Genomic DNA, 54703 nt, shown 5'->3' with positions numbered 1-54703 from the left:
GGTGTCGTCTCATTAGTGCTTGGAATATTTATTATTCCATTTTTCTAACACAAAAAAGCTTGACGGGTTCCCGTCAAGCTTTTTGTGTCTCTTCTTTTAATTTTGCTTTTTCAGCTTCAAGCTTTGCATAATGTTCCTCAGCAAGAATGTCGATTTCTTTCTTGAGTTCCTCTACCATTGTTTCCTCAGGAACCTTACGGACAATTTTCCCTTTCCGGAACAGGAGCCCTTCGCCGCGAGCTCCGGCGATGCCGATATCAGCTTCTCTTGCTTCACCAGGTCCATTTACGGCACAGCCGAGAACAGCAACTTTAATCGGTGCCTTTATCTTAGAAATATATTCTTCCACTTCATTGGCGATGCTGATCAAATCAATCTCTATTCGGCCGCAAGTCGGACAGGAGATAAGTGTGGCAGCATTGGAGGCTAAGCCGAACGATTTCAGAAGCTCCCTTGCTACTTTTACCTCTTCCACTGGATCTGCGCTCAATGAAATACGCATAGTGTTTCCGATTCCCTTGCTTAAAATTGCACCGAGTCCAGCTGCGCTCTTTACTGTGCCGGCAAACAGCGTTCCTGACTCGGTGATTCCGAGGTGCAGCGGGTAGTCAAAAGCTTTCGCTGCTTTTTCATAAGCCTCGATCGCAAGGTTGACGTCAGATGCCTTCATGCTGACAATAATATCGTGAAAATCAAGATCTTCAAGGATTTTAATATGATGAAGTGCGCTTTCTACCATTCCATCGGCTGTCGGATAACCGTATTTTTCTAATATCCGTTTTTCAAGCGAACCAGCGTTTACCCCGATTCTGATCGGAATTCCTTTTTCCTTTGCCGCTTTAACGACCGCTTCCACTTTTTCACGGCGGCCGATGTTGCCGGGGTTGATTCGGATTTTATCTGCTCCGCCTTCAATGGCTTTTAACGCAAGCTTATAATCGAAATGTATGTCAACAACGAGCGGGATGGAAATCCGCTTTTTAATATCCGCAATGGCGTTTGCCGCCCGTTCATCCGGACATGCTACCCGGACGATTTGGCATCCGGCTTCAGCCAAACGGTTAATTTCCGCAACCGTTGCTTCTACATCATGTGTTTTTGTTGTCGTCATGCTTTGGATGACAACTTCATTGTTGCCGCCTATTGTTAAAGGTCCCACTTTGACGGGACGCGTTTTTGTACGATGTGTGATTTCACTCACTTGCAATCGCTCCTTAATTGTAGTTGCCGCTGCTAGATATAACAATTCTAGTATGGTTTATGTGAATTTATTTTACAAATTACATTGTAACAGTGTCTTCGCCGAACTGACAAGAAATTAACGTTAATTAAGGGTAGACCGGAAATTTGTACACTGTTCCCGCTTGAATGGTGTTGGCTTTCACATTTGGATTCAGCGCTTCAAAATCCTTTACAATGTCGTCCGGAGAGCCTGCTGATCCGACAATCGACATAACGGTGTCACCGGGCTTTACCTTCACTGTTTGATATGCTGGTTTTTGCGCGGCCGTTTTTGCTGATGCTTCATAAACAGGGAGGTCCTGAATGGGTATCGTGCCAATTTTGAGATCATAAAAAAGAATAAAAAGAATAAAAACAATGCTGCACACAAAGGTGAGACGCTTCATCGCTTTTCCTCCCGCATACGAAATTTTATACCATAGTATGCTTGTCCATTCAGATTCATGACAAAAGAAAAGAGACTGCGAATGCAGTCTCAGATTATACAGCGGCTTTTTTAGAAGGAATCTCTTTTAAAACAAGAAACAGGATGACAAAGTTGACAAACCAGTTCAGCAAAAATTCACTTGGAACGGTCGCTTCTAATGCACGCATGATCGTAAAGAAGACGGTCGAAAGGGTGATAGAATAAGCAGAAAGCTTCCAGAGCTGATGGTAGGAAAGATGTTTTTTCTGTGCATTCTTCAAGATTACCCCGATAAGCGCTAAGAATGAGACTTCAATAAATTTCCCTGCCGCTGTTACGAGAAAAATGAGAACTGAAAGAACAGTTATGATCATCGTTTTATTTTGGTTTAAACCTGCAATCACATCTTTTTTTGTCAAATCTGACGGCATCATGGAGTAAGGCATTTCTTGGGCTTGTCCGTCAATGGCCAAAACAAATTTGTCCTGAAGGATGCCGATCGCGTTTTGTTTTGCTTCGATTTGTTCGGTGCCATAGGCGTCTGTCGGATCAAACACGATAACGAAACCATTTGCCTGAGATTCCATGGCTTTTTTTTCATTCGTTTGAAGTTTGCCGTTTGAAATTTTAAAATCAGGGAAATCTTTGTGTAAAACGGTTTTAAAGCCGTTCATTGATTTGACGGTCCCTGTGCTTAGATAATAAGCGGTTGGAATTGCAAAAAGAACAGAGAGCAAAAATACATAAAGAATCGCTTTTCCGATTCCTAGAAATCTTGTTTTTGCAATATCACGGGGAGAGTATGTACTTTTGATAAAAAGCTGAAATACATTCACTATCTTCACTTCCTAGCTAAACTAATATATGTTGCTTATTGTATCGTTGCCTGCGTGTGAATACAAGGAAGACATGAAGAAGGCGGATGTGTAAAGGGAGGATGGATTTTATGGACATATTGTATTGGCTGTTGATTGCGGCGGTATTTATCATCGCCTTTATCGGGCTGGTGTATCCCGTTATTCCGAGCGTAGTATTTATCGTTGCGGGCTTTGTATTGTATGGATTTTTGTTTTCATTCAGTCCGTATTCTTATATGTTCTGGCTCGTTGAAGCTGTTTTTGCAGCAGTATTATTCGCCGCGGATTACGTGTCTAATCTGCTTGGAGTAAAAAGGTTCGGCGGAAGCAAAGCTGCCATATGGGGAAGCACGATCGGCTTATTAGCCGGGCCATTCGTTATTCCGGTTGCGGGGATCATTTTAGGGCCGTTTATTGGGGCTGTTTGTGCAGAGCTTATCGTCCATCAAAAGGACGTAAAATCTGCGTTTAAAATCGGTTTAGGTTCTCTTATCGGCTTTTTAACAGGTGTTATTGCAAAGGGCATCATACAGCTTTTGATGATCGGATATTTTTTATGGACGGTGCTATAAGAATTACGGGCGGCAGGTTTAATTGAGCTAATTATCGGTTAAAGTGAAATATGTTCGCTGAAATGAGCCAAAACGTGAGCTTTTTCATTGATTACAAAGCGTTCTTTTGTTACATTGAATGAAGAAAGGCTCGCTGTGAAGCGGCATTTCAGTACATATATATATTAAGGAGGAATTATCATGGCTTACGAACTTCCAGAATTACCTTATGCATACGATGCTTTAGAACCGCATATCGACAAGGAAACTATGACTATTCACCATACGAAACACCACAACACATACGTTACAAATTTAAACAAAGCGGTTGAAGGAAACACTGCTCTTGCAAACAAATCAGTTGAAGAGCTTGTTGCAGATCTTAATTCTGTTCCTGAAAACATCCGCACTGCAGTCCGCAACAACGGCGGCGGACATGCGAACCACAAATTATTCTGGACACTTTTATCTCCAAACGGCGGAGGCGAGCCGACTGGCGCGCTTGCTGAAGAGATCAACAGTGTATTTGGAAGCTTTGACAAATTCAAAGAGCAATTCGCAGCAGCAGCGGCTGGACGCTTCGGTTCTGGCTGGGCATGGCTTGTTGTGAACAACGGCAAACTTGAAATCACAAGCACGCCAAACCAAGATTCTCCGCTTTCTGAAGGCAAAACACCTATCCTAGGTCTTGACGTTTGGGAGCATGCTTACTACCTTAACTATCAAAACCGCCGTCCTGATTACATTTCAGCTTTCTGGAATGTTGTCAACTGGGACGAAGTGGCTCGTCTATACAGTGAAGCAAAATAATGACACAAGCAAGGTCCTCATATGGGGCCTTGTTTTTTTATGTCTTCTTTTTACATATCTCGGTTTGAGTGAGACAGACTAAGGGATAGTAAAGGGGAGTCAGTCATGAGCAAACTAAAAAAAGTGATTGGTGATGTAGACGTAAACAAAGGGTTACTCTTTCTGCTGACCATTGGAGGGCTTTACTCGCTGGGAATTGCACTGTCCAATACATTTGTTAATGTGTATCTTTGGAAGCAGTCAGGGAAATTTATTGATTTGGCGATATATAATTTATCCATTGTGACAATGCAGCCGATAACCTTTTATTTGGCTGGGCGGTTAGCCAAAAAAATAGACCGGGTGTTCATATTAAGATTTGGCGTGATTTTTTTAGCAGCTTTTTATTTAAGTGTGCTCTTAGCCGGAGAAACGGCGGCCAGCCGTCTCGTGCTGATCGGCGCTGTGCTCGGAGTGGGCTATGGCTTTTATTGGCTTGCGTTTAACGTGCTGACCTTTGAAATAACAGAGCCTGATACGCGTGATTTTTTCAACGGATTTATGGGCATTCTGTCTTCCTCCGCAGGAATGATCGGCCCGATAGTAGCTGGATTTGTGATCTCAAGGCTTGAAAATAATACGGGTTACACTGTGATTTTCAGTCTCTCCCTCAGTTTATTTGCATTGGCTGTCGTGATGAGCTTTTTTTTAAAACGGAGAGAATCAAAGGGCCGTTTTATGCTGAGCAAAGTATTTGGAGAGCGACATAGCAATATGGATTGGCGGAGAATTACGAATGCGCATTTTTTTCAGGGCTTGAGAGAAGGGATTTTTGTCTTTTTAATCAGTGTATTTGTATTTATTGAGACAAACAGCGAACTGGCGCTCGGCACATTCGGTCTGGTCAATTCAGCTGTTTCCTTCTTTGCCTACTACTTTGCATCAAGGCTGATTAAGAAAAAGGCCAGAAAAAAATCAATTTTACTGGGCGGCCTTATTCTATATGGAGCGCTGTTTTTGCTTCTGTTTCATATGAGCTTTACCACATTATTGACGTATGGTGTTTTTATTGCGATCGGCTATCCTTTGTTGCTTGTTCCATATGTTTCACTGACATATGATGTGATCGGCCGGGCGAGACATGCGAGAAAAGCAAGAATTGAATATATCGTGCTGAGGGAAATGTTTTTAAACGCCGGCAGAATTGTCTCCATTTTATGCTTTCTCCTCATTGTGGCCCTCCTGAAGGAGGATATGGGCATTCCTTTGTCACTTGCTATATTGGGCTTAGGACATCCGCTCATTTATTACTTTGTCAAGGATATCCGTTTTAAGGAGAAAGAAGGGGAAAATGAAACCATGGAAGAAGACGGCCAAAAAAGGGTAACCGAACCGACTCTTTTAAAAGGCGAAAGATAATTTTTTGTCAAAAAGGGGTTATCTGTAGAAAAAAGTCGAAAAAACCTTTAAAATGAAAACTGGCACTCTTACTTGAGTGTCTTTTCTTTCTGTAAATAGAAAAAGGTGATGTTATGAGGAGAAATAAACCAAAAAAGCAAAATCATAAAGAGAAAAAGAAGTCGCTTCCGATCCGGTTAAATATTTTATTTTTAGCTGCCTTTGTTATATTTACCTGGATCATTGTGGAATTAGGCATTAAGCAGATCGTGCAAGGCGATGATTACAAAAATCAAGCCAATCAACAGGAGCAAAGTGAAGTCAGCTCAGCGGTGCCGCGCGGGAAAATTTATGATCGAAACTTTAATGCCATCGTGACAAATAAGGCTTTAAATGCAATCACATACACCAGATCTAAATCGACCACGCAAGAGCAGCGTCTAAAAATTGCAAAAAAGCTGTCTGATATGATTAAGGTTGACACAAAAAAAGTAACAGAACGGGATAAAAAGGATTATTGGATTTTAACTAGGCCGAAAGAAGCCAAAAAGTTGATTACCGCTAAAGAAAGACAGCAGGTTGAAGACAAAACTTTATCCGATGACGATTTATATCAGCTTCAGCTAAAACGGATTACTGATAAGCAGCTGAATGAACTGACGGATAAAGACATGCAAATCCTCGCCATCAAAAGACAGATGGATTCAGGATATGCATTGACCCCCCAATATATCAAAAACGAAGATGTATCAGCGAAAGAAATGGCAGTTGTAAGTGAACATTTAGACGAACTGCCTGGTGTTGATGTCACGTCCGATTGGGAACGTGAATATCCGTATAAAAACCTTCTTCGCTCAGTGCTCGGAAGTGTTTCCAGCTCTGATGAAGGGCTTCCGTCCAACTTGCTCGACCATTATCTATCACTTGGCTACAGCCGAAATGACAGGGTCGGAAAAAGTTATATTGAATACCAATACGAAAGCCTTCTGCAGGGACAAAAAGCAAAGGTGGAAAACATCACGGATTCAAACGGCAATGTCACGGGAACGAAAACCGTTTCTGAGGGCAAAGCCGGTAAAGATCTCGTACTTACGATTGACATTGATTTGCAAAAAGAAGTGGAAAAAATCATTGAGAAGAATCTCAAATCAGCTAAAGCAAGACCAAGCACTGAATTATTAGACCGGGCATTCGTTGTAATGATGGACCCGAGAAACGGTGAAGTGCTGACAATGGCGGGTAAGCAGATTAAACAAGAAAATGGGAAATATAAAATTGATGATTACGCGCTAGGAAATATGACGTCATCTTATGCCATGGGTTCGGCTGTCAAAGGTGCAACCGTGCTGACGGGCCTGCAAACCGGTGCCATCAACCTGAATACAGTGTTTCAGGATGAACCATTGTATATCGGACAGGATAAAAATGGTAAAAAATCATGGACGAACTTAGGACCGGTCAATATTCAAAGAGCCTTAGAGCAGTCTTCCAACGTATTTATGTTTAAAACGGCGATTGCACTCGGAAAAGGTGAATATAAACCGCATCAAGCTTTACCGATTGATACAACGGCCTTTGATACATTCCGGAATTACTTCAGCCAATTTGGATTGGGAGTTAAAACTGGAATCGATCTTCCGAATGAAATGACAGGCTATAAAGGTACAGACAGATTAACGGGATTCTTGCTTGACTATGCAATCGGCCAGTACGATACGTATACACCGCTGGAACTGGCACAATATGTATCAACGATTGCAAACGGCGGCTACCGGTTGAAGCCTCAGCTAGTAAAAGAAGTCAGAGAACCTAATGCTGAAAAAGGAATTGGTGCTGTCGTGCAGTCCGTTCAGCCGGAAGTGCTGAACAAAATCGACATGAAGAGTGAATACATTAAAGAAGTACAGGCCGGATTCAGACGAGTGATGACAAAAGGGACAGCTGCCAGCCAATTTGCGTCAGCATCATATCAGCCTGCCGGGAAAACAGGAACAGCACAATCGTTCTATGACGGGCCTGATAAATCAAAAACAGGAACAGCGACTTATAATACGACACTTGTCGCTTATGCGCCGGCTGATAATCCTGAAATTGCGATCTCTGTTGTAGTACCTTGGGCTTATATTGATTACAGCGCTAAATATACCATTACAAACGAAATCGGCAGAGAGGTAATGGATAAATATTTTGAGCTGAAATCGAAGCAGGACAAAGAAGATACACAGCAAAAGAATAAAGATAAAATCGAAGAAAACGCAGAAAACACAACGTCTTCTGATAACTAAAAAGAAACGCTCACATGATGTGGGCGTTTTTTTTATACAAAAAAACGCACTGATTTACAAAACCTTAACATTCGGTTCAAACCCTTTTTACATAGAACCTTTACTCTATACGTGTAGGACAAATTACACATTATACGCAGGGGGAATTCAGGAAATGAAAAAAAACAAATTGGTGCTTATGCTTCTGATGGCTGCTTTTATGATCATTGCAGCGGCATGCGGAAATGCGGGAGAAAGTGAAAAATCGAATAGCGATTCTGCAAAAGGAGAAGGAAAAGCATCAGGTTCTTTAACCATTTCTGGTTCATCGGCTATGCAGCCACTAGTACTTGCAGCCGCAGAAAAATTTATGGAAGAAAACCCTGATGCCGATATACAGGTACAAGCTGGCGGTTCTGGAACAGGGCTTTCTCAAGTCTCTGAAGGAGCTGTTCAGATCGGGAATTCGGACGTTTTTGCTGAAGAAAAAGAAGGCATCGATGCAAAAGCGCTTGTCGATCATCAAGTCGCAGTCGTTGGTATGGCAGCAGCTGTAAACCCTGATGCTGGTGTGAAGGATATTTCAAAAGATGAATTGAAAAAAATCTTCACTGGTAAAATTAAAAACTGGAAAGAGCTCGGCGGCAAAGACCAAAAGATTACACTTGTAAACCGTCCTGATTCTTCTGGCACACGTGCTACATTTGTGAAATATGCGCTAGACGGAGAAGAACCTGCAGAAGGCATTACTGAAGATTCCTCCAACACGGTGAAAAAAATCATTGCTGATACTCCTGGAGCGATTGGATATCTTGCATTCTCATATTTAACAGATGACAAAGTAACTGCTCTATCAATTGACGGTGTAAAACCTGAAGCGAAAAATGTCACAACTGGCGAGTATCCGATCTGGGCTTATCAGCATTCTTATACAAAAGGTGAAGCGAAAGATTTAGCTAAAGAATTTCTTGATTATCTAAAGAGTGAAGACATTCAAAAAAGCATTGTTACTGACCAAGGCTACATTCCGGTTACTGATATGAAAGTGACACGCGATGCCAACGGGAAGCAAAGCTGATCTTAATAAAAAGAGGAGTGCGGGGACAACCGTTTCTCCTCTTAACACATTCATAGGAGTGTAAAACAATGATAAACAATAGAGAAAATATGTCTGTGAGCGAGCGCTTAATCAGCTCTAGGCAAAATCGGCAATTGGATGAAGTTCGAGGAAGAATGATAGTGACAGCTTGTGCGCTTATTATGATTGCGGCATCTGTTGCGATTACTATTTTCCTCGGCGTTAAGGGGCTGCAATCTTTTCTTGTAAATGGTGTAAGCCCAATTGAATTCTTAACGAGCCTAAATTGGAACCCTACAGATACTGATCCGAAATATGGAGTGCTGCCCTTTATTTTTGGATCATTTGCAGTAACGATTCTTTCTGCCCTCATTGCTGCGCCGCTAGGTATTGCAGGTGCGATTTTTATGACAGAAATTGCGCCGAATTGGGGAAAGAAAGTGCTGCAGCCGGTGATTGAGCTTTTAGTCGGCATTCCATCTGTTGTTTATGGATTCATAGGTCTTACAGTATTGGTGCCGTTTATCGCCCAGTTCAAATCGAGCGGAACAGGGCACAGTTTATTGGCGGGAACGATTGTCCTTTCTATCATGATTCTGCCGACTATCACATCGATCTCTGCAGATGCAATGGCTTCTCTACCGAAGAGTTTAAGAGAAGGTTCTTACGCGCTTGGCGCGACAAGATGGCAGACGATCAGAAAAGTGCTTGTGCCTGCAGCTTTTCCAACATTAATGACAGCTGTTGTGCTTGGTATGGCACGGGCATTTGGTGAAGCTTTGGCTGTTCAGATGGTCATTGGAAATACAAGAGTATTGCCGGAAAGCCTGTTTGACACTGCGGGAACACTTACCACGATCATCACGCTGAATATGGGCCACACCACATACGGCAGTGTTGAAAATAATACACTTTGGTCAATGGGGCTTGTGCTTCTGGTGATGTCATTCTTGTTCATCCTGCTTATTCGCTACTTGTCATCTAGGAGGAAAGTGTAATGAACCGCAAAATAACAGATAAACTGGCGACTGGAATGTTTGGTTTGTGTGCAGCCGTTATCGCTGCAATTCTAGTAGGCTTGTTTTCCTATATTCTTATCAACGGTGTTTCTCAGCTCAGCTTCGATTTTATTACAACAAAATCGAGTGCGATTGCAGCTGGAGGAGGTATACGCGACCAGCTGTTTAACTCCTTTTATATTTTGTTTATTACAATGCTCATTACAATCCCGCTCGGTGTGGGCGGCGGAGTCTTCATGGCTGAGTACGCGCCGAATAACAAAGTGACTGATTTCATCAGAACATGTATAGAGGTGCTTTCATCTCTTCCGTCTATTGTCATTGGAATGTTTGGATTACTGATGTTTGTTAACTTAACAGGCTGGGGATATACGATCATAGGCGGGGCGCTTGCGTTAACTGTTTTTAACCTGCCTGTTATGGTGCGTGTGACAGAAGACGCGATCCGTTCAGTTCCTAAAGATCTGAAGGAAGCCTCACTCGCTTTAGGAGTTTCACGCTGGCATACTGTAAAAACCGTTTTAATTCCAAGTGCGATCCCTTCTATCATCACAGGGGCAATTTTAGCATCAGGAAGGGTGTTCGGGGAAGCGGCGGCCTTATTGTTTACTGCCGGTCTGACAACGCCACGTCTTAATTTTACAGAGTGGAACCCGTTTTCGGAAACATCGCCGCTTAATATTTTCAGGCCCGCTGAAACACTGGCGGTCCACATTTGGAACGTAAATACGCAAGGAATGATTCCGGATGCTGAAGCGATCGCCAACGGAGGTTCTGCAGTTCTGGTGATTTCTGTTCTTGTGTTTAATCTCGCAGCGAGATGGCTTGGCACGATGATCTATAAAAAGCTTACGGCAAATTAGAACGGGAAGAGGCGAAAAACATGTCTGAACAAATGGTAAAAGAAAAACCTGAGCGTGCTGTCATCGTTCCGAAGCAGCGCCACGTGCTCGAAGTGAAAGATCTGTCTATTTTTTATGGAAATAAGCAAGCAGTTCATCACGTGAACATGGATATAGAAAAGAATGCGGTGACCGCTTTGATTGGACCATCCGGATGCGGAAAGTCTACTTTTTTGAGAAACATTAACCGAATGAATGACTTAATTCCTTCTGCAAGAGCTGAAGGTGAAATCCTTTATGAAGGATTAAATATACTGGGTGGCAACATTAACGTTGTCAGCTTAAGAAGAGAAATCGGAATGGTTTTTCAAAAACCGAATCCATTTCCAAAATCGATCTATGCGAATATCACACATGCATTGAAATATGCAGGAGAGCGGAATAAAGCCGTTTTAGATGAGATTGTGGAAGAAAGCTTAACAAAAGCAGCGCTCTGGGATGAGGTGAAGGACCGTTTGCATTCATCTGCACTCTCGTTGTCAGGCGGCCAGCAGCAGCGTTTATGCATCGCGAGAACGCTTGCGATGAAGCCAGCTGTACTTTTGCTCGATGAACCAGCTTCAGCGCTTGATCCGATATCAAATGCAAAAATAGAAGAATTAATTACAGAACTGAAAAGCGAATACTCGATTATCATTGTTACGCACAATATGCAGCAGGCTCTGCGGGTTTCTGACCGGACGGCATTCTTTTTAAACGGCGAGCTTGTAGAGTACGGACAGACAGAACAGATTTTTACAAGTCCGAAGCAGCAAAAGACAGAGGACTATATTAACGGGAAATTCGGATAGGAGGGCGGCAATGAGTATTGCTACCGAAGCTGTAATGAAACACGAAGTCTATCAAGTCAATGGAATGAACTTATGGTATGGACAGCACCATGCTTTAAAAAATATCAATTTGAGCATTCATGAAAACGAGGTCACGGCGATCATCGGGCCATCAGGATGCGGGAAATCAACTTTCATCAAAACATTGAATTTAATGATTCAAATGACGCCGAATGTAAAGCTTGCAGGAGAGCTGAACTATAATGGCAGCAATATTTTAAAGGATAAAGTTGATATCGTGGATTTGCGAAAAAATATCGGCATGGTCTTCCAAAAAGGGAACCCGTTTCCGCAATCTATCTTTGATAATGTGGCTTACGGACCGAGAGTCCACGGCACCAAAAATAAAAAGAAGCTGCAGGACATAGTGGAAAAGTCATTAAAGGACGTGGCGTTATGGGATGAGGTGAAGGATCGTTTGCATTCATCCGCCCTTTCGCTATCAGGCGGCCAGCAGCAGCGTCTTTGTATCGCCAGAGCGCTTGCGACAAATCCTGATATTTTGCTGATGGATGAGCCGACATCTGCACTGGACCCCATCTCAACGAGAAAAATTGAAGAGCTCATTCTCGAGCTGAAAAATAAATATACGATTGTCATCGTTACACATAACATGCAGCAGGCAGCAAGGGTTTCTGATCAAACCGCCTTTTTCTACATGGGCGAGCTTGTTGAATGCGACAATACGAATAAAATGTTCTCTAACCCGCAGGATCAAAGAACCCTCGATTACATTACAGGAAAGTTTGGATGAAAAAAACAGGCTGACAGTCAGCCTGTTTTTTTATCGTGTTAACGTTTTTACGATCTTTTTGAAACTCATGTCTGATTTCACTTTAAACTCGCCGGCGCGGATTTCTTTGTGATAGCCGGCATCAATGACATAGTCATTAAAGTCTTGAGCCGAGGAGATGATGCCTTCTTTTTCAAGGATAGCCGAGACATCTGCAGTGCTCATGCCATCTTTAATTTTGAGCTTGTACGTTTTGACTTTGTCTGTTTTTGTGTCTGAGCTGCTGTCATCGGTCAACGATTTCTCTTTTGAATCAAGAAGTTTTTGATATTCATCACGGTTCACAGAAACCATTTTTTTAGAATCAAGGTAATTGGTCACGTCTTGCTCTGTTACTGTTTTACTTTCTTTTACAGCAGCGGCCTGATCTTCATCAGTCAGATAAAAAACAGCTGCAAGAACGGCTGTCGCTAAAATGATGCCGCCAGCAAATGCCTGAATGCCCCGTTTTGTCATACGAGCACCTTCTCGTTATCTTTAATAATCGTATTTACGTCTTCCACTGATACATGCTCAGCTTTAGCAATTGCTTCAGCAGACATGCCGTTATTATATTTAGAAAGTATCTGTTTGGCGATCTTTTGATTGATATCGCTATGCTTTGATTTGCGGATGACAAGGTTTGTTTCCAGTAATTCTTCCTCAAGCACTGTCATTTTCTTTTTGAGCTTGTAAATTTCCTGCATTGCAGAAAGCTGCAGGGTTTCGAGTTCCTGTTCTACATCTTTCATCGGATCTCTTTGAGAATATGAGAATGCAATTAGCGCTATACTGACGATAAACAACGCAATAATAGCAATTTCCACGTTTCATCACCTTCTATTCTTTTTTTATCCTTCTTTTTTATACCATAAAACCAATGGATTCTAAAGGAATTCGCGAAAAAAACGAGATTTTGTCGAGAAATCTTTCTTTGCTTCCTCTATATGTAATGGTTTAATAGGAACACCGAGTGAATGATAGGAAAGGAGAGTGTTAGGAGTCCATGGATAAATACCCACTACCCTATAATATACGACATGAACTGTCCTTTTTTAGGGATACATTCGACATGGCGATTCAAAACGCTCATACCTTGACCGTACGCTGGGAGATCTCAGAAGAAACAATGCGGCTGGCTGAAGCGGTGCTTTTTGAAAAACCTCAGGATATGATAAAAGAATTGCGCATTGTCATCAAAAGAAAAGGCATCGAAGCTGTCAGGACAAAACGCACAACGTATCATAAAGGGAAATGGACGATTGGCCATGCGGCGGGTAATGCTGTATATCGGGCTGAATACAAAATCATTAACTCAATGAATGTCTCCCTCAGGCTCGCCAATACAGGGGACATTTATCTTGAAGAAAATGGGGTTAGCGAGATAAACAGCTTTCAGCCTGGGGACGCGCGCAGCAGCTGGGAGAAGCAATTTTCTGCCTATACCTGTTACGAGAGAGGAGAAAACGAACGGTGAACGTTCTCATGCTGACTCTTGAACATCCTCAAGAGCCAAAAAGCGGGCTCGGTGTCCATTTAAATCGTCTTATTTCCTATCTAGAACCGCATATCAACATAACGGTTTGCACTCCAAGCAGGAAGATGTTTTCATATGAGCAGTTTGAAGATTTCATAGCTGATGCCAACTTTACAATGGTTCAGCATGTGTTATCCTGCAATGATCGTTTTGATCTGATTCATGCCCATGACGACACGACAGCCCCTGCCGCTCATGAATTGAAAAAGCGACTTGCTCTTCCATTTGTTGCGACAATCCACGGTCTTGAAAGCGAGAGGAAGAAGGCGTGCCAAGAAGCACCGCATCCATACCGGCTGCAGACCGAACGTCTCCTTATAGAATCCGCTGATGAACTGATTGTATTAAGCACTTTTATGAAACGGTCTCTTGATAAGACTGCATGTAAAAACATATCCGTTATCCCGAGCCCTGCATCTATGGAGGAAGAGAAGGGGCAAATTCCAAGGAGCATGAATAGAAGGTTCCTATTTTCTTTTGGAAGATTTGTTCCTGAAAAAGGGTTTTCACAGCTGTTAAAGGTGTTTGCAATCCTGAGGCAGCATCAGCCTGACCTATATTTGGTACTGGCTGGGGAAGGGCCGTTTCTGGCCTCCTATGAGAAATTGGCTGCGTCATTGAACCTCAAGAAACATGTCATGTTCCTGCCGTTTTTGGCTAGAAGAGATATCGGATCGTTTTTGTCTCACTGTGAACTGGCTGTTTTCCCTAGTTTTTATGAGCCGTTTGGACTTGCTGTACAAGAAAGCATGGAACAAGGTGCTCTGACTGCCGTGTCTCCGTCAGGCGGCTTTTGTGACTATGCGGTTCATGACAAAACGGCAATCACCCTCGATTTTACGCGCACACAGGAAGCCGCTGATCTGCTGGACAAGCTATTAAAGGATCAGAAAAAAGCCCGCCGGATAAAAGAAGCAGGCAGAGAACAGGTGATTAAACTTCATCATCCCCGGCTCATTACGGAATTCTATTTACAGCTTTATCAGCGTATCATTAATAATTCAGTAATTCATTGAAAAACAGCCTAGCATTCCGTCCATTATAGTGGTATTATATATAAGTCTGAATAAGTAAATGATTTTAGTTTGGAGGGAAAATAATGCGCGTTAATATTACTTTGGCTTGCACTGAATGTGGTGAGCGTAACTATATTTCTAAAAAGAACAAACGCAACAATCCAGACCGCGTTGAATTTAAAAAATATTGCCCACGTGATAAAAAATCTACGTTACACCGTGAAACAAAATAACAGCCCAGCTGTTTGAGGTGTAAGAAAAAAGCCAGAGCTTTGAAAAAGGTTCTGGCTTTTTTTCTATTCCGAGGGGGATGAGAGATGAAATCACAATTAAGAAAAAAGACGATGGAAGCCCTATCTGCTTTATCAAATGATGATTTTCTTCAAAAAACTTCGCGGGTGTACAAGCAATTGTTTTTACAGCCGGAGTGGGAAAAGGCAAGCACCATTGCCGTTACGATCTCCAAAGGGCTGGAAATACCGACTCGTCCCATTATTGAGCAGGCTTGGGATAAAGGGAAACGAGTTTGTATACCAAAATGTGATCCGGGCACGAAGAACATGCAATTTCGCTTATATCAGACCGATGATCAGCTCGAAACCGTCTACGCCGGACTGCTTGAGCCGGTGATTGAAAAAACAAAAGAAGTCAAACCATCACAAATTGACTTGATGCTTGTTCCTGGTGTTTGTTTTGATACTGACGGGTTTAGGATCGGTTTTGGCGGCGGATATTATGACCGTTATTTATGCAGTTATAAAGGGAAGACAGTTTCTTTACTTTTGGAGTGCCAGCTGTTTGCGCACGTTCCCCGCCTGCCGCATGACATTCCGGTACATAAGCTGATAACAGAGGATCGGATCATTTCTTGTTTTTCATAACTTTCCTGCACCTTATTCAAGAATAAATAAGAAAGAATAACAAACCCTATATGGCAGGAGGGATATGATGAAAAAACTTATGATCTATGCCATTTTTGCTGTTTCTGCCGTTATGTTTTATCAAAACCGCTACCGTCTCATGAATACCGTGCTCAGCCAGCCGGGAATCAGGCGGTCTTTTATCCATCTCTTTTTAAGAATTCCGTTTATCCGCAATAAGTTTATACAGCAAGCCTTCTAAAATCCCGTGAAAAACGGGATTTTTTGCTTTCAGTAGGCGTTCGGAGCGCCCAGCTGTTATAATGAAAAAAAACCATTGGAGCGGTAAACATGTATTTGTTGGAGTATACATATTGGAACATTGCGGCGCACCTAGTGAATAGCGGGTATGGTGTCATACAATCCGGTGAGTCAGATGAAATATGGCTGGAAGCACCCGGAAAGTCTTCTTACGATCTGGTTCGCCTTTATAGACATGATTTTGATTTTCGGCAAGAAATGGTAAGAGATATCGAAGAGCAGGCTGATCGAGTAGAACGAATTCGGGCGTCGCTTGGCAAACGCCAACTGAGGCTGCTGAATGTGCTTTTTTCAGCAGATGCTCCTGTTGATGCCTGGGAAGGGATCGCCGAAAAGACTTTTGAGAAGGGACCTGTATCAGTTGAGCCGGCGATCGTGAGGGGAACGATGCTCCGCGGTGATCTTCAAGCGGTTTTTCCATCATTTCGTGGAGAAGAATGCACTGAAGCCCATAATTCGTTCGAAGACGCACAAATGGCGAGAGAACGCTTCCTTTCGCTCGTGCGGAAACAAGAAGAACGAAGAAAAAATGAAGCGGCGGTTTTTCAATACGGAAAACCAATCTTTACATATTTATTCATTGCGCTTCAGATTTTGATGTTTTTCTTGCTTGAAATAAACGGGGGCAGCACAAATACAGAGACCCTGGTCGCTTTTGGGGCAAAGGAAAACAGTCTGATTGCAGCCGGAGAATGGTGGCGGCTTCTGACTCCGATTGTGCTTCACATCGGCATAGCGCATTTAGCTTTTAATACGCTTGCTTTATGGTCGGTTGGTACAGCCGTTGAGCGGATGTACGGATCAGGCAGGTTTCTGCTGATTTATCTGGCGGCTGGCATTACAGGTTCGATCGCGAGCTTTGTGTTCAGCCCGTATCCTTCTGCTGGCGCTTCAGGAGCCATATTTGGATGCTTAGGCGCATTGTTGTATGTAGCTTTGTCAAATCGGAAAATGTTTTTAAGAACCATTGGAACCAATATTATTGTCATTATTATTATCAATCTGGGCTTTGGTTTTGCGGTTTCGAATATTGATAATTCGGGACATATTGGCGGCTTGATTGGCGGCTTTTTCGCCGCTGCAGCAGTAGGATTGCCAAAAGCCGGAGCCTTGGGGAAAAGGTTATTGTCAGCAGTTGTGCTGATTGCTTTGGCGGCCGGTTTTTTATATGACGGATTGCATTCGCCCTCCCACCAGGAGTCAGCGCTGATTCAGCAGGCAAGCGAGCTGTATCAGGAAGGAAAGTATGAAGAAGTAACGGAATTGCTGAACGGGGAAGCAGAGCAAAAAGATGCCTCGGTCGATCTTTTGAAAATCCTGGCAGTTTCTGATATTCAAATCGGTGAATATGATCAGGCGATTTCCCTTTTGGAAAGAGCAGTGGAAAAAGAACCTAAAGACCATGCTTCATATTACAATTTAGCCTTGCTGTATGCGGAAAAAAATGAGCTTGCTCAAGCAGAGAAGGCCATCAAGTCGGCTGTAAAACTGGAGCCGAAGGAGCAGCGCTACAAAGAGCTTCAGCAGCAAATTGAAAATAATAAAGAATCATAAGGAATGGAATATGCCAAGAGGGAGGAGGCTGGCTTTTTTGTCAGCGTTTTCTTCTTGACTGGCTGCTTCCAGGTGAATACGCTTAAATAGTTAAGATCAAGAATGGTGAGGGAAATGAATACATTTTATGATGTGCAGCAGCTTTTAAAAACGTTTGGCCACATTGTTTACTTTGGAGATAGAGAGCTTGAAATTGAGTTTATGCTGGAAGAATTAAAGGAATTATACATGAATCATATGATTGAAAAGGAGCAGTGGGCCAAAGCGGCAGCTGTCCTTCGAAAAGAATTGGAGCAAACAAAAAAACGAAAAAGATTTATGTAAAGGCTAAGGTGATAATAATGGACGAGATATGGTTTGCGGGCATTGATCTGGGAGGAACGACGATTAAACTCGCTTTTATTAACCAATATGGTGAAATTCAGCATAAGTGGGAAGTCCCGACTGATAAAACCGGCGACACCATAACTGTGACAATCGCAAAAACAATCGACAGCAAGCTGGATGAACTGCAAAAACCGAAGCATATTCTCAAATACATCGGAATGGGCGCACCAGGCCCTGTGGATATGGCGGCAGGAGTCGTTTATGAAACGGTAAATCTGGGGTGGAAAAACTATGCGTTAAAGAACCATCTGGAGACAGAAACCGGCATTCCGGCTGTTATAGAAAACGACGCGAACATTGCTGCGCTCGGGGAAATGTGGAAGGGAGCGGGTGACGGCGCGAAGGACGTCATTCTTGTGACGCTTGGCACAGGAGTTGGCGGCGGCATCATTGTAAATGGTGAAATTGTACATGGCATAAACGGCGCCGGCGGGGAAATCGGCCACATTTGCAGCATTCCTGAAGGCGGAGCGCCGTGCAACTGCGGCAAAACGGGCTGTATTGAAACGATTGCGTCTGCTACAGGAATTGTAAGAATTGCAAAAGAGAAAATAGCAAATGCTAAGCAGACGACACGTTTAAAAGCAATTGAAGATTTGACAGCGCGGGATGTATTTGAAGCGGCAGGGGAAAGTGACGAAATTGCCCTTGAAGTCGTTGATTATGTAGCCAAGCACCTTGGTTTGGTGCTAGGAAATTTGGCAAGCTCGCTAAATCCGTCAAAAATCGTTCTAGGCGGCGGCGTATCGAGAGCCGGAGAACTGCTGAGATCTAAAGTCGAAAAAACATTCCGCAATTGCGCGTTTCCGCGTGCAGCCGCAGCGGCTGATATCTCAATCGCAGCACTTGGAAATGATGCCGGTGTTATCGGTGGCGCTTGGATCGCTAAAAATGAATGGCTGAAACACCAAAATTGTTAAATTTGTGTAAATGAAATTGATTTTTCGTTATGTTCAGGTTAAGATTTAATTTGATATGTTAATGAGAATGTTGGGAATAGACTGATTTTTTAGCGTGCTGCATAGGAGGTTGTAATGCGAAAAACGTTTTTTTCGAAGATTTCGTTTATGCTGATTGCCATTTTATTGATGTGGCTGAAAACGTATGCTGTATACAAAACCAGTTTTCATATTAAAATCGACAATCTGACGCAGGAATTTATTCTGTTTATTAACCCATTGAGCTTTTTGCTGCTTATTTTTGGCTTTAGCCTGTTTTTGAAAGGCAAAAACAGAAATCGCTACATTATCGCGATGAGCTGTCTTATCACGTTTGTATTGCTGGCTAATATGGTTTTTTACCGCTTTTACAATGATTTCTTAACAATCCCTGTTCTTTTTCAAACGAGCAATATGGGTGATCTCGGAAGCAGCATTGGAACACTTCTTGAGCCGACAGACCTCCTATTGGCAGTAGATATTGCGGTTTTAATATGGCTTCACATCCGGCAAAAAGCTTTTCAATCAGACAGTCCCTCTACGAAAAATGAACGGGCGGCTTATTTTCTGTTCGTTGCTTCTGTTTATTTCTTCAATCTGGGCTTGTCTGAGGCGGAAAGACCTCAGCTGTTGACACGCTCATTTGACAGGGAAATGCTGGTGAAAAACATCAGCCTGTTTAATTTTCATATTTACGACGGAGTTCTTCAGTCAAAGCAGTCCGCACAAAGGGCATTGGCTGACAGCAACAGCCTGACGGAAATTGAGAACTACGTAACCGCAAATGCGAAAGATGGCAACAAAAGCTTATTCGGCGCAGCAAAAGGAAGGAACGTCATCCTCGTATCCCTAGAGTCGACGCAAAGCTTTGTAATCAATGAAAAGGTAAATGGAGAAGAAATCACGCCTTTTCTAAATGACTTTATCAAAAAGAGCTACAATTTCAATAATGTTTACCACCAAACCGGCCAGGGGAAAACATCGGATTCTGAATTTATCGTGGACAATTCACTGTATCCGCTTGGACGAGGCGCCGTGTTTTTTACAAATGCGGGCAACGAATACGTTGCCGCACCTGAAATTCTGAAAAACAACGGTTATTATTCAGCTGTGCTTCACGCTAACAATAAAAGCTTTTGGAATCGGGATTTAATGTACGACTCATTTGGGTATGATTCGTTTTTTGATATAAACTCGTATGATGTAACTGACAAAAATTCAGTTGGCTGGGGGCTGAAGGATAAAGAATTTTTTGAGCAGTCTTCAGGGCTGTTGAAAAATCTGCCTCAGCCGTTTTATTCCAGGCTGATCACACTCACGAACCACTTCCCGTTTGATCTTGATGAAGAGGATCAATTGATTGATGAATATGATTCAAGCAGCCAAACGCTAAACAAATATTTCCCGACAGTGCGCTATCAGGATGAGGCGCTGAAACGGTTTATCGAAAAGCTGAAAGAAGACGGATTATATGATAACTCTATTATCGTATTATACGGTGATCATTATGGCATATCGGAAAACCATAATGATGCGATGGGACAATTTTTAGGGAAAGAGATTACACCATTTGAAGAAGTGCAGCTCCAAAAAGTGCCGCTTGTCATCCATATTCCCGGTATTACCGATAAAAAGCCGCAAACGATTGAAAAAGTAGGCGGACAGATTGATATCAGGCCGACGCTGATGAATCTTTTAGGGATTGATACGAAAGATCACATTCAATTTGGCAACGATCTGCTTTCAGATGAAAAACTGGACTTTACGGTGCTCCGGGACGGGAGCTTTATCACGGATGAGGTTGTATATACTGACGGTGTTTGTTATGACAAAGAGACCGGCAAGCCGCTAAAAGAGGCAAAACAATGTCAAGCATTTGCTGATAAAGCGAAACAGGAGCTATCACTTTCTGATGAAATCATTTATGGAGATTTATTGCGATTTTATGAGCAGAAAAGGCCGGACAATTCGTCAAAACGAAAAGAACCGCCAGTGCTTGATCAGGCATCGTAATCATAAAGCCTTCCGCATCAAAGTGAGCGGGAGGCTTTCTTTTTTTAAACACGCTGTCATATAGTAACAAAAAGGGGGATGATGATGGCGTTTATTACGGTGAAACCTGAGGTTAAGCACAATTTGGCAAGAGTGGCAAGAGAGCTGGAAATAGAGGAGGAACTCCTCAGAAGTGCAAATCGCTCGGCACAGAAGCATCAGTTGTATTGTCCTGGTTATATGATTGAAGAGCAAAACGATAAGGAGCTTCACACCATTCAGGACATAAAGAGCTTTTTACAGCCTCGGCGGCTAAGCCTTTCAGATAACTGGGTGGAGCAAGAAAAAATTTATGATGATTCAGCTGTTGAAAAGGAAATAAAGAAAATCATTGATGTGTTTCCGTTCGTCTCATGCCGGGAAATCGGTTGTTCTGTACTCGGCAGGCCAATTTTGGAGCTGAAGGTTGGTGGAGAGCATACCGGAAAAAAGGTCCATATGAACGCCTCATTTCATGCAAATGAGTGGATTACAACGTCTGTCCTGCTAAAATGGTTTAAGGAATATTGTATGTCATTATGCTGCAACTCGCCTTTCTCCGGTTTTTCTCCCATGAAGCTGTTCAGGAGCACAGCCTTATCACTCGTTCCGCTTGTCAACCCGGATGGCGTTGATCTTGTCTTGAACGGTTCAGAAGGCATGGGTGCCAGAAAAGAAGAGCTCGAAAGGCTAAATGGTCATCGGCCGAATTTTAATGAGTGGAAGGCGAACATAAACGGAGTCGATTTAAATAAACAATTTCCGTCATTATGGGAAATTGAAAAATACCGCAAGCCGCCAGCACCCAGCCACCGGGATTTTCCGGGGTTCTCCCCGCTTACGGAGCCGGAATCCATCACCATGTACCGGTTGATTACGGAAGATCCGCCTGACAGATTGCTAGCCCTTCATACCCAGGGAGAAGAAATTTATTGGGGCTATAAAGGTCTTGAGCCTGAAGAATCTGCTGCTGTTATAAAGGATTTTGAGGAGGTCAGCGGGAACATTTATAAAGGAGTAAGGGATATAGACAGCTATGCGGGATTCCGCGATTGGTTTATCCATCATTATTTTAAAGAAGGCTATACGGTGGAACTTGGAAGAGGACAAAATCCTTTGCCGTTTCAGCAGTTTTCACATATTTATAACGCGACAAAGGGCATTTTGTGGAGGGCGTTATTTTTTCATGAGTAACTGAAACTTTTTCTTTTTTCTGCCGCAGAGAATGTGCGACAATATAGATGATTGGAGGGGAAGGCTGATGAGATCAGTTTGTTTCATTCTGCTGTCGGCATTGCTGTTTGGTTTATCAGCATGCGAATCATCTCATCAGCAGCAAAAACAGGCATCAGCGGCAAAAGATGAGGAAAAAGAGATCATTCCGCTTTCTGCGGAAAAAGCGGACGGAGCGGAAGGCTGGCTTAATAACAGCACAATTTTATTTTCTGCATCCGATCCGACGAAAACGGAGCTTTTTGCGTACCGCATCTTTACCGGCAAATCGAAAAAGCTTTATCAAACGGATGGCCAAATCGTTGATGTTCAAATCAATCAGAAAAAGCAGATGATCCTGCTGCAAATCACTCACAGCCAAAAGACAGCATTGGTTTTGCTTAATGCAAAAGGAGAAACGCTTTACCAAAAAGAATATGAAACGTATGAGCTCGGGGCTGCTTGGAATCCGTATGACCCTTATCAAATGATGGTGACGGTATTCTCTGAAAACTGGGATTTCCATACATATCAGGTGGATGCCAAAAAAGACGAGTCTTCCTTAAGTCCGATACAGGTTCCGTTTATTCATTGGACCTCAAAAAACACATTTGATTATGTCAAAGAGGGAAGAGACGATAAGTCAGGGCCTTTATATACGTTTGATACAGTCTCCAAAGCGGAAAAGAAGCTCGAGGATGATGTTCTCTTCTTTGATTCTTTTCATCAAATGAGTTTTGCTGTTAAATCAGCTTCCGGAGAAAAAGGGACGTACCAGTTTAAAACGCCGCAAACAAAATCTCCAGTTACAGTTGAATGGCCGCTCCAAACGAAATATACAAGTTTGGCTCCGATGGAGTATGATTATGATGAAGCAGAAGGCCTGTTTTATACGTTTAAAGAAAGCGGCGATGCATATAAGCTTGCAGCTGTCAATGTGGCGTCGGGAAAGACAAAAGATCTTTTCTCCCTGCCGGAAATGGAGCCGATTCAAATATCTCCAAACGGGAAATATGCGTTATACGGCTTTCATTTTGAGCAGATCATTTTATTGAAATCACATGGAATGAAGCAACTTATCATTGATCAAAAGGAGATGGAATAACGATGGCTATTGCAGATGTAACCATTATCCCAATCGGAACGGAAACACCTAGTGTCAGTGCTTACGTGGCCGATGTGCAAAAGATTTTAGAAGGATATCAAGCTGAAGGAAAAATCAAATATCAGCTGACACCGATGAATACGCTGATCGAGGGAGAACTCAGTGACCTTTTCACAGTCATCCAGGCCATTCACGAAGCACCGTTTCAAAAAGGGCTGCATAGAGTGGCAACAAACATCCGCATCGATGACAGGCGTGACAAAAAAACGACACTTGAAAGCAAAATAGAAAGTGTCAATAAACATTTACAGCAATAAAAACAAACCTGTATCCAATTGGATACAGGTTTTAATGTGCGGTTGGATATCCGCTGTTTATCACGGTCATCACTGTAAACCAGCCAAAGACAAATAAGGTGGCTCCGGCTAACAAAAATCCAAGTATGTTTCTATTTTTAACAGAACGCAAGACTCCCCATAAAGCGAAAAGAGCGACAAGGCCGAAAATCACGACAAGTAACATTACGCAGCCCCCTTTACATTGAAAAACCTGCAATTCTTTCCATTTTTATTCTACCTGTTTTTTAAATGTTTGTCGATAGCGTTTTCATTGCGATTGTTTGAATCTTTTTTCAAAAACCCTCATAATAGGAGCATAAAACAGAAAGAGGTGATACAAGTGAAATGGAGACGAATGCCAGTAGGGCCGATTCAAGCGAACGCATATTTTTTGATTAATGATGATCAATGCCTGATTTTTGATCCGGGCGGCGAAGGAAATAAAATCAATCAATACATAAAAGAAAAAGGGCTGACCCCTTTAGCCATTTTGCTTACACATGCCCATTTTGACCATATTGGGGCACTGGATGAAGTGAGAGAAAAATGGGATATCCCTGTTTATCTGCATCAGAATGAAAAGAATTGGCTTACGGATGCCTCTTTAAACGGATCAGGCATGCTGAGAGGGATAGAAGTTACAGCTAAGCCTGCAGATCATCTGATTGAAGGAGACGGCGAACTGAATATAGGCCCGTTTCATTTGGAAACATTATTTACGCCGGGACATTCGCCAGGCAGTGTTTCTTACTATGTGAAGGATGCTGACCTGGTGATTTCCGGAGATGTCCTGTTTCAAGGCGGCATAGGGCGTACGGATTTAATAGGCGGCAATCAAGAAACGCTGCTGACGTCCATCCATGAAAAGCTGCTTACGCTGCCGGAGCACACGCTGGTGTTAAGCGGCCATGGCCCTGAAACAGATGTGCGGACTGAGCAGGACCAAAATCCATTTTTAAATGGGTTTTCATTGTAAAAAAAGAGACAAACCGATAAGGTTTGTCTCTTTTTGCATTTAATGACCTCCGCCGCCGGGCACCATAATAAAAATCGAGTAATATGTAAAGCCGGCAAAGAAAATCGTTAAATAAGCGCCAAAAATATAAATATACATGCGTTCAGTTAAATTCAAATACGATAGGAATACAAATAAGATCGTCTGTCCAAAAAATAAAAGGGAAGCATCTTTCATATCACCCAAATAAAACATGACTGCAAAAATTCCTGTCCAAAATCCTAACACCCGGAACATGCGATTCATTTTTATCCCCTCCCGAGAGTCCCTCTGACTGTTATTATAATAGATCCCACCTAGAAATGTAAACATTTTCATTATTGTTATACATATGGAATTTTTCCTTTGGTCGTGCTTTCTATTATATGAATAACTTTTTGAAAATAATCCGAAAAAAAGTTCTGTAAATGGTTTAAAGAAAAAATGATCGGGGTAGTTATTCTACAAAGAGATGGTTAACTGAGGAGGAAAAACGAATGGAACAACAATTAACTTTTTACTCATACCCTAGCTGCACGTCATGCCGAAAAACTAAACATTGGCTCAAAGCGCATCAAATCGACTTTAACGAACGGCACTTATTCAGAGAAACCCCGACAGTAGAAGAATTAAAGTATATTTTATCCTTAACGACAGAAGGAATTGATGAAATTTTAGCGACAAGAAGCCAGACCTTCAAAAATTTAAATTTAAACATCGAAGAGATGACGGTAAATGAAGTGCTTGAACTGTTAATTGAGAAGCCGAAGCTTTTGCGTCGTCCGATTCTTGTGGACAACAAAAAGCTGGTGATCGGTTATAATCCGGGAGAACTGTTGAAGTTATCGAAGAAGAAAACGGTTCATCAATCTGCATGATGAAAAACCGAAGATCCGCTGATTTATATGAATCAGCTTATCTTCGGTTTTTCACCTGTTCAGAAACTGGGCTAGCTGGATTCGAACCAACGATCACGGAGTCAAAGTCCATTGCCTTACCGCTTGGCTATAGCCCATTGAATGTAAACATAGTATGTGTAAAGGCAGGCGCGTTATACATATGTAGCGAAACATTTTCAAAACAGGAGGTAACTCATTAAGATGATAGCTCTTGATCAGCACTTAACAGAGCACAAAGAAGATATCACGCAGCAATGGCTGGAAGTTTGTACGTCAAAAGGCAGCTGGCTGTATTCAGCGAAAGATCAGCCAAAACTAGAACAAAAGTTAAAAGACCAGCATGAATTATTGGTGACCATCGTAGCAAAATCCCTTAGAAAAGAAAACGTAAAGGACGAGCTTAATCGATGGTCTCTTCAGTGCGCCAGAGACCGTGCCGTTCATGAAGTGACGGTAACAGAAAGTGTCGGCCAGTTTAACGCCTTCAGGCACATCATGTTTGAATGGATTCAGAAATTCAGCGAAGCCTCTTCTCAAGAAATCAGCATTCAGGACTTTTATGAGTGGAGCCGGATCTTGAATCAAAACATTGATAAGATCATTGAAGTCTTTACGGAAGAATATCACCAGGTGACCATGATACAATTAAACGCTCAAAGAGAAATGATTAATGAATTGAGTGCGCCCATTATGCCGATTACTGAGGGGATAGGGATTCTTCCGCTTGTCGGTGAAATTGACACGTACAGAGCGAGGACGATTTTGGAGTCGGTGCTGCAGCAGTGCTCAGAGCTAAAGCTCTCGTATTTATTTTTAGATATTTCGGGCGTTCCCATCGTTGATACAATGGTGGCCTATCAAATTTTTAAAGTGATTGATAGCACGAAGCTGCTCGGGATCGAGACGATTATTTCAGGAATCAGGCCAGAAATTGCCCAAACTGTGGTGAAGCTGGGTCTGGATTTTTCGAATGTGAAAACCGAGCAAAGTCTTGCGAAAGCCCTGGCCAATAAAGGATTTAAGATAGAAGAGTCATAATGTGCGTTGTTTAATCAGTCATGATCATCCTGTAAAAAAGCTGAACAGCCTCCCCTGGGCTATTCAGCTTTTTTAACTTCTATAAATAAAATGTGGTGGCTGTCAATGTCTTTTACCTTAAAAGAGTAGCCGTCATATTCAATGACACTTTCAGGCTCTGCGTCTATGTTTTGTGTCAGAAACCAGCCGCCCAAGGTGTCCACTTCTGCGTCAGCTAAATCTGTTCCAAGCAGGTTGTTTACATCACTGATTAATAATTTTGCATTTAGCAAGAAGTGATCCTTTCCGAGCTCGCGAATATGAGGCACTTCATCCGCGTCAAATTCATCACGGATTTCTCCTACAATTTCTTCGATAATATCCTCGACAGTAACCAAACCGGAAGTCCCGCCATATTCATCAATGAGAATCGCCATATGGGTGCGTTCCTTTTGCATTTTCAGCAGTAATTTATAAACAGGAATCGTCTCAATGACATGAATAACAGGCTGAATGAAAGGTTCAATTTGCTGCTTGTTGAGTGAAAAGTTTTTCGACAGCATTGAAAACAGCACTTCTTTCATATTGATGACGCCAATGACGTTATCTTTATCTTCTCTTACAACCGGGTACCGTGTATATTTTGTTTGCTTGACTGTTTCCTGCAGGTTTGGAATTGAGTCATCCTCAAGTGACAGGCTGACCATCTCATTTCGAGGCACCATGATTTCCTTTGCCATTCGTTTATCAAAGGTGAAGATATTATTCATGTATTTTAATTCGCTTTTTCTGATTTCACCGCTTTTATAGCTTTCAGCCAAAAGAACCCGCAGTTCTTCCTCCGTATATGCCAGCTCATGCTCTGATGCCGGCTTTAGTCCGAAGGCCCCTGTAATTAACCGGGCAGAGTGGTTCAGCAGCCAAATGAATGGAAACATGAGCCTATAAAACCAAATAAGCGGCTTGGCGAACATCAAGGTAATGCTCTCTGCTTTTTGAATAGCGAAGCTCTTTGGCGCCAGCTCCCCGATGACAACATTTAAATATGTCACAGCCAAAAAGGCGATGACAAGTGAAAGAAGGTGGGTAAGCGATTCGTTTAAGCCTGCTTTATGGAAAAGCGGCCGAAGCAGGGTTTGCACAGTCGGTTCCCCAAGCCAGCCCAGTCCTAAAGCTGCGACTGTGATGCCCAGCTGGCAGGCTGACAAATATTCATCAAGGTGAGTAATGACATGCTTTGCCGCTTTTGCACCTTTCTTTCCCTTTGCGACAAGCTGATCAATTCTGGAACGCCGCACTTTTACAATTGAAAATTCTACGGCGACAAAAAATCCTGTTAACAAAATAAGAATAGCGACTGCTAGTAAGTTGACAAATTCCACAACAACTGCCTTCTCCAAGGAAGGCATGCACCTCCCTTTTCCGATGTCTTTCTACATTCCATACCACCGGAAAATGGTCACAAAACATGTGTTGAAGCGGCTGACTGGTTTAGCGATGCCTTTCTTGGGCAATTAAATAATGAAAGAACTAAAGTTTGGAGGAGCTTGACATGAAGGCACATACGGGAAAGGATTGGTTTTGGTACCAAATGGGGCCTCAGGAAAGAGATAAGGCAAGAGATCTGATCCATTTTTCTCACTGGCCTCAATGTGAAAAGTGGTTTGAAAATAACCATCATATTAATTTTTTGCGCGTAGATACGACTGAAACGGAAAATGAAGCGGTATTTGGCTCGATCATATATGATCAGGGAATTGATGAGGAAAAAGACCATACCGTTTTTCACTTTTATATTACCAGGCAATATTTTTTTACGATTAACTTTGACTTCTCGATTTTGAAGGGGATTAAGGGAAAAGAGGTTGTCCGGCAAATGGAAAGAGCGGACAATGCCATTGAGGGGTTTTTGATTCTTCTCGGTGAACTAATGAATGCATATTTAATCGGTGTTGATGAATTTGAAGTAAAGCTGAGAACGCTCCGATGGCAAATCAAAGACGACAATAGCAAAAGCATTTTAAACCGCGTCCATCTCCTGCGCCATGAACTGATGATCTGGAAAAACTTAATCCTAAGCGCCAAAAAAATTGAAATGGCGTTGAAAGAAACCTTTTTGCCTCAAAATGAAGGAAAAAAGGATTATCAGCGGACAGACCTGAAAATTGACAGGGGGTTTACATACATCAGCGAATTTGAAGGGGAGCTTAACAATCTGCTGCATTCAGAGGAAGTCATTACCTCGCATAGGGGAAACGAAATTGTAAAAGCGCTGACTATTTTTACGACGCTATTTACGCCGATTACAGCTCTGGGGGCCCTTTGGGGCATGAACTTTTCGGTAATGCCTGAGCTGAATTGGAAATACGGGTATCTCTTTTCTCTCTTATTGATTATTACTTCTACGGTCCTGATCTACTTATATTTGAAGAAAAAAGGCTGGACGGGAGATATGCTGCAGGAACGGAAGGAGAAAAAGAAATCTCGAAAAAGGCAGATACTGTAGGGCTGTTTGATTTTTTGAGCAACGGATAAAGAATACGGTAAAGGAGGAATGGGAATGAAAATAAGAGACATCATGACAAAGAATGTAGAATGCTGTGAACCAAGCGCTTCAATCACGGCACTAGCGAAAAAGATGAGAGGCTCCAATGTCGGTTCTATTCCAATCTGTGAAAATGGCAGACTTCAGGGGATTGTTTCTGATCGGATATTGTGACGAGATGCTTAGCTGAAAATCAGATGAATGCAAAAGCAAGTGACATCATGAGCGCTGACATCGTATCAGGCCATCCTGATATGTCTGCTGAAGAAGCGGGTCAGATTATGGCAGAGCACCAAATCCGCCGTTTACCGATTCTTGAAAATGAACGAATTGCCGGTATTATTGCGTTGGGTGATCTTTCCATTGAGAAAAATACTGACCAAAAAGCCGGAGAAGCATTAAGTGTAATTTCTAAATCAGCATAATGCAAGATGGAGTGAAGCAGGCATGTGATCATCATGCCTGCTTTTTTATTGAGAAAAAGAATGAAATCAAGCAGGTACATTTAGCTGAAATGGTCTTTCTTGCCAGCAGAAATTGATTTTTCGGTACATAACACTTTTAGGAAATCAATTTTTCTCCGTTTGATTACCTGTCGTTCTTTTTCTACAATACGCATTGAAAGGAGAGGGAATCAAATTGGATTCAATAGAAAAAATCAGCAGAACCTTGATAGAAGAGGCATATATAACAAAGGCTTCTGATATTCACATTGTGCCGAGGGAGCGGGACGCCACCATTCATTTTCGGGTTGACCATGCCTTGCTGAAAAAAAGGAATATGAAAAAAGAAGAGTGTGTAAGGCTCATTTCACATTTTAAATTCCTCTCAGCGATGGACATAGGGGAAAGACGAAAGCCGCAAAATGGTTCGCTTACGTTAAAGCTTGAGGAGGGGAATGTTCATTTAAGAATGTCGACGCTTCCCACAATTAATGAAGAAAGCCTCGTGATTAGAGTGATGCCTCAATACAATATCCCTTCGATTGATAAGCTGTCATTATTTCCGAAGACAGGAGCCACCTTACTCTCATTTTTAAAACATTCCCACGGCATGCTCATTTTTACCGGGCCGACTGGGTCAGGGAAGACGACCACACTATACTCTCTTGTTCAATATGCAAAAAAACACTTTAATCGAAATATTGTTACACTGGAGGACCCTGTTGAAACAAGGGACGAGGATGTTCTTCAGGTGCAGGTGAATGAAAAAGCAGGTGTGACATATTCCGCAGGGCTGAAGGCTATTTTGCGCCATGACCCGGATATGATTATTTTAGGTGAGATCAGAGACGCGGAAACAGCCAAAATTGCGGTACGGGCAGCGCTGACTGGACATCTGGTGCTGACGAGCCTTCATACGAGAGATGCGAAGGGGGCAATTTACAGGCTGCTTGAATTCGGCATCAATATGAATGAAATCGAACAGACTGTCATTGCAATAGCGGCTCAGCGCTTAGTTGATTTGGCTTGCCCGTTTTGTGAAAACAGATGTTCATCGGTGTATTGCCGCCAGTCACGAAACGCCAGGAGAGCAAGCGTTTATGAGCTCCTGTACGGAAAAAATCTTCAGCAATGTATCCAGGAGGCAAAAGGAAATCATGCAAATTATCAATATCAAACACTTCGGCAAATTATCAGAAAGGGAATTGCGCTTGGCTACTTGACGACAAACAACTATGACCGGTGGGTTTATCATGAAACAGATTAGAAAAACATGGCCGTTAAAGGATCAAGCCCAGTTATTGAAGCGGCTCGGTGAAATGACGGCGGGCGGGTATACGCTTCTGGATGGCTTACGCCTGATGGAACTCCAGCTGAATAAGAGGCAAGTGGCTGATTTGATTGATGCAGTCACTCGTTTGAGGGAAGGGGCGCCGTTTTATCAAGTACTAAAGAGTTTGTCATTTCATAAGGAAGCCGTAGGTATTTGTTACTTTGCTGAAACGCATGGTGAACTGCCTGCCTCCATGATCCAGAGCGGAGAGCTGCTGAAACGAAAAATTGCACAGGCAGACCAGGTGAAAAGGGTGCTGCGATATCCGCTTTTCCTCATCTTTACGGTCGCTGTCATGTTTTATATGTTACAGTCCATCATTATTCCTCAGTTTTCCGGTATTTATCAATCGATGAATATGGAAACCTCACGTTCAACTGACATACTTTTTTCTTTTTTTCAGCATATTGATCTTGTGATTATTTTGGCAGCTCTTTTTGCAGCAGGTATCGGCCTTTATTATTGGCTTGTGTTTAAGAAAAAATCACCTGCCCGGCAAATGCTTATTTGTGTCAGGATCCCTTTGATTGGAAATCTTGTCAGGCTGTTTAACAGCTACTTTTTTTCTTTGCAGCTAAGCAGCCTTTTAAAATCAGGTCTCTCAATTTATGACAGCCTTAACGCATTTAAACATCAAACGTTTCTCCCTTTCTACCGCTGCGAAGCTGAACAAGTGATTGAACGGCTAAAAGCTGGTGAATCAATAGAAGCTGCTATTTGTGAAAGCCCTTTTTATGAAGCTGATTTTTCAAAAGCCATATCTCACGGCCAGCTGAGCGGCCGACTGGATCGGGAGCTTTTCACATATAGCCAATTCATATTGCAGAGGCTGGAACACAAGGCGCAAAAATGGACAGGAATCCTTCAGCCGATGATTTATGGATTTGTTGCTGCAGTGATCTTAATTGTGTATTTATCTATGCTCTTGCCTATGTATCAGATGATGAATCAAATGTGAAAGGAAGAGGCTGATGAATGAGAAAGGATTCACACTTGTTGAAATGTTAATTGTGCTCTTTATTATTTCAATCTTGCTTTTAATTACGATACCGAACGTCACGAAACATAATCAAACCATTCAAAAAAAGGGCTGTGAAGGCCTGCAAAACATGATTAAGGCACAAATGACTGCATTTGAGCTTGATCATGAAGGACAGACACCGAGCCTTTCAGATTTACAGTCAGAGGGCTATGTGAAAAAGGATGCAGCTTGCCCAAATGGGAAGCGCATTATCATCAGTGACGGAGAAGTTAAGGTTGAACATTAAATTAAACGAGGAGAAGGGGTTTACCCTTCTAGAGAGCTTGCTTGTGTTAAGCCTCGCCTCTATCCTCTTGATTGCCGTGTTTACTACACTTCCCCCTGTTTATGCCAATACTTCTGTTCGGCAAGCGGCATGGCAGCTGAAAAACGACATTATGCTTGCACAGCAGACTTCTATTTCCACTCATCAAAGGACAAACATTCTCTTTCATAGAAACGAATATCAAGTAGTCATGGGGGATAAGGTGATTGAACGTCCGTATACAACGGGACTTTCTATAGAACCGCTAACATTAAAAAACCGTTTGGAATTCAATGAGAAAGGGCATCCGAATGCAGGCGGAAAAATTCGAATAAAAGGACATGCTGTTTATGACATAACGATTTTTTTAGGGAGCGGGACAGTCAATGTGGAGAGAAAATAAAGGTTTTTCTACAATCGAAACAATGTCTGCGCTAAGCCTGTGGCTGTTTCTGCTGCTGACAGTCGTTCCTTTGTGGGACAAGCTGATAGCTGATGAAAATATGGCGGAATCACGAGAGATTGGCTACCAGGTGATGAACGAAAGCATTAGCAAATATATGATGACTGGTGAAGGAACTGCGTCTGTTACAAAGAACAATACTTTCTATACGCTGAAGTGGGAGGAGGAGGGGGAGTATCAAAACGTATGCATCTCAGCTGCAGCTTATAAAGAAAAAGCATTTTGTCTCAGCATTCTGCGGACAGACTGGCTATACGCTTCTTAACGTATTATTTTCTCTCTCCGTCTTTTTGCTCATATCAGGATCGTTATCAATGATCTTTCATTTGTTTTTGTCACGGCAGCAGGAACATAATGGTTTTACACAGGAAGAATATATAATTTCAATGGAGCAGATGATGAACGAGTGCAAGCAGTCTCGGACGGTAAAGACAGCCGAGCATGGGAGTGTATTGATCTGCACCAACTTTTCCGGGCAAAACACCAGGTTTGAAACCTATCAATCAATGATAAGAAAAAGAGTGGATGGCAAAGGGCATGTGCCGATTCTCGATCATATGACTGCAATGAAAGCTGATATTAAAAATGGGATTGTGATTCTGAATATTAAGAGCAGGGACGAAAAAGAGTATCAAACTGCTTTTCCGGTTTATACATCTTTAGGAGGAGGATGAATGTACAGCTCGAAAGGGTTTATTTATCCAGCGGTTCTTTTTGTGTCTGCGCTTATGCTGTTGATTGTGAACTTTACTGCTGCCCAATATATGTCACGCTGCATGTTTGAAAAGGAAACAAAAGAGTTATACACAGGAGAGAATTTGCTTCAGAATGGCGCACTTCTGTCAATTCGCCATGTTCTTGAGAAACGGAAAGGCGGCCAACACGGTTCACAGCAGTTTGCATATGGGAAGGTTTCTTATCACATTTATGATACATCGATAAAAGAGCAAAAAGAAATCAGCTTAAAAGCCAGTACGGAGTCGGGAACAGAAAGAACTGCACAGCTAGTGTTCGATCAAAAACGGAAAAAGCTACTGAGCTGGACAGAATAAAGCAGAGAAAAGAGTATAAAAAAAGTCATGTAAGCCAACACTCATAATAATTGAATGATGAGGTGATCACGTGAAAACGAATGATTATGTCAAATATATGACTCAGCAATTTGTCAAATATATAGATACTCCGAAAGATGAGCGAAAAGAACGAAAAGAGGTGCGGAAAGAAACAAAAACACCCGCTTCACAGCATTGGTTCGGTATTTTACCCTATGGTTTCAGGCTATGGCTCAAGCGGAAAAGATAATTACAAATATAAACGAATAAGGTCCTTCAAATATGGAGGACCTTATTGATATTCTTCTAATATGGCAATTTTATTGACCTTTTGGCTGTGAGGATCAAATGAAATTGTCACAAATACGCCGAATTCCTTTGATCCTTCCCTCAAGGTTAAGTGGTATTGCTTTACTGCTTCATCTTTTCTTTTGCGGTCCCATACTTTTTGTTTAAATAGTACCTGTGCAAGCGGGTACCTTTTTTTGGCTTCTTTTACAGCAAGCTCTTCCCATTTTGATGTGTGGCGGGCGGTCACAAGCGGTGTTTCTTCTGCGTAAGCGGCAGTTGTGCTGAAAACGAGAAGAGAAAGACAAATCACACATTGTTTGATCATCATGCTGTCACCCTTTCTTTGTTTATTATTACCAAATCATATGTGGCTATGCATTTAATTTCTCACATAATAATCCCAAAAATTTCAAAAGATGAGCAATAATGAGCAAGACTTTGTAATTTGATGAAAACATTCTTTTAAGCGAACAAAACGGTCGATTTTGGTGTTTTTAAATCCCTAAAACGTTGATTATACTCTATTTGTATAGTTCTTTAAAAAGAACGTTTGTCATATCGAGTGACAGGTTTTACAGGAGGTAGAGTATGTTTCGATTGTTCCGCAATCAGCAAAAGGCGAAAACGAAGCTGAGAGTTCTGCTTATTTTTCAGCTTTCAGTCATTTTTAGTCTGACTGCCGCGATATGCTTACAATTTTCCGGTGATACAAGCGCTGCTTTTCATGATATTAAAACGTTTGATGTTTCGCTTCAAACGTGTAATGACTTTCAGCATACAGATAAAAACTGCCATTACGATAAACGCTGGGATCAAAGCGATTTGCACCTATCAGATCAAACGGATACAAAAGGCACGGTATGCTCACCTGTTACATTATTTGCTGAGCTCGAAAATACAGGCGAGAAACTAAAGAAATCCAAATGGAAGTGGGAGCTTCATAAGCTGGAAAATGCCCGCAAACCGTTAAAGGATGGAAATGTGATCGAAAAAGGATTCGTTTCCAATCAAATCGGCGATTCAGTTTATAAAATTGAGACGAAGAAAAAAATGAAACCCGGCATTTATGCATTTAAAGTATATAAACCGGCCGGCTACCCGGCAGACGGCAGTACATTTGAGTGGTCGAAGCCTATGACGCTTGCAAAGTGCGATGAGAAACCGACAGTTCCAAAAAAAGAAACCAAGCCTGCAGTCAAAAATGAGAAAGAAACATTTCAAAACGATTTACTGGAAAAATCAACTAAAGAAGCTGCATCTCAAGAAGCTGTAAAAGAAGAAAAAGAAACTCAATCAGTTCAGAAGGAAAGCGGGGAAGAGGATGAAAAAAGCAATGAAGCTGATCAGTAATATTCTCTACGTGATCATCTTTACTCTCATTATTATGCTGACACTTATCGTGATATCAACACGTTCATCCGGGGGAGAGCCGGCAGTGTTTGGATACACGCTGAAATCAGTTTTGTCAGGTTCAATGGAGCCGGAGTTCAATACAGGCTCTTTAATATTGGTCAAAGAAATCACTGATGTGAAAGAGCTCCAAAAGGGTGATGTCATTACATTTATGCAGGATGCAAATACGGCGGTCACCCACAGGATTGTTGATGTAACAAAGCAAGGAAGCCATTTGTTATTTAAAACAAAAGGGGACAATAACGCCGCAGCTGATTCAGCGCTTGTTTCAGACGAAAATGTCCGCGCGCAATACACAGGTTTTCAGCTTCCATATGCCGGCTATATGCTTCATTTTGCCAGTCAGCCGATCGGAACTGCTGTTTTACTGATTGTTCCCGGCGTGATGCTGCTGGTGTACGCTTTTGTGACGATCACAAGCGCCATTAGAGAAATTGAAAGAAAGACAAAAGCTTTGGAAACAAATACAAAGGACAATACCATGTCCACTTAACATCAGTTGTAAACCTGGCAACAGGTTTCGATATAAAATCATTCAATAAAAGGGGAGTTTGCCATGGGTATGAAAAAGAAATTGAGTTTAGGAGTTGCTTCTGCGGCACTAGGATTAGCCTTAGTTGGAGGAGGAACATGGGCAGCATTTAACGACATTAAATCAACGGATGCTACTTTTGCATCAGGTACACTGGATTTATCAGCTAAAGAAAATTCAGCGAATGTCAACTTATCAAATCTAAAGCCGGGTGACAAATTAACGAAAGATTTCCATTTTGAAAATAACGGCTCACTTGCAATCAAAGAGGTATTAATGGCGCTGAATTACGGTGAATTTAAAGCGAACGGCGGCAGCAATACATCTCCAGAAGATTTTCTCAGCCAGTTTGAAGTGACATTATTGACAGTTGGAAAAGAGGGCGGCAATGGTTACCCGAAAAACATTATTTTAGATGATGCGAACCTCAAAGACCTGTATTTGATGTCCGCTAAGAATGATACAGCGGCTGCTGAGAAAATCAAAAAACAAATTGACCCTAAATTCTTAAATGCAAGCGGTAAAGTCAATGTAGCAACAATTGACGGTAAAACCGCTCCTGAATATGATGGCATTCCAAAAACGCCGACTGATTTTGACAAAGTTCAAATGGAGATCCAATTCAAAGACGACAAAACAAAAGATGAAAACGGCCAAATGGTTCAAAATAAATACCAAGGCAATTCTATTCAGCTTCAATTCACATTTGAAGCGACACAATGGAATGGTTTGACGATCAAAAAGGAACATACAGATAAAGACGGTTATGTGAAAGAAAATGAAAAAGCGCACAGTGAGGATAAAAATTAATAGCAGCAATAATGAAGAGACGGCCCAGTATATTACTGGGCCGTCTCTATGTGTATTGACAAAAGAGGAGTAAGTGCCTCTGCTCAGGCACTACTCCTCTTTTTGGGACTTTCTCCATTTTTGATAATCTAAAAATTCACGAAATTGTTTTTTCGATACCCCGGATGTCATTGCATCGCGAACCAATTTCTCCCATTCACTATCTAATTGACCATCGTATTCGGTTTCATGTTTTTCATCGAGCAAAGTATGAACCGAGACGTCCAGAACAGCGGAGACTTTTTCGAGAAATTGAATGGAGGGGTTCGTTTGTAGATTTCGTTCTATTGAGCTTAAATAAGACTTCGCTACCCCAGCTTTTTCAGCTAGTTCTGATAGTGAGTAGCCTTTTTCTTTACGGTATTGTTTAATACGCTGGCCAATCAATGTCATCACCTTCCTTGTGATATTATAGCACATTCAGAAAGGATTTACGGTATGACTTCTGGCTGCCGGACCAGGATGAGCAGACTTTTTGTTTAAAAGTAAATATTTTCGTATTTCTTCCGGGCTGATATTTGCTTCTTTGGCTTTCATCATTAATTCAACCCATTCTTGATCTAATTCGAAGTGCTCTTGTTTCGCATTTTTCATGCAGTTTCTCCTCCTAAAATACTTGTTTATGTATTTCAGCCAGTCCGGCCATGACTCATTGTATGCCTTCTTTGGTCTCTGGAAGTCATTTGTCATTGAAATTGCCAGAATTTTTTTCCAATATATCTTTATTATAGTTGCATTTTTTTAAAAAAAACGAGAACGATGTCGAATGGTAAAAAAGTTAGCTTGAAATGTTATTTTGCAGATAAAATAATCCGCCATTTTCAACTTCAACTGATATCTTTGGTTGATACAAGGCTTTCAGCGCCTGTTTTTCTAGATAGTACTCTTCTGGTTTTTCTTCTATATGCTCATAAAACTTGTCAAGCAATTCCATATCATTTCTCCACCTGTTTACAGCCTGTTCTGCCCAGTCTGACGGCTCCTGCATGGCAGATGTAGCAATATAGTTTTCCATGCGCTTAAGGCCGCTTTCTGGTTTGATCATAGGCGATATGGTGAAGCAATAGTCACTTATTTGAGACGTCAGCGAAAGCTGTGTCAGCTTGCTTTGAAAATCTTCAATCATGGTTCCAGAGACTAGGTGAAGACCTAGCGACAATAGCTTGTCCTTTTTCATGTCGGACTGGTATGAAATCGTGACATTTATACCAAGCCAAGGCTGAAGCGGGACTTTAGCTCCAGCTGATTCAATTTTCTCATACATTCTGGTAAATCTCCCATTTTGTTTTACAGCTTTGAATATTTGAAATAAACGGGGCGCCCCAAAATAAATAAATTCGCCGTCTAGGTCTTTTGGAGCGGTTTCCTTATCTGTAATAAAAGTGATTTTCATTGGATTCGGATCACCGCCTGTCTTCTCGCGCCAATGCCAGTAGAAAGGTCGGTTCATGATCTGTTTGTCCATTTCAACTGTAAGCTGCACCGTCATATAACCGGAACCTTGCTCAACAATCTGGCAGCTGTGTGCCTGGAAAAAGCGTAGCAGAAAATCGTGAACCTCTTGCTGTCTCACTTATAAAACCTCCTTACAGGCTAAGACCCTCTTTTTTCAGCTGGCTGCTGTTTTTTATAAGACAAAAATGAGGTTAAGTTATCCATTTTAATCTTCATTTCTTCTTCTGTAGCTGAATGGTACAGAATATCATGCAAGTGCTCTTCAAAATTGTTCACTTGAATTTTCGTTAAAATATCATCAAGTTCGCCGACCACTTTTTCAAATAAATGAATTTTTTCGTATAGCAGCTTTAAAATATGCTCTTCCACCGTATGTTTTGTCGCCATGTTGTAAATGTGCACGTCACGCTCCTGGCCGAGCCTGTGAATTCTTCCGATTCTTTGCTCAAGGCGCATCGGATTCCATGGCAGGTCATAGTTAATCATATGATTGCAAAATTGCAGGTTGATTCCTTCACCGCCTGCTTCAGTTGCAATCAGGACTTGGACCTTTCCGCGGAAAAGATCCTTCATCCAGTCTTTTTTCCCGCGTTTGAATCCGCCTCTGAAGGGAACCGAACTGATGCCGTTCTGCTGAAGAAACCATTGCAGATAAATCTGGGTTGCCCGGTATTCTGTAAAAATGATGACCTTATCGTCTATCTTTTTGATCAGGTCAACGACTTGAAGCGCCTTAGAGTTTTGTGTCACTTGATTGATCCGGTCAATTAAAACTGAAATGGTGTGCTCATCGATGGCTGGTGCTTGTTTCTCCTTTTGATCAAGCATTTTTTTCAGCGTCATATATACCGCTTCTCTGCTCGAACAGCATTCTCTTTGCAGGGTCATAATAGAGAACATGCTGGCCGGCTTATTGATGCCTTCCTTCAGGCGGGAGATTTCATCATACAGCGCCTGCTCAGATGGAGAAAATTCAATGGGCACTGTTTCAACATGGCGCTGCTTCCAGGTCAGCCCGGTGTCATGCCGCCTGTTGCGGATCATGACTTTATTCACAAGATCTTTTAAATGCTCATGCGCTTCTAAACTTGATTTTTTCTTAGCGAACTCCTCCTGAAAGTGATTCTGACTGCCTAAATGGCCAGGCTTTAATAACGACACCAAATTGAAAATTTCTTCGATCCGGTTTTGAATTGGCGTCGCGGTTAGGAGCAGGCAATATTTTTTTACGAGATTCCGGACAAATTCATAGTTCTTCGTTTTGCTATTTTTCAGTTTGTGTGCCTCATCAATAATAACGAGATCATAGGGGATGGACAGCACAATTTCACGGTGGGGCGAGCGCTTTGCGGTGTCAATTGATGAGACGACAATATCGCATTGCTCCCACACGTAGCTTTTCTTTTGTTCAACAGCAGGGATCAAAAATTTTTCCTGAAGCTCTTTGACCCACTGTGACACAAGGGAAGCGGGCACAAGGATTAAAATTTTTTTGGCTAAACCGCGAATCATATATTCTTTTAGAATCAGTCCGGCTTCAACTGTTTTCCCGAGGCCCACCTCATCTGCTAAAATTGCTTTTCCGTTCATTTTTTCAACCACTTTTTGCGCCACCTCAAGCTGGTGAGGAAGCGGCGTAAAGGAAGGCAGGTATAAAGGGGCCCGTAAGCCTTCGAATTCAGGAATTGCTAATGTGTTCTGGATTTCTGCAGATAGCTTGAACAGCTCCCAGTTCGCCCACGGGCCATCATTTTTCAGCCTTTCAGCGAATTCTTGAGGCCATTTTGCATCGTAGATCATTTCTGCGTTCATAGCTTTGAAACCGCCTTTCTTATTCTTCGATTCTTAAAATGAACAATATAAGAAAAATCTGCCCAAATTGCTGTTGCCCAGCATATAGTGATGATGGTAGGATATGAATATGTATTTGATGTAAGATATTGCTATAGTATGTCCATAACAGCATGAAAATATGAGCGAATGACAGCAAGGGGAGAGACCTGACCGAGAACCTCGGGATACAGGCGCCGAAGGAGCAAACTGCGGAGTGAATCTCTCAGGCAAAAGAACTCTTGCTCGACGCAACTCTGGAGAGTGTTTGCGCGGTTGCGCAAGCCACCAAAGGGGACGTCTTTGCGTATGCAAAGTAAACTTTCAGGTGCCAGGACAGAGAACCTTCATTTTACATGAGGCGTTTCTCTGTCCTTTTTTGTATGTTTTTTTAGCCGCGCCGTTGAAAAAAGGGAGGAATTTGATGCTGAAAAGAACGCCGTTATTTGAACTGTATAAGAAATATGGAGGAAAAACCATTGATTTTGGAGGCTGGGAGCTTCCTGTCCAATTCTCTTCTATAAAAAAGGAACACGAGGCTGTCCGAACTGCAGCTGGACTGTTTGATGTATCTCATATGGGAGAGATCGAAGTGTCAGGGAACGACAGCCTGCCTTTTTTGCAAAGGCTGATGACAAATGATATTTCCGCGTTAACGCCAGGCCGTGCGCTGTATACGGCGATGTGCTATCCGGATGGCGGAACCGTCGATGATTTGCTTGTCTATCAAAAAGGAGAGAATCGCTATCTGCTTGTCATAAATGCTTCTAATATAGACAAAGACCTGGAGTGGATGAAAGAGCATGTAACAGGTGACGTACAGATTGACAATCAGTCAGATCAAATTGCCCTCTTGGCTGTACAGGGGCCGAGAGCAGAAACGATTTTAAAAATGCTGACGTCTGCAGATTTATCTTCATTAAAGCCGTTTACATTTATCGATGAAGCAGATATCAGCGGCTGCAAATCACTTATTTCGCGCACCGGCTATACGGGAGAGGATGGGTTTGAAATTTACTGCCGTGCTCATGATGCCGTGTATTTGTGGAAACAAGTGATTGATGTGGGTGAGGAACACGGACTGGTTCCATGCGGTCTCGGCGCCCGTGATACACTCCGGTTTGAAGCGAAGCTCCCGCTTTATGGCCAGGAGCTGACTCGTGAAATCACGCCGATAGAAGCAGGTATAGGCTTTGCCGTAAAGCACAAAAAGGAGTCTGACTTTTTCGGGAAGTCTGTATTGAGTGAACAGAAAGAAAATGGAGCGAAGCGAAAGCTTATCGGTCTCGAAATGATCGAAAAAGGGATACCGCGGCACGGATATGAAGTGTTCCATAATGGCAAGTCTGTCGGAAAGGTGACAACCGGCACGCAGTCACCGACTTTAGGGAAAAATGTCGGCCTTGCTCTTGTTGCTGCGGAAGCGAGTGAAATCGGGACTGTAGTAGACGTGGAGATTCGCAAAAAATTAGTGAAAGCAAAGGTAGTCAAAACACCGTTTTATAAACGCTAATATTTTTTCTTGGGGAGAGGAGTCAACACATGAAGCACCGTTATTTGCCCGCAACAGAAAATGATAAACAGGAGATGCTTGCTGCTATCGGCGTAAACAGCATTGAGGAATTATTTGCTGATATACCGGAAAACGTCAGATATCAAAAAGAGTATCAAATCAAAAAAGCGAAATCAGAAACCGAATTAACAAGAGAATTGACGAAGCTGGCTTCTAAAAATTGTGATACTGTACAACATGCGTCTTTCCTGGGAGCGGGTGTATATGACCACTATCAGCCTGTCATTGTGGATCATGTCATTTCACGCTCTGAGTTTTATACGGCTTATACACCGTATCAGCCGGAAATTTCACAAGGGGAGCTTCAGGCCATTTTCGAATTCCAAACGATGATCTGTGAGCTGACAGGAATGGATATCGCCAACTCCTCTATGTATGATGGCGGAACAGCCTTGGCGGAAGCGGCCATGCTTGCTTCCGGACACACGAAAAAGAAAAAAATCGTTGTGTCAAAAACCGTGCATCCTGAATCGAGAGAAGTGCTGAAAACGTACGCAAAAGGTCAGTATATTGAGGTCGTTGAAGTCCCCGCTAAAGATGGCGTTACTGATATTGATGCTTTGCGCCAAACCGTTTGCGAGGACACGGCTGCAGTGATCGTTCAGTACCCTAATTTTTTTGGCCGGGTTGAGCCGTTAAAGGAGCTTGAGCCTATCGCTCATCAAGGAAAATCCATGTTTATTGTGTCAGCTAACCCTCTTGCACTAGGCCTTCTCACTCCGCCGGGCAAGTTTCATGCTGATATCGTCGTCGGTGATGCGCAGCCTTTCGGCATTCCTTCCGCATACGGCGGCCCGCACTGCGGCTTTTTTGCAGTCAACAAAAAATTAATGAGAAAAGTGCCGGGCCGTCTCGTCGGGCAAACGGAAGACGAAAACGGCAAAAGAGGCTTTGTGCTTACTTTGCAAGCCAGGGAACAGCATATCCGGAGAGATAAAGCGACATCAAATATATGCTCGAACCAGGCTTTAAATGCATTGGCAGCTTCTGTCGCCATGACAGCGCTCGGAAAAAACGGCGTAAAAGCAATCGCCCGCCAAAATCTCCTAAAAGCCAGCTATGCCAAGCAAGAAGCAAAAAAAGCCGGCCTCACCGTCATGTTTGACGGGCCGATGTTTAATGAATTTGTCATCAAACTGGATGAGCCGGTGAAAGCAGTGAACCAGCGTCTGTTGGCAAAAGGCATCATCGGCGGATATGATCTTGGGCTGACGTATTCGGAGCTGGACTGTCATATGTTGATTGCGGTAACGGAGCTGAGAACAAAAGAAGAAATTGACGCACTCATTCAGGAATTGGGGGATCGCCATGAGTAATCAGGATCAGGCACTTATTTTTGAGCTTTCCAGAGAAGGCCGTATCGGCTATAGTCTGCCGGAGCTCGATGTACCGGAAATCGAATTGGAGGAGCTATTGCCAGACACCTATATTCGTGATGAGGACGCAGAGCTGCCGGAGGTGTCAGAGCTGGATATCATGCGCCATTATACAGCGCTGTCCAAACGTAACCACGGGGTGGATTCCGGTTTTTACCCGCTCGGTTCCTGCACAATGAAATACAATCCGAAAATAAATGAAAAAATCGCGCGAATTCCCGGTTTTGCTGCGATTCATCCTCTTCAGGATGAGGACACGGTGCAGGGCGCTTTAGAGCTTTTATATGATTTAAGCGAGCACCTTGAGGAAATTACAGGAATGGATGAAGTCACGCTTCAGCCCGCTGCCGGGGCGCATGGCGAGTGGACGGGGCTGATGATGATCCGCGCGTATCATGAAGCGCGCGGGGATGTCAAACGGACGAAGGTCATCGTACCTGATTCCGCGCACGGGACGAACCCTGCTTCAGCGACCGTAGCAGGCTTTGAAACAGTAACGGTCAAATCGAATGAAAACGGGCTTGTTGATCTGGAGGATTTAAAAAGAGCAGTGGATGAAGAAACTGCGGCTCTTATGCTGACGAATCCAAACACGCTTGGCTTGTTTGAGGAACAGATCACTGAAATGGCGGAAATTGTTCACCAAGCGGGAGGAAAACTGTACTATGACGGCGCTAATTTAAATGCGGTTTTGAGCAAGGCGAGACCGGGAGATATGGGTTTTGACGTAGTGCACCTCAACCTGCATAAAACATTCACAGGGCCACATGGCGGCGGAGGCCCCGGCTCAGGACCTGTGGGTGTAAAGAAAGAGCTGATTCCTTATTTGCCAAAACCTGTTTTAATCAAAAAAGAAGGGCGCTTTACGTTTGATTATGACCGTCCTCATGCAATCGGCCGCGTGAAGCCGTATTACGGCAATTTCGGCATCAATGTCAGAGCGTATACGTATATCCGCTCCATGGGGCCTGACGGGTTAAAGGCTGTTACTGAGAACGCAGTGTTAAATGCCAACTATATGATGAGAAAGCTCGCGCCTTATTACGATCTTCCGTTTGACCGTCATTGCAAGCATGAGTTTGTATTGTCAGGGAAGCGGCAGAAAAAGCTGGGAGTGCGTACGCTTGATATTGCAAAACGGCTGCTCGATTTCGGCTATCATCCGCCTACAATTTATTTCCCGCTTAATGTTGAAGAATGCATCATGATCGAACCGACAGAGACAGAATCAAAAGAAACACTTGACGCGTTTATCGACGCTATGATTCAAATTGCGAGAGAAGCGGAGGAGACTCCGGAGCTCGTCCAGGAGGCGCCGCATACGACCATTGTAAAAAGAATGGATGAAACAAAAGCGGCGAGACACCCGGTGCTCAGATACGAGGCGGAAGAGAAATAAATAAAAACAGCTGTCTGTACAGACAGCTGTTTCTTTATTTCTTTGCTTTAATCTTTCCGCCCCACTTTTTAAAGCCGCCTTTTAGGTTGTAAATCTCAGTGCAGCCGTTTTTGCGCAGGGTTTGTGCCGCGCGTCCGCTGCGCACACTGTTTTGGCAGTACAGATAGACAGGCTTGTCCGGGCGAATTTCATTTTTTCTCTGTTTCAGCTGAGAAAGCGGGATATTGCGGGCGCCTAAAATATGTCCGCCCTCAAACTCATTCGGTTCACGAACGTCAATAAGCTGCGCTTTTCGGTAACCCGCGCGGAATTCTTCTTCCGTAAGTGTTTTCATAATTCGCTGCTGATAGATATATGAAGCAATCATATAAACGATAAACGCAGCAAAAATAATCAAAACGATCATATTAGACAATGCAATTCTACTCCTTTAGCGTATAAAATCAAAGCCTTGCCTCATAAAACAAGGCCATAGAGCCGTTTTCGACAAGTACTATTATAGTAAAGCCGGGCGTGATTGTCATCTATAATGAAACGAAAATATTTTTCATTTTCCCGGCAGTTTGATAAACTAATTCTATTAAAACGGTAAGGAAGGTCTTAAAATGGAAAAAGAAACTTGGCGGTTTATAGACTCAGGCAATGCAAGCCCTGCATTTAATATGGCGCTTGATGAAGCGCTTTTATATTGGCACAGCGAAAAGAAGATTCCCCCGGTTATCCGTTTTTACGGCTGGAATCCGGCGACTCTTTCTGTAGGGTATTTTCAAAATATTAAAAAGGAAATCAATTTTGAAGCAGTACATAAGTATAATCTCGGATTTGTAAGACGCCCGACCGGCGGGAGAGGCGTTCTGCACGATCAGGAATTGACATATAGCGTAATTGTTTCGGAAGAGCATCCCGAAATGCCGGCGACTGTTACTGAGGCATACCGGGTCATTTCAGAAGGCATACTCCAAGGCTTCAGAAATCTCGGTCTGGACGCTTACTTTGCCATCCCGAGAACCGAAAAAGAAAAAGAAAGCTTGAAAAATCCGCGGTCATCGGTTTGTTTTGACGCGCCGTCCTGGTATGAGCTGGTGGTCGAGGGACGCAAGGTGGCGGGAAGCGCACAAACACGGCAAAAAGGCGTGATTCTTCAGCACGGCTCTATACTGCTTGATTTGGATGAGGACAAGCTATTCGATCTGTTTTTGTATCCGAGTGAAAGAGTGAGAGAGCGGATGCAGCGCAATTTCAAAAATAAAGCGGTTGCCATTAATGAACTCACAGAAAAGCGGGTGACGATGGATGAGGCCCGTAAAGCCTTTAAAGAAGGATTTGAAACAGGCCTTAACATTCATTTGGAGCCGTACGAACTATCTCAAGAAGAGCTTGATTTTGTTCATCATTTGGCGGAAACAAAATACGCTTCAGATGAATGGAATTATAAGCGGTAAAAAGGGCTTTTGGCCCGCGGAGCATCCTTGTTTTTTCAAGTTCATTAGTGTAAACTTGTAATGGTTTATAAAGTTAAGGTGCTTTTTGGGAGGGTTTCGATGACAACACCAAGTATGGAAGATTATATTGAACAGATTTATATGCTGATTGAAGAAAAAGGATATGCACGGGTTTCCGATATCGCGGAAGCATTGGCAGTCCATCCCTCCTCTGTAACGAAAATGGTTCAAAAACTAGATAAAGACGAATATTTAATTTATGAAAAATATCGCGGTCTCGTGTTAACGTCTAAAGGGAAAAAAATAGGCAAACGGCTGGTATACAGACATGAATTGCTTGAGCAGTTTTTAAGAATCATTGGTGTTGATGAAGAGAAAATATATAATGATGTCGAAGGAATTGAACATCATTTAAGCTGGAACAGCATTGATCGCATCGGAGATCTTGTTCAATATTTTGAAGAAGATGATGCTCGTAAAAAAGATCTGAAATCAATCCAAAAGAAAACAGAACATCATAATCAGTAAAAAGGCGGTCTCAAAGGAGGCCGTCTTTTTTGATTCGCTGTGCTATACCTCATTCGTTGGTCTATTTTTTCGTGTGTTTTCTTAAAATGATAATAAACGATCGGTTGGAGGGGGAGGGGAATTGAGATGTATATTGACGGTGTATTTTCCGGCGGCGGAGTAAAAGGCATTGCTTTGGCAGGCGCTTATGAAGCGCTTGAGGAGAAAGGCTTCCGCTTTAAACGGCTTGCGGGTACAAGCGCGGGCGCCATTATTGCCGCTTTCATTGCCTCAGGTTACACCAGTAAGGAAATCCACGCGTTAATTAAAGAAGTGGACGGAGAGAAATTGCTGGACCAACGCTACTCATTTCTCCCCTTAAAAATGCTCCAGTGGGTGTCTATCTACTGGCGTCTTGGCTTATATAAAGGCGACACGATAGAAAAATGGATTGCTGACCTGTTAAGAGCGAAAGGCATAAGGGTTTTCGGGGACTTGCAGAAAGGGTCTCTGCGCCTTATCGCTTCTGATCTGACAAACGGCACCATGATTGTTTTGCCGGACGATCTGGTCCGTTATGGATTAAATCCTGATATGTTTCCGGTTGCCAGAGCAGTAAGAATGAGCTGCAGCATTCCGTATTTCTTTGAACCGATAAAATTAAAAACGGACATAGGCACCGCCACGGTTGTTGACGGAGGAGTGTTAAGCAATTTTCCCATCTGGCTGTTTTCAAAGGAAAGAAAACGCCCTGTAATCGGTGTAACGCTTGCGCCGCGGGAAAGGGAGCGGCCGAAAAAAAATATCCGCAACGCTTTCGAACTGTTTGGCGCCCTGTTTGAAACGATGAAGGATGCGCATGACGCAAGGCATATTGCGTCACGCTATGAACAAAATATCATTTTTCTGCCGGTTGACGGCGTAATGACGACAGACTTTCATTTAACACAACAAAAAAAACTAGCCCTGATTGAGCTAGGTAAAAAACGGACAGAGCAATTTTTAACACAGTGGACCTATTAAAAAAGCGCTCTGTTTTTCTTTTTATTTTTTTTCCCTTCTATAACAGTCAGCTGAGTCTGGCTTTTTTTCTTGAGAATCATCGGCTTAGGCTTGCTGGCGCTTGGAACGCTTCGCAGGTGGCTGACACGTCCCTTATGCCCTGCGCGGTGTTTTGCTTTTTGTTCTTTCATCCGGCGCCGCGACTGTTTCGCCGCTTTTCGGAAGGCCGCTCCTTCGCTGCCCGCATTTCGATTCATTACATATTTTACAATAAAATAAATAATGATACCTGCCACGATGACGGTAACCGCCATTTTTGCCATTTGTCCGGGATTGGTTACCAGCACATAGAGGAAACCGAACGCTCCCAGCGCAATTAATACAGCAATAATAGGTTGTACACGATGATTCATAACTGTCCACCTCCGAAAGTAATAGCAGGGCAACGGATTTTTAGATGACGTTGTGAGAAGGCTTCTGCTTTTGTCCAGACATTTCTTCGAGTCTGAGAAGCTCGTTAAAGCTTTCGATGGCAACTTGAACCTGGTCATCCTTAGGCTCCTTTGTTGTTAACAGCTGAAGCCAGAGGCCCGGATACCCAAGAAATTTCAGCCCGGGAATATCACGCACTTTGTTCGTCAGCTGCAGAACTTCAAAGGATATGCCGAGTACGACCGGTATCAGTGCAACACGATCTATAACACGCAGCCATAGCGGATCTGTCGGAACAAGCATATAGACAAACATGCCGACAATGATCGTAAATAAAATAAAACTTGATCCGCAGCGATAATGAAGCCGAGATTGGTTTTGAACATTCTCCACTGTAATTGGCAAATTCTGTTCATAACAGTTTATGACTTTATGTTCGGCTCCATGATATTGAAACACTCTTTTAATGAGCGGCGTCATGGACAAAAAGTAAATATAACCGAGCAGCAAAATCAACTTAAACAGGCTTTCAACCGCGATTTGCGCTATGTCTGATGAGAAAATCGGCCTTGTCAGTTCAGCTAAGAAAACAGGAACCAATGTAAATACGAATTTACTGAACAAAAATGATAAGACGCCGATTACAGCGAGGCTGAGATACATAGACAGCCCGGAGGATTTTTTCTCTTCCTGCTCAAGTGTCTCGTCTTCAGACGGATCAAGCCCGTAACGTTCGCTTGAAAAATTCAAATGCTTGGTGCCGTTTGCGCTCGCTTCAATAATGGCCGCGATCCCCCGTAAAAACGGTATCTTTTTCACGATGTTCAGTTTCGGATTGTGTTTGCGGGGAAGCTTAAAGAAGTTAATGCTTCCATCCGTCCTTCTGATGGCCGTAACGTAATGATGCTTTCCGCCAAACATAACGCCTTCCACAACTGCCTGCCCGCCGTAAGCGGGCGGAATTTTATGTTTTGACATATTATCAACCTGCCTATTTCTTTAGGATTGCTAACCATTTCCTTTCACTCTATTGTACAGGAAACAGCGCTAAACCTCTAGATTGACAGGCTGAAAAATTGCCATAGCCTTGCTTTTTCTACATGCATTATACCCGTTATTTTCAAATTTTACTCGTAGCTTCCAAAAAGTGTGAGCTTTTTAATTGACATTTTATTTTTTGGGCACACTTTTAACAGGAGGTGCCATGATGACAAGCGAAAAAAACACAGAACAAAATAAAGAATCGAATGAGAAGCAAGGGCCGCCTGTTCCGATGGCCGGCAGGGTGGCGGCAACAGGTTTTTGCGGCGGCGTATTATGGAGTTTTATCGCTTATATTGCGTATTTGTTTCATTTTTCCGAAGTCAGCCCGAATATGATTTTGCAGCCGTTTGTGCTCGGTGAGTGGAAAAAACATGGACTTGGAACCGTAATCAGCATCATTTTGATCGGGATTATTTCAATTGGCGCAGCATTTCTTTATTTTCTTCTATTGAAACGTTTAAAAACAATGTGGCCGGGTATTTTATACGGCTTGCTGCTTTGGCTGCTCGTGTTTTTTGTTTTTAATCCGATCTTTCCTGATGTGCGCGCGGTGACCGAGCTGAAAGCAGATACAATTATTACGACCATATGCATCTATTTGCTTTACGGGCTGTTTGTCGGTTATTCCATTTCATTTGAATACAATGAGCTGAATTCGGAAAAGCTGGCACGTGCGCTTGGAACGCATAGAGAATAGTGTATTATCCTTTTCCAGTATGATAAAATGTTCACGAGAAGTGAACATTTTTTACATGAGAAACCCTCGTGAAAAGGAGAGATTCATGTGCCTCATTTTTTAATTTTGAACGGCCCAAATGTCAATCGGCTGGGTAAGCGTGAGCCGGAGGTATTCGGCCGCCGGACACTGACTGATATCGAAACAGATCTGTTTCATTTTGCTGAAGCCTTACATATCCAGCTCACTTTCTTCCAGTCTAACCACGAAGGTGATTTGATAGATGCGATACATGAGGCTGAGGAGCAATACGATGGGATTGTTCTGAACCCTGGCGCCCTGAGCCATTACAGCTATGCGGTCAGGGATGCTGTTTCTAGCATCAGCCTTCCAGTGGTTGAGGTGCATTTATCAAACTTATATGCCAGAGAAAAATTCAGGCATCAGTCGGTCATCGCTCCGGTTGCGAAAGGGCAGATTGTCGGTCTTGGATCTGAAGGCTACAAGCTTGCGCTCCGTTACTTAATTAGCCAGCAAGGGGGAGAATAAAGATGAAGCTAGAGAAATTACGAAACCTGTTTGGTCAGCTGGGGATTGACGGAATGCTGATTACAAGCAGCACAAATGTACGCTATATGACTGGGTTTACGGGTTCTGCGGGCCTGGCTGTCATATCAGGTGACAGGGCCGCGTTTATTACGGATTTTCGCTATACAGAGCAGGCGAAGGTTCAGATAAAGGGCTTTGAGATCATTGAACACGGCGGAAGCTTAATTCAGACTGTGTCCGACACGGTTGAAGCGTTCGGCATCAAACGCCTTGGCTTTGAGCAAAATAGCATGACATACGGTACATACGCATCATACAGCACGGTTATCAGCGAGGCTGAATTAGTGCCTGTCGCTGATTCTGTAGAAAAGTTGCGCTTGATTAAGTCTAGTGAAGAGATTAAGATATTAGAGGAAGCTGCGAAGATTGCAGATGATGCCTTCAAACATATCTTGACGTTTATGAAACCCGGCATTTCTGAAATCGCTGTTGCCAATGAGCTGGAGTTTTATATGAGAAGCCAAGGAGCTGACAGCTCTTCTTTTGATATGATTGTCGCCTCTGGCCTTCGGTCAAGCCTTCCGCATGGTGTGGCGAGTGGCAAACTGATTGAAAGCGGAGACCTTGTTACGCTTGATTTTGGCGCTTATTATAAAGGGTATTGTTCTGATATTACCCGTACGGTCGCTGTAGGCCAGCCCAGCGATCAATTGAAGGAGATTTATCAGGTCGTATTTGATGCTCAGGCACTCGGCGTCGCACATATTAAGCCGGGAATGACAGGAAAAGAGGCTGACGCCCTTACAAGGGATCACATTGCTGCAAAAGGCTACGGTGAGTATTTCGGCCATTCAACCGGGCACGGGCTCGGCATGGAAGTTCATGAATCGCCGGGATTGTCCGTCAGATCTTCAGCTATCCTTGAACCGGGCATGGTGGTCACAGTGGAGCCGGGCATTTACATACCAGAAACAGGCGGTGTCCGTATAGAAGATGACATCGTGATTACAGAAAACGGCAACCGGACAATCACCCATTCCCCAAAAGAACTAATTATTTTGTGATTGGAATATAGGAGGACATTAAACATGATTTCAGTTAACGATTTCCGTACAGGATTAACAATCGAAGTAGACGGCGGCATTTGGCGCGTCGTTGATTTCCAGCACGTAAAACCTGGTAAAGGCGCGGCATTTGTCCGCTCTAAACTTCGCAACCTTCGTACCGGCGCCATTCAGGAAAAAACCTTCCGTGCTGGTGAAAAAGTAGCGAAAGCGCAAATCGAAACAAAAACAATGCAATACCTATATGCAAACGGAGACCAGCACGTATTTATGGATACTTCTTCTTATGAGCAGCTTGAACTGAGTGCGGCTCAAATCGAAGAGGAATTAAAATACCTGCTTGAAAACATGTCTGTGCATATCATGATGTACCAAGATGAAACGCTCGGTATCGAACTGCCAAACACAGTTGAGCTGAAAGTTGTTGAGACTGAACCTGGTATTAAAGGCGATACAGCATCAGGCGGCACAAAACCTGCGAAAACTGAAACCGGCCTTGTTGTTAACGTGCCGTTCTTTGTGAATGAAGGCGACACACTTGTTGTCAATACAACAGACGGTTCTTACGTTTCAAGAGCATAAACAGAAATAAAGAAGTCTGTTCCCAAAAGGGAGCAGGCTTTTTTTGTGCCCAAAAACAGAATCTTTCTTTTATACGAAAATGACAAGACTACTTCTGCAAGCTAGAGCATATCATATAAAAAAATGGGAGGTTGGGAGAGTGCTATGAAATTTTTACTTGGAAATATCAATTCTACTGTTTTAACAATGGCTGGATTGCGAGTTTTATCTTCAATGATTGAGCTGACGGCAGCGATTATCATGCTTGTGACAAATGATGTCCGGAAGGCGGTTGTGGTTAACAGCATTCTCGCTATTGTCGGTCCGCTGATTTTTATCATCACCATGACTGTCGGAATCTACCAAATTGCCGGGCAGCTGTCGTATGCAAAGCTGATTCTGATTTTTACGGGTGTTGTTTTGATTTTGGCTGGTGTTCATAAATAAAGAGAGGCTTGTCATAAAGTCTGCCTCACATCATACATTTTAAAGAAGCCAATCGGTAGAAAGGAGGAGGCTCTGTTGAATGAAATTGCTGAGGTTCTCCCAGAATCCATGAAAAATGCCCTTTCTGAAATACCGGAACATCAATGGCTGGAAATCGAAGAAGTCCGAATTCGGGTCAACCGCCCTGTTGAATTGATTCGAAAAGGACAACCTGTTTTTTTGTCCTATGCGGGCACTGCTGAGGATGCCCATCTGATCCTCAGCCGGCTCAGCAACTATAGTATGTATACGCTCGAAGAAGAATTGAAGAAAGGGTATGTCACGATCAGAGGCGGCCACAGGGTCGGGCTGGCAGGCAGAGTCATTACGGAAAACGGAGGTGTGAAAGGCCTCCGTGACATCACATCTTTTAATATACGAATTGCCCGGCAAAAGCTGGGGATTGCGGAGCCGCTGCTTCCATACTTATATCAAAACAGCTGGCTGAATACGCTGGTTATCGGTCCGCCGCAAACCGGCAAAACAACACTTCTCCGGGATCTTGCCAGACTCTCGAGCACCGGCAAAAATCGCATATTGCCCGTAAAGACAGGAATCGTCGATGAACGGTCAGAAATTGCCGGATGCCTGCGCGGCATTCCCCAGCATCAATTTGGGCAGAGGATTGACGTATTAGACGCTTGTCCGAAGGCTGAGGGGCTGATGATGATGATTCGATCCATGAGCCCTGAGGTGATCATTGTTGATGAAATCGGACGCGTGGAAGATACAGATGCACTTCTTGAGGCCTTGCATGCCGGTGTTTCGGTAATCGTCTCGGCGCATGGCTGGAGCATATCCGATCTGATGAAGCGGCCTTCATTGAAGCGATTATGGGAAGAAAAGGCCTTTGACCGCTATTTGGAATTATCGAGAGCGAAGGGGCCGGGCACTGTAAGCCGCATTTATGACAAAGACGGAAATGTGCTGTCTGGAACGATGGGCGTGAAGTCATGCTGAAGCTGCTGGGCGCTGTATTCATTGTGGTAGCGACAACATGGACAGGTTTTGAAATGGCGAAGATTTATACGGAACGGCCGCGGCAAATTCGCCAGCTGCGCGCAGCACTCCAATCTCTCGAGGCTGAAATCATGTACGGCCATACACCGCTTCATACCGCTTCCCAGCAGATAGCCAAACAGCTGGCACAGCCTGTTTCGGCGCTTTTTATCACGTTCAGTGATCAGCTTGACAAGGGCAGTGATTCCGCAAAAACGGCGTGGGAGCAAAGCTTAAAGAAAGTGTGGAACACCATGTCTCTGAAAAAAAGCGAATATGACGTGCTGAAGCAATTTGGCGAGACGCTCGGGATTCATGACCGAATCTCACAGCAAAAGCATATCAAGCTGGCGCTGACACACTTGGAAGCCTCTGAAGCGGATGCGGAGCAGGCACAAGCCAAAAATGAAAAGATGATAAAAAGTTTGGGCTTTTTAGCGGGTTTGTTACTCATTCTTCTATTGATGTAAACGTGAGGGGAGCAAAAATAAAATGGGAGTAGACGTGAATGTCATTTTTCAAATCGCCGGAGTCGGAATCGTGGTCGCATTTTTACACACGATTTTGGATCAGATGGGCAAAAAAGAGTATGCCCAATGGGTGACGCTGCTAGGTTTTATCTATATTTTATTTATGGTCGCCACGATCGTAGATGACCTTTTTAAAAAGATAAAAGCTGTGTTTTTATTCCAAGGATAGGGGGGCTTGCAGATTGACATTGTTCAAATTGTAGGTTTAGGGCTGATTGCCACCTTCCTTTCTTTAATTGTAAAAGAACAAAAGCCGACTTTTGCGTTTTTAATCGTCGTGTTTGCCGGCTGTGCCATTTTTCTTTATTTAGTAGACCAAATCTACGACATTATTCGAATGATAGAAAAAATCGCAATTAATGCAAACGTCAACATGGTTTATGTTGAAACCATTTTAAAGATTATCGGAATCGCCTATATTGCTGAATTCGGGGCGCAGCTCACAAAAGATGCCGGCCAAGGAGCCATCGCCTCGAAAATAGAATTGGCAGGGAAAATTTTAATTCTCGTTATGGCTGTGCCTATTTTAACAGTCATTATCGAAACGATTCTCGGACTTATACCTTCTATGTCATAACCGAAAGGAGGCGGTAGATTGAAGCGTTTTCAATGGGCTTTGCTTCTGGCCGTGCTGATCATAACAGGCCGGGCAGAAATTGTACAAGCAGCAGGGGACGCCGAACAAACGGATCACCATGCTGAAACGGCTGAGCAATTAGCGGAAAGGACAGCGTCCTCGCTTGAAACAGACAAGATCGGTGAATTTTGGAATGACATTATGTCAGAGTACGGCGGACTGCTGCCGGAAAGCCAAAAAGGCAGCTTAATGGAGTTTATCAATGGCGATAAATCCTTTTCGCCGCAAGAATGGCTGAAGGCGCTCTTTTCTTATTTGTTTCATGAAGTGCTTGCTAATGGAAAGCTGCTGGGCACATTGATTTTACTCACGATTTTCTGTGTTATCCTGCAGCTTTTGCAAAATGCGTTTCAGCAAAGCACCGTCAGCAAGGTCGCCTACTCAATTGTGTACATGGTGCTGATTATCCTCGCGCTGAACAGTTTTCATGTGGCAATCAATTATGCGACAGAGGCCATTCAGACGATGACCAGCTTTATACTGGCGCTCATTCCGCTCCTCTTGGCGCTTTTGGCTTCCTCAGGCGGAGCTGTATCTGCAGCCTTCTTTCATCCTGTTATTCTCTTTCTGATGAACACGAGCGGTCTTTTAATTCAGAATATCGTCATGCCGCTGAT

General features: G+C 43.0%; 69 protein-coding genes, 1 tRNA gene, 1 pseudogene and 1 riboswitch (2 of these 72 running past the window's edge). Of the genes and pseudogenes, 54 read left to right on the top strand and 17 right to left on the bottom strand.

Translation table 11 applies throughout. The features are described 5' to 3' along the window. Window positions 1-48: the final stretch of a DUF308 domain-containing protein gene (locus MOB98_RS15075; protein WP_268362470.1), read on the top strand. 342 nt of this gene lie to the left of the window's left edge; only the last 48 of its 390 coding nucleotides appear in the window; the start codon falls outside the window, past its left edge; it ends in the stop codon at window positions 46-48. A 25-nt stretch (window positions 49-73) separates the two neighbouring features. Here MOB98_RS15075 and ispG read toward each other — a convergent pair whose 3' ends face one another. The 3 genes from ispG to MOB98_RS15060 all read right to left on the bottom strand — a co-directional run bounded on the left by ispG (window position 74) and on the right by MOB98_RS15060 (window position 2484). Then, window positions 74-1207, bottom strand: a complete 1134-nt coding sequence (ispG, locus tag MOB98_RS15070; RefSeq protein ID WP_081719859.1) for a flavodoxin-dependent (E)-4-hydroxy-3-methylbut-2-enyl-diphosphate synthase — start codon at window positions 1205-1207, stop codon at window positions 74-76. 121 nt (window positions 1208-1328) lie between these two features. Beyond that, complete coding sequence (locus MOB98_RS15065; protein ID WP_268362468.1) at window positions 1329-1628, bottom strand: LysM peptidoglycan-binding domain-containing protein; 300 nt, start codon at window positions 1626-1628, stop codon at window positions 1329-1331. Between the two features lie 94 nt (window positions 1629-1722). After that, complete coding sequence (locus MOB98_RS15060; protein WP_268362466.1) at window positions 1723-2484, bottom strand: DUF1189 domain-containing protein; 762 nt, start codon at window positions 2482-2484, stop codon at window positions 1723-1725. Between the two features lie 110 nt (window positions 2485-2594). On the opposite strand from MOB98_RS15060, the gene MOB98_RS15055 reads away from it, so the two are divergent. The 9 genes from MOB98_RS15055 to pstB (MOB98_RS15015) all read left to right on the top strand — a co-directional run bounded on the left by MOB98_RS15055 (window position 2595) and on the right by pstB (MOB98_RS15015) (window position 12090). Continuing rightward, window positions 2595-3077, top strand: coding sequence for a DUF456 domain-containing protein (locus MOB98_RS15055; protein WP_268362464.1), 483 nt, complete (start codon window positions 2595-2597; stop codon window positions 3075-3077). A 180-nt stretch (window positions 3078-3257) separates the two neighbouring features. After that, window positions 3258-3866 carry a superoxide dismutase SodA gene (gene sodA / locus MOB98_RS15050; RefSeq protein WP_064814232.1) on the top strand — a complete coding sequence of 203 codons (609 nt, stop codon included), beginning with the start codon at window positions 3258-3260 and terminating at the stop codon, window positions 3864-3866. Between the two features lie 105 nt (window positions 3867-3971). After that, a complete protein-coding gene (locus MOB98_RS15045) occupies window positions 3972-5264 on the top strand; it encodes an MFS transporter (RefSeq protein WP_268362462.1) in 1293 nt (430 codons plus the stop codon). Window positions 5265-5377: 113 nt separating this feature from the next. After that, on the top strand, window positions 5378-7528 hold the full coding sequence (pbpA, locus tag MOB98_RS15040) for a penicillin-binding protein 2A (RefSeq protein WP_268362460.1): 2151 nt from the start codon (window positions 5378-5380) through the stop codon (window positions 7526-7528). 154 nt (window positions 7529-7682) lie between these two features. Continuing rightward, window positions 7683-8585 carry a phosphate ABC transporter substrate-binding protein gene (locus tag MOB98_RS15035; protein WP_268362457.1) on the top strand — a complete coding sequence of 301 codons (903 nt, stop codon included), beginning with the start codon at window positions 7683-7685 and terminating at the stop codon, window positions 8583-8585. Between the two features lie 68 nt (window positions 8586-8653). Then, window positions 8654-9583 carry a phosphate ABC transporter permease subunit PstC gene (gene pstC, locus MOB98_RS15030; protein ID WP_013308020.1) on the top strand — a complete coding sequence of 310 codons (930 nt, stop codon included), beginning with the start codon at window positions 8654-8656 and terminating at the stop codon, window positions 9581-9583. After that, entirely contained in the window at window positions 9583-10467 is an 885-nt protein-coding gene (gene pstA / locus MOB98_RS15025; protein ID WP_268362454.1) for a phosphate ABC transporter permease PstA, read from the top strand. Before pstC ends, pstA begins: the two co-directional genes overlap by 1 nt. A 20-nt stretch (window positions 10468-10487) precedes the next feature. Next, on the top strand, window positions 10488-11297 hold the full coding sequence (pstB, locus tag MOB98_RS15020; protein WP_268362451.1) for a phosphate ABC transporter ATP-binding protein PstB: 810 nt from the start codon (window positions 10488-10490) through the stop codon (window positions 11295-11297). Between the two features lie 10 nt (window positions 11298-11307). Beyond that, window positions 11308-12090, top strand: a complete 783-nt coding sequence (gene pstB, locus MOB98_RS15015) for a phosphate ABC transporter ATP-binding protein PstB (RefSeq protein WP_268362449.1) — start codon at window positions 11308-11310, stop codon at window positions 12088-12090. A 30-nt stretch (window positions 12091-12120) separates the two neighbouring features. On the opposite strand, the gene MOB98_RS15010 is transcribed toward pstB (MOB98_RS15015), so the two are convergent. Together MOB98_RS15010 and MOB98_RS15005 are read right to left on the bottom strand one after the other, a co-directional pair. Continuing rightward, window positions 12121-12585: a hypothetical protein gene (locus tag MOB98_RS15010; protein ID WP_268362446.1), complete on the bottom strand. Its 465-nt coding sequence runs from the start codon at window positions 12583-12585 to the stop codon at window positions 12121-12123. Continuing rightward, a complete protein-coding gene (locus tag MOB98_RS15005) occupies window positions 12582-12935 on the bottom strand; it encodes a hypothetical protein (protein WP_003226272.1) in 354 nt (117 codons plus the stop codon). The genes MOB98_RS15010 and MOB98_RS15005 overlap by 4 nt, the downstream gene beginning before the upstream one ends. A 179-nt stretch (window positions 12936-13114) precedes the next feature. Between MOB98_RS15005 and MOB98_RS15000 the strand changes: the two genes are divergently transcribed. The 12 genes from MOB98_RS15000 to MOB98_RS14945 all read left to right on the top strand — a co-directional run bounded on the left by MOB98_RS15000 (window position 13115) and on the right by MOB98_RS14945 (window position 23386). Next, entirely contained in the window at window positions 13115-13585 is a 471-nt protein-coding gene (locus MOB98_RS15000) for a hypothetical protein (protein ID WP_268362444.1), read from the top strand. Beyond that, a complete protein-coding gene (locus MOB98_RS14995; protein WP_268362441.1) occupies window positions 13582-14661 on the top strand; it encodes a glycosyltransferase family 4 protein in 1080 nt (359 codons plus the stop codon). Before MOB98_RS15000 ends, MOB98_RS14995 begins: the two co-directional genes overlap by 4 nt. Window positions 14662-14744: 83 nt before the next feature. Further along, entirely contained in the window at window positions 14745-14894 is a 150-nt protein-coding gene (gene rpmG / locus MOB98_RS14990; protein WP_003153056.1) for a 50S ribosomal protein L33, read from the top strand. An 84-nt stretch (window positions 14895-14978) separates the two neighbouring features. Next, window positions 14979-15542, top strand: a complete 564-nt coding sequence (locus tag MOB98_RS14985; protein ID WP_268362439.1) for a 5-formyltetrahydrofolate cyclo-ligase — start codon at window positions 14979-14981, stop codon at window positions 15540-15542. Window positions 15543-15609: 67 nt separating this feature from the next. Beyond that, window positions 15610-15783: a hypothetical protein gene (locus MOB98_RS14980; RefSeq protein WP_087990719.1), complete on the top strand. Its 174-nt coding sequence runs from the start codon at window positions 15610-15612 to the stop codon at window positions 15781-15783. A gap of 89 nt (window positions 15784-15872) precedes the next feature. Beyond that, window positions 15873-17396 carry a rhomboid protease YqgP gene (yqgP, locus tag MOB98_RS14975; RefSeq protein ID WP_268362437.1) on the top strand — a complete coding sequence of 508 codons (1524 nt, stop codon included), beginning with the start codon at window positions 15873-15875 and terminating at the stop codon, window positions 17394-17396. A 114-nt stretch (window positions 17397-17510) separates the two neighbouring features. Further along, on the top strand, window positions 17511-17720 hold the full coding sequence (locus MOB98_RS14970; RefSeq protein WP_268362434.1) for a YqgQ family protein: 210 nt from the start codon (window positions 17511-17513) through the stop codon (window positions 17718-17720). Window positions 17721-17737: 17 nt separating this feature from the next. After that, a complete protein-coding gene (glcK, locus tag MOB98_RS14965) occupies window positions 17738-18703 on the top strand; it encodes a glucose kinase GlcK (protein ID WP_268362432.1) in 966 nt (321 codons plus the stop codon). A 114-nt stretch (window positions 18704-18817) separates the two neighbouring features. Continuing rightward, window positions 18818-20734 carry an LTA synthase family protein gene (locus MOB98_RS14960; protein ID WP_268367271.1) on the top strand — a complete coding sequence of 639 codons (1917 nt, stop codon included), beginning with the start codon at window positions 18818-18820 and terminating at the stop codon, window positions 20732-20734. Between the two features lie 81 nt (window positions 20735-20815). Continuing rightward, window positions 20816-21946, top strand: a complete 1131-nt coding sequence (locus MOB98_RS14955; RefSeq protein WP_268362658.1) for a M14 family metallopeptidase — start codon at window positions 20816-20818, stop codon at window positions 21944-21946. 67 nt (window positions 21947-22013) lie between these two features. Continuing rightward, complete coding sequence (locus MOB98_RS14950) at window positions 22014-23069, top strand: hypothetical protein (protein ID WP_268362659.1); 1056 nt, start codon at window positions 22014-22016, stop codon at window positions 23067-23069. A gap of 2 nt (window positions 23070-23071) precedes the next feature. Further along, window positions 23072-23386 carry an MTH1187 family thiamine-binding protein gene (locus tag MOB98_RS14945; RefSeq protein ID WP_268362660.1) on the top strand — a complete coding sequence of 105 codons (315 nt, stop codon included), beginning with the start codon at window positions 23072-23074 and terminating at the stop codon, window positions 23384-23386. 31 nt (window positions 23387-23417) lie between these two features. Here the strand turns inward: MOB98_RS14945 and MOB98_RS14940 are convergent, their stop codons facing one another. Then, window positions 23418-23591, bottom strand: coding sequence for a DUF2759 domain-containing protein (locus tag MOB98_RS14940; protein WP_014114408.1), 174 nt, complete (start codon window positions 23589-23591; stop codon window positions 23418-23420). 156 nt (window positions 23592-23747) lie between these two features. Here MOB98_RS14940 and MOB98_RS14935 point away from each other — a divergent pair, with 156 nt between their 5' ends. After that, window positions 23748-24383, top strand: a complete 636-nt coding sequence (locus MOB98_RS14935; RefSeq protein ID WP_268362661.1) for an MBL fold metallo-hydrolase — start codon at window positions 23748-23750, stop codon at window positions 24381-24383. A 39-nt stretch (window positions 24384-24422) separates the two neighbouring features. Here MOB98_RS14935 and MOB98_RS14930 read toward each other — a convergent pair whose 3' ends face one another. Beyond that, window positions 24423-24668: a DUF2626 domain-containing protein gene (locus tag MOB98_RS14930; protein ID WP_003226300.1), complete on the bottom strand. Its 246-nt coding sequence runs from the start codon at window positions 24666-24668 to the stop codon at window positions 24423-24425. Between the two features lie 230 nt (window positions 24669-24898). On the opposite strand from MOB98_RS14930, the gene mgsR reads away from it, so the two are divergent. Continuing rightward, complete coding sequence (mgsR, locus tag MOB98_RS14925) at window positions 24899-25279, top strand: transcriptional regulator MgsR (protein WP_268362663.1); 381 nt, start codon at window positions 24899-24901, stop codon at window positions 25277-25279. 66 nt (window positions 25280-25345) lie between these two features. Here the strand turns inward: mgsR and MOB98_RS14920 are convergent. Next, window positions 25346-25416, bottom strand: a tRNA-Gln gene (locus MOB98_RS14920). Window positions 25417-25501: 85 nt separating this feature from the next. Here MOB98_RS14920 and MOB98_RS14915 point away from each other — a divergent pair. After that, window positions 25502-26338 (top strand): STAS domain-containing protein, encoded by an 837-nt coding sequence (locus MOB98_RS14915; protein ID WP_268362665.1) that lies wholly within the window; start codon window positions 25502-25504, stop codon window positions 26336-26338. A gap of 59 nt (window positions 26339-26397) precedes the next feature. Here the strand turns inward: MOB98_RS14915 and MOB98_RS14910 are convergent, their stop codons facing one another. Next, on the bottom strand, window positions 26398-27726 hold the full coding sequence (locus tag MOB98_RS14910; RefSeq protein WP_268362668.1) for a hemolysin family protein: 1329 nt from the start codon (window positions 27724-27726) through the stop codon (window positions 26398-26400). A 143-nt stretch (window positions 27727-27869) separates the two neighbouring features. On the opposite strand from MOB98_RS14910, the gene corA reads away from it, so the two are divergent. From corA to MOB98_RS14855, 10 genes and pseudogenes are all read left to right on the top strand, one after another. Beyond that, window positions 27870-28823, top strand: a complete 954-nt coding sequence (corA, locus tag MOB98_RS14905; RefSeq protein ID WP_268362671.1) for a magnesium transporter CorA — start codon at window positions 27870-27872, stop codon at window positions 28821-28823. A gap of 54 nt (window positions 28824-28877) precedes the next feature. Then, window positions 28878-29287 (top strand): annotated as a pseudogene (locus tag MOB98_RS20835) (CBS domain-containing protein). Window positions 29288-29501: 214 nt separating this feature from the next. After that, window positions 29502-30572, top strand: a complete 1071-nt coding sequence (gene comGA, locus MOB98_RS14890) for a competence protein ComGA (protein WP_268362680.1) — start codon at window positions 29502-29504, stop codon at window positions 30570-30572. Continuing rightward, window positions 30559-31596, top strand: a complete 1038-nt coding sequence (comGB, locus tag MOB98_RS14885; protein ID WP_268362682.1) for a competence type IV pilus assembly protein ComGB — start codon at window positions 30559-30561, stop codon at window positions 31594-31596. The genes comGA and comGB overlap by 14 nt, the downstream gene beginning before the upstream one ends. A 13-nt stretch (window positions 31597-31609) precedes the next feature. Then, window positions 31610-31906: a comG operon protein ComGC gene (gene comGC, locus MOB98_RS14880; protein WP_268367156.1), complete on the top strand. Its 297-nt coding sequence runs from the start codon at window positions 31610-31612 to the stop codon at window positions 31904-31906. Beyond that, on the top strand, window positions 31896-32327 hold the full coding sequence (gene comGD, locus MOB98_RS14875; RefSeq protein ID WP_268361129.1) for a competence type IV pilus minor pilin ComGD: 432 nt from the start codon (window positions 31896-31898) through the stop codon (window positions 32325-32327). Before comGC ends, comGD begins: the two co-directional genes overlap by 11 nt. After that, complete coding sequence (comGE, locus tag MOB98_RS14870; protein WP_268361127.1) at window positions 32311-32652, top strand: competence type IV pilus minor pilin ComGE; 342 nt, start codon at window positions 32311-32313, stop codon at window positions 32650-32652. Before comGD ends, comGE begins: the two co-directional genes overlap by 17 nt. A 25-nt stretch (window positions 32653-32677) precedes the next feature. After that, the gene (comGF, locus tag MOB98_RS14865) at window positions 32678-33061 is read left to right on the top strand and encodes a competence type IV pilus minor pilin ComGF (protein ID WP_268361125.1); all 384 of its coding nucleotides are present in this window, start codon (window positions 32678-32680) and stop codon (window positions 33059-33061) included. Then, window positions 33062-33439, top strand: coding sequence for a competence type IV pilus minor pilin ComGG (gene comGG / locus MOB98_RS14860; RefSeq protein WP_268361123.1), 378 nt, complete (start codon window positions 33062-33064; stop codon window positions 33437-33439). It begins immediately after the preceding gene. A 70-nt stretch (window positions 33440-33509) separates the two neighbouring features. Then, on the top strand, window positions 33510-33689 hold the full coding sequence (locus tag MOB98_RS14855) for a YqzE family protein (RefSeq protein ID WP_268361122.1): 180 nt from the start codon (window positions 33510-33512) through the stop codon (window positions 33687-33689). 42 nt (window positions 33690-33731) lie between these two features. Here MOB98_RS14855 and MOB98_RS14850 read toward each other — a convergent pair whose 3' ends face one another. After that, complete coding sequence (locus tag MOB98_RS14850; RefSeq protein ID WP_268361120.1) at window positions 33732-34058, bottom strand: YqzG/YhdC family protein; 327 nt, start codon at window positions 34056-34058, stop codon at window positions 33732-33734. Between the two features lie 260 nt (window positions 34059-34318). Here MOB98_RS14850 and tapA point away from each other — a divergent pair, with 260 nt between their 5' ends. The 3 genes from tapA (at window position 34319) to tasA (ending at window position 36485) form a co-directional block, all read left to right on the top strand. After that, complete coding sequence (tapA, locus tag MOB98_RS14845) at window positions 34319-35080, top strand: amyloid fiber anchoring/assembly protein TapA (protein ID WP_268367155.1); 762 nt, start codon at window positions 34319-34321, stop codon at window positions 35078-35080. Then, the gene (gene sipW / locus MOB98_RS14840) at window positions 35064-35636 is read left to right on the top strand and encodes a signal peptidase I SipW (RefSeq protein WP_268360697.1); all 573 of its coding nucleotides are present in this window, start codon (window positions 35064-35066) and stop codon (window positions 35634-35636) included. The genes tapA and sipW overlap by 17 nt, the downstream gene beginning before the upstream one ends. Before the next feature lie 63 nt (window positions 35637-35699). Further along, window positions 35700-36485 (top strand): biofilm matrix protein TasA, encoded by a 786-nt coding sequence (tasA, locus tag MOB98_RS14835; RefSeq protein WP_268360696.1) that lies wholly within the window; start codon window positions 35700-35702, stop codon window positions 36483-36485. Window positions 36486-36575: 90 nt separating this feature from the next. On the opposite strand, the gene sinR is transcribed toward tasA, so the two are convergent. The 4 genes from sinR to MOB98_RS14815 all read right to left on the bottom strand — a co-directional run bounded on the left by sinR (window position 36576) and on the right by MOB98_RS14815 (window position 39791). After that, window positions 36576-36911, bottom strand: coding sequence for a transcriptional regulator SinR (gene sinR, locus MOB98_RS14830; protein ID WP_003226345.1), 336 nt, complete (start codon window positions 36909-36911; stop codon window positions 36576-36578). A gap of 33 nt (window positions 36912-36944) precedes the next feature. Next, on the bottom strand, window positions 36945-37118 hold the full coding sequence (gene sinI, locus MOB98_RS14825; RefSeq protein ID WP_003226347.1) for an anti-repressor SinI: 174 nt from the start codon (window positions 37116-37118) through the stop codon (window positions 36945-36947). 184 nt (window positions 37119-37302) lie between these two features. Then, on the bottom strand, window positions 37303-38097 hold the full coding sequence (locus MOB98_RS14820) for a YqhG family protein (RefSeq protein ID WP_268360695.1): 795 nt from the start codon (window positions 38095-38097) through the stop codon (window positions 37303-37305). Window positions 38098-38117: 20 nt separating this feature from the next. Beyond that, on the bottom strand, window positions 38118-39791 hold the full coding sequence (locus MOB98_RS14815) for a DEAD/DEAH box helicase (RefSeq protein WP_268360694.1): 1674 nt from the start codon (window positions 39789-39791) through the stop codon (window positions 38118-38120). Between the two features lie 168 nt (window positions 39792-39959). After that, window positions 39960-40061: riboswitch (glycine riboswitch) on the top strand. Between the two features lie 172 nt (window positions 40062-40233). On the opposite strand from MOB98_RS14815, the gene gcvT reads away from it, so the two are divergent. Genes gcvT through gcvPB form a run of 3 tightly spaced genes read left to right on the top strand, consistent with a single transcriptional unit; the run spans window position 40234 to window position 44157 of the window. After that, complete coding sequence (gcvT, locus tag MOB98_RS14810) at window positions 40234-41322, top strand: glycine cleavage system aminomethyltransferase GcvT (protein WP_268360692.1); 1089 nt, start codon at window positions 40234-40236, stop codon at window positions 41320-41322. A gap of 29 nt (window positions 41323-41351) precedes the next feature. Further along, entirely contained in the window at window positions 41352-42698 is a 1347-nt protein-coding gene (gene gcvPA, locus MOB98_RS14805) for an aminomethyl-transferring glycine dehydrogenase subunit GcvPA (RefSeq protein ID WP_268360690.1), read from the top strand. Continuing rightward, entirely contained in the window at window positions 42691-44157 is a 1467-nt protein-coding gene (gcvPB, locus tag MOB98_RS14800) for an aminomethyl-transferring glycine dehydrogenase subunit GcvPB (protein WP_268360688.1), read from the top strand. Before gcvPA ends, gcvPB begins: the two co-directional genes overlap by 8 nt. Window positions 44158-44191: 34 nt before the next feature. Here the strand turns inward: gcvPB and MOB98_RS14795 are convergent, their stop codons facing one another. After that, window positions 44192-44572 carry a rhodanese-like domain-containing protein gene (locus tag MOB98_RS14795; RefSeq protein ID WP_268367154.1) on the bottom strand — a complete coding sequence of 127 codons (381 nt, stop codon included), beginning with the start codon at window positions 44570-44572 and terminating at the stop codon, window positions 44192-44194. 190 nt (window positions 44573-44762) lie between these two features. On the opposite strand from MOB98_RS14795, the gene lipM reads away from it, so the two are divergent. From lipM to MOB98_RS14780, 3 genes are all read left to right on the top strand, one after another. Next, the gene (gene lipM, locus MOB98_RS14790) at window positions 44763-45599 is read left to right on the top strand and encodes an octanoyltransferase LipM (RefSeq protein ID WP_268360686.1); all 837 of its coding nucleotides are present in this window, start codon (window positions 44763-44765) and stop codon (window positions 45597-45599) included. Between the two features lie 99 nt (window positions 45600-45698). After that, window positions 45699-46127 (top strand): transcriptional regulator MntR, encoded by a 429-nt coding sequence (mntR, locus tag MOB98_RS14785; protein WP_003236923.1) that lies wholly within the window; start codon window positions 45699-45701, stop codon window positions 46125-46127. Between the two features lie 126 nt (window positions 46128-46253). Continuing rightward, window positions 46254-47129: a patatin-like phospholipase family protein gene (locus MOB98_RS14780; RefSeq protein WP_268360684.1), complete on the top strand. Its 876-nt coding sequence runs from the start codon at window positions 46254-46256 to the stop codon at window positions 47127-47129. Here the strand turns inward: MOB98_RS14780 and MOB98_RS14775 are convergent. Together MOB98_RS14775 and MOB98_RS14770 are read right to left on the bottom strand one after the other, a co-directional pair. Continuing rightward, entirely contained in the window at window positions 47126-47521 is a 396-nt protein-coding gene (locus tag MOB98_RS14775) for an SA1362 family protein (protein WP_268360682.1), read from the bottom strand. The genes MOB98_RS14780 and MOB98_RS14775 overlap by 4 nt on opposite strands. 40 nt (window positions 47522-47561) lie before the next feature. Beyond that, on the bottom strand, window positions 47562-48518 hold the full coding sequence (locus MOB98_RS14770) for a DUF1385 domain-containing protein (RefSeq protein ID WP_268360680.1): 957 nt from the start codon (window positions 48516-48518) through the stop codon (window positions 47562-47564). Window positions 48519-48744: 226 nt separating this feature from the next. On the opposite strand from MOB98_RS14770, the gene MOB98_RS14765 reads away from it, so the two are divergent. From MOB98_RS14765 to spoIIIAE, 10 genes are all read left to right on the top strand, one after another. After that, window positions 48745-49281 carry a YqhR family membrane protein gene (locus MOB98_RS14765; RefSeq protein WP_268360679.1) on the top strand — a complete coding sequence of 179 codons (537 nt, stop codon included), beginning with the start codon at window positions 48745-48747 and terminating at the stop codon, window positions 49279-49281. An 87-nt stretch (window positions 49282-49368) separates the two neighbouring features. Further along, window positions 49369-49809, top strand: coding sequence for a type II 3-dehydroquinate dehydratase (gene aroQ / locus MOB98_RS14760; protein WP_268360678.1), 441 nt, complete (start codon window positions 49369-49371; stop codon window positions 49807-49809). A gap of 2 nt (window positions 49810-49811) precedes the next feature. Then, complete coding sequence (gene papA, locus MOB98_RS14755; RefSeq protein WP_268360676.1) at window positions 49812-50873, top strand: aminopeptidase PapA; 1062 nt, start codon at window positions 49812-49814, stop codon at window positions 50871-50873. Window positions 50874-50897: 24 nt separating this feature from the next. Then, entirely contained in the window at window positions 50898-51455 is a 558-nt protein-coding gene (efp, locus tag MOB98_RS14750) for an elongation factor P (protein ID WP_268367153.1), read from the top strand. A 144-nt stretch (window positions 51456-51599) separates the two neighbouring features. Further along, on the top strand, window positions 51600-51881 hold the full coding sequence (locus tag MOB98_RS14745) for a YqhV family protein (protein ID WP_003226379.1): 282 nt from the start codon (window positions 51600-51602) through the stop codon (window positions 51879-51881). A gap of 75 nt (window positions 51882-51956) precedes the next feature. Further along, window positions 51957-52880 carry a stage III sporulation protein AA gene (gene spoIIIAA / locus MOB98_RS14740; RefSeq protein ID WP_268367152.1) on the top strand — a complete coding sequence of 308 codons (924 nt, stop codon included), beginning with the start codon at window positions 51957-51959 and terminating at the stop codon, window positions 52878-52880. Then, on the top strand, window positions 52874-53389 hold the full coding sequence (gene spoIIIAB / locus MOB98_RS14735) for a stage III sporulation protein SpoIIIAB (RefSeq protein ID WP_268367151.1): 516 nt from the start codon (window positions 52874-52876) through the stop codon (window positions 53387-53389). Before spoIIIAA ends, spoIIIAB begins: the two co-directional genes overlap by 7 nt. 22 nt (window positions 53390-53411) lie before the next feature. After that, entirely contained in the window at window positions 53412-53618 is a 207-nt protein-coding gene (gene spoIIIAC / locus MOB98_RS14730; protein ID WP_003153142.1) for a stage III sporulation protein AC, read from the top strand. A gap of 6 nt (window positions 53619-53624) precedes the next feature. After that, entirely contained in the window at window positions 53625-54026 is a 402-nt protein-coding gene (gene spoIIIAD / locus MOB98_RS14725) for a stage III sporulation protein AD (protein ID WP_003230228.1), read from the top strand. 18 nt (window positions 54027-54044) lie between these two features. Beyond that, window positions 54045-54703, top strand: the 5' portion of a protein-coding gene (spoIIIAE, locus tag MOB98_RS14720) for a stage III sporulation protein AE (RefSeq protein ID WP_268367150.1). The gene runs 541 nt beyond the window's last position; 659 of the gene's 1200 nt are visible here — the first part of the coding sequence; it begins with the start codon at window positions 54045-54047; the stop codon falls past the right edge of the window.

The organism is Bacillus sp. N13C7 (assembly GCF_026790065.1).
GTDB lineage: Bacteria > Bacillota > Bacilli > Bacillales > Bacillaceae > Bacillus.
The sequence above is the reverse complement of the archived record's forward strand: the minus strand, read 5'-3'. Positions and strand labels throughout refer to the sequence as shown.

What these genes read in the sequence shown, in the direction of transcription:
- MOB98_RS15065 (WP_268362468.1), bottom strand. Translation starts at nt 1,628, where the DNA reads ATGAAGCGTCTCACCTTTGTGTGCAGCATTGTTTTTATTCTTTTTATT.
- MOB98_RS15055 (WP_268362464.1), top strand. Translation starts at nt 2,595, where the DNA reads ATGGACATATTGTATTGGCTGTTGATTGCGGCGGTATTTATCATCGCC.
- sodA (WP_064814232.1), top strand. Translation starts at nt 3,258, where the DNA reads ATGGCTTACGAACTTCCAGAATTACCTTATGCATACGATGCTTTAGAA.
- MOB98_RS15045 (WP_268362462.1), top strand. Translation starts at nt 3,972, where the DNA reads ATGAGCAAACTAAAAAAAGTGATTGGTGATGTAGACGTAAACAAAGGG.
- pbpA (WP_268362460.1), top strand. Translation starts at nt 5,378, where the DNA reads ATGAGGAGAAATAAACCAAAAAAGCAAAATCATAAAGAGAAAAAGAAG.
- MOB98_RS15035 (WP_268362457.1), top strand. Translation starts at nt 7,683, where the DNA reads ATGAAAAAAAACAAATTGGTGCTTATGCTTCTGATGGCTGCTTTTATG.
- pstC (WP_013308020.1), top strand. Translation starts at nt 8,654, where the DNA reads ATGATAAACAATAGAGAAAATATGTCTGTGAGCGAGCGCTTAATCAGC.
- pstA (WP_268362454.1), top strand. Translation starts at nt 9,583, where the DNA reads ATGAACCGCAAAATAACAGATAAACTGGCGACTGGAATGTTTGGTTTG.
- pstB (WP_268362451.1), top strand. Translation starts at nt 10,488, where the DNA reads ATGTCTGAACAAATGGTAAAAGAAAAACCTGAGCGTGCTGTCATCGTT.
- pstB (WP_268362449.1), top strand. Translation starts at nt 11,308, where the DNA reads ATGAGTATTGCTACCGAAGCTGTAATGAAACACGAAGTCTATCAAGTC.
- MOB98_RS15010 (WP_268362446.1), bottom strand. Translation starts at nt 12,585, where the DNA reads ATGACAAAACGGGGCATTCAGGCATTTGCTGGCGGCATCATTTTAGCG.
- MOB98_RS15000 (WP_268362444.1), top strand. Translation starts at nt 13,115, where the DNA reads ATGGATAAATACCCACTACCCTATAATATACGACATGAACTGTCCTTT.
- rpmG (WP_003153056.1), top strand. Translation starts at nt 14,745, where the DNA reads ATGCGCGTTAATATTACTTTGGCTTGCACTGAATGTGGTGAGCGTAAC.
- MOB98_RS14985 (WP_268362439.1), top strand. Translation starts at nt 14,979, where the DNA reads ATGAAATCACAATTAAGAAAAAAGACGATGGAAGCCCTATCTGCTTTA.
- MOB98_RS14980 (WP_087990719.1), top strand. Translation starts at nt 15,610, where the DNA reads ATGAAAAAACTTATGATCTATGCCATTTTTGCTGTTTCTGCCGTTATG.
- yqgP (WP_268362437.1), top strand. Translation starts at nt 15,873, where the DNA reads ATGTATTTGTTGGAGTATACATATTGGAACATTGCGGCGCACCTAGTG.
- MOB98_RS14970 (WP_268362434.1), top strand. Translation starts at nt 17,511, where the DNA reads ATGAATACATTTTATGATGTGCAGCAGCTTTTAAAAACGTTTGGCCAC.
- glcK (WP_268362432.1), top strand. Translation starts at nt 17,738, where the DNA reads ATGGACGAGATATGGTTTGCGGGCATTGATCTGGGAGGAACGACGATT.
- MOB98_RS14960 (WP_268367271.1), top strand. Translation starts at nt 18,818, where the DNA reads ATGCGAAAAACGTTTTTTTCGAAGATTTCGTTTATGCTGATTGCCATT.
- MOB98_RS14955 (WP_268362658.1), top strand. Translation starts at nt 20,816, where the DNA reads ATGATGGCGTTTATTACGGTGAAACCTGAGGTTAAGCACAATTTGGCA.
- MOB98_RS14950 (WP_268362659.1), top strand. Translation starts at nt 22,014, where the DNA reads ATGAGATCAGTTTGTTTCATTCTGCTGTCGGCATTGCTGTTTGGTTTA.
- MOB98_RS14945 (WP_268362660.1), top strand. Translation starts at nt 23,072, where the DNA reads ATGGCTATTGCAGATGTAACCATTATCCCAATCGGAACGGAAACACCT.
- MOB98_RS14940 (WP_014114408.1), bottom strand. Translation starts at nt 23,591, where the DNA reads ATGTTACTTGTCGTGATTTTCGGCCTTGTCGCTCTTTTCGCTTTATGG.
- MOB98_RS14930 (WP_003226300.1), bottom strand. Translation starts at nt 24,668, where the DNA reads ATGAATCGCATGTTCCGGGTGTTAGGATTTTGGACAGGAATTTTTGCA.
- mgsR (WP_268362663.1), top strand. Translation starts at nt 24,899, where the DNA reads ATGGAACAACAATTAACTTTTTACTCATACCCTAGCTGCACGTCATGC.
- MOB98_RS14915 (WP_268362665.1), top strand. Translation starts at nt 25,502, where the DNA reads ATGATAGCTCTTGATCAGCACTTAACAGAGCACAAAGAAGATATCACG.
- MOB98_RS14910 (WP_268362668.1), bottom strand. Translation starts at nt 27,726, where the DNA reads ATGCCTTCCTTGGAGAAGGCAGTTGTTGTGGAATTTGTCAACTTACTA.
- corA (WP_268362671.1), top strand. Translation starts at nt 27,870, where the DNA reads ATGAAGGCACATACGGGAAAGGATTGGTTTTGGTACCAAATGGGGCCT.
- comGB (WP_268362682.1), top strand. Translation starts at nt 30,559, where the DNA reads ATGAAACAGATTAGAAAAACATGGCCGTTAAAGGATCAAGCCCAGTTA.
- comGC (WP_268367156.1), top strand. Translation starts at nt 31,610, where the DNA reads ATGAATGAGAAAGGATTCACACTTGTTGAAATGTTAATTGTGCTCTTT.
- comGE (WP_268361127.1), top strand. Translation starts at nt 32,311, where the DNA reads ATGTGGAGAGAAAATAAAGGTTTTTCTACAATCGAAACAATGTCTGCG.
- comGG (WP_268361123.1), top strand. Translation starts at nt 33,062, where the DNA reads ATGTACAGCTCGAAAGGGTTTATTTATCCAGCGGTTCTTTTTGTGTCT.
- MOB98_RS14850 (WP_268361120.1), bottom strand. Translation starts at nt 34,058, where the DNA reads ATGATGATCAAACAATGTGTGATTTGTCTTTCTCTTCTCGTTTTCAGC.
- tapA (WP_268367155.1), top strand. Translation starts at nt 34,319, where the DNA reads ATGTTTCGATTGTTCCGCAATCAGCAAAAGGCGAAAACGAAGCTGAGA.
- sipW (WP_268360697.1), top strand. Translation starts at nt 35,064, where the DNA reads ATGAAGCTGATCAGTAATATTCTCTACGTGATCATCTTTACTCTCATT.
- tasA (WP_268360696.1), top strand. Translation starts at nt 35,700, where the DNA reads ATGGGTATGAAAAAGAAATTGAGTTTAGGAGTTGCTTCTGCGGCACTA.
- sinI (WP_003226347.1), bottom strand. Translation starts at nt 37,118, where the DNA reads ATGAAAAATGCGAAACAAGAGCACTTCGAATTAGATCAAGAATGGGTT.
- MOB98_RS14815 (WP_268360694.1), bottom strand. Translation starts at nt 39,791, where the DNA reads ATGAACGCAGAAATGATCTACGATGCAAAATGGCCTCAAGAATTCGCT.
- gcvT (WP_268360692.1), top strand. Translation starts at nt 40,234, where the DNA reads ATGCTGAAAAGAACGCCGTTATTTGAACTGTATAAGAAATATGGAGGA.
- gcvPA (WP_268360690.1), top strand. Translation starts at nt 41,352, where the DNA reads ATGAAGCACCGTTATTTGCCCGCAACAGAAAATGATAAACAGGAGATG.
- gcvPB (WP_268360688.1), top strand. Translation starts at nt 42,691, where the DNA reads ATGAGTAATCAGGATCAGGCACTTATTTTTGAGCTTTCCAGAGAAGGC.
- lipM (WP_268360686.1), top strand. Translation starts at nt 44,763, where the DNA reads ATGGAAAAAGAAACTTGGCGGTTTATAGACTCAGGCAATGCAAGCCCT.
- mntR (WP_003236923.1), top strand. Translation starts at nt 45,699, where the DNA reads ATGACAACACCAAGTATGGAAGATTATATTGAACAGATTTATATGCTG.
- MOB98_RS14780 (WP_268360684.1), top strand. Translation starts at nt 46,254, where the DNA reads ATGTATATTGACGGTGTATTTTCCGGCGGCGGAGTAAAAGGCATTGCT.
- MOB98_RS14775 (WP_268360682.1), bottom strand. Translation starts at nt 47,521, where the DNA reads ATGAATCATCGTGTACAACCTATTATTGCTGTATTAATTGCGCTGGGA.
- MOB98_RS14770 (WP_268360680.1), bottom strand. Translation starts at nt 48,518, where the DNA reads ATGTCAAAACATAAAATTCCGCCCGCTTACGGCGGGCAGGCAGTTGTG.
- MOB98_RS14765 (WP_268360679.1), top strand. Translation starts at nt 48,745, where the DNA reads ATGATGACAAGCGAAAAAAACACAGAACAAAATAAAGAATCGAATGAG.
- papA (WP_268360676.1), top strand. Translation starts at nt 49,812, where the DNA reads ATGAAGCTAGAGAAATTACGAAACCTGTTTGGTCAGCTGGGGATTGAC.
- efp (WP_268367153.1), top strand. Translation starts at nt 50,898, where the DNA reads ATGATTTCAGTTAACGATTTCCGTACAGGATTAACAATCGAAGTAGAC.
- MOB98_RS14745 (WP_003226379.1), top strand. Translation starts at nt 51,600, where the DNA reads ATGAAATTTTTACTTGGAAATATCAATTCTACTGTTTTAACAATGGCT.
- spoIIIAB (WP_268367151.1), top strand. Translation starts at nt 52,874, where the DNA reads ATGCTGAAGCTGCTGGGCGCTGTATTCATTGTGGTAGCGACAACATGG.
- spoIIIAC (WP_003153142.1), top strand. Translation starts at nt 53,412, where the DNA reads ATGGGAGTAGACGTGAATGTCATTTTTCAAATCGCCGGAGTCGGAATC.